General features: G+C 41.3%; 55 protein-coding genes (1 of these 55 cut by a window edge). 27 read left to right on the forward strand and 28 right to left on the reverse strand.

The window, feature by feature from the left end; translation table 11 throughout:
* Nucleotides 1-1,129 carry the 5' portion of a type II toxin-antitoxin system HipA family toxin gene (locus CHJ_RS23365; protein WP_317919292.1) on the reverse strand. It extends 122 nt beyond the left edge of the window, so the window shows 1,129 of its 1,251 coding nt (coding positions 1-1,129); its start codon is at nucleotides 1,127-1,129; the stop codon falls past the left edge of the window.
* Between the two features lie 12 nt (nucleotides 1,130-1,141).
* Nucleotides 1,142-1,405, reverse strand: a complete 264-nt coding sequence (locus CHJ_RS23370) for a helix-turn-helix domain-containing protein (protein ID WP_411861595.1) — start codon at nucleotides 1,403-1,405, stop codon at nucleotides 1,142-1,144.
* A gap of 444 nt (nucleotides 1,406-1,849) precedes the next feature.
* Between CHJ_RS23370 and CHJ_RS23375 the strand changes: the two genes are divergently transcribed.
* The 14 genes from CHJ_RS23375 to CHJ_RS23440 all read left to right on the forward strand — a co-directional run bounded on the left by CHJ_RS23375 (nucleotide 1,850) and on the right by CHJ_RS23440 (nucleotide 13,932).
* Nucleotides 1,850-2,155, forward strand: coding sequence for an RAQPRD family integrative conjugative element protein (locus tag CHJ_RS23375; RefSeq protein WP_317919294.1), 306 nt, complete (start codon nucleotides 1,850-1,852; stop codon nucleotides 2,153-2,155).
* Nucleotides 2,148-2,408 (forward strand): TIGR03758 family integrating conjugative element protein, encoded by a 261-nt coding sequence (locus tag CHJ_RS23380; RefSeq protein WP_317919295.1) that lies wholly within the window; start codon nucleotides 2,148-2,150, stop codon nucleotides 2,406-2,408. Before CHJ_RS23375 ends, CHJ_RS23380 begins: the two co-directional genes overlap by 8 nt.
* Entirely contained in the window at nucleotides 2,405-2,740 is a 336-nt protein-coding gene (locus tag CHJ_RS23385; RefSeq protein WP_317919296.1) for a TIGR03745 family integrating conjugative element membrane protein, read from the forward strand. Before CHJ_RS23380 ends, CHJ_RS23385 begins: the two co-directional genes overlap by 4 nt.
* Nucleotides 2,737-3,072: a DUF3487 family protein gene (locus CHJ_RS23390; RefSeq protein WP_317919297.1), complete on the forward strand. Its 336-nt coding sequence runs from the start codon at nucleotides 2,737-2,739 to the stop codon at nucleotides 3,070-3,072. The genes CHJ_RS23385 and CHJ_RS23390 overlap by 4 nt, the downstream gene beginning before the upstream one ends.
* A 12-nt stretch (nucleotides 3,073-3,084) precedes the next feature.
* Nucleotides 3,085-3,492 (forward strand): hypothetical protein, encoded by a 408-nt coding sequence (locus CHJ_RS23395; RefSeq protein WP_317919298.1) that lies wholly within the window; start codon nucleotides 3,085-3,087, stop codon nucleotides 3,490-3,492.
* A complete protein-coding gene (locus tag CHJ_RS23400) occupies nucleotides 3,485-3,844 on the forward strand; it encodes a hypothetical protein (RefSeq protein ID WP_317919299.1) in 360 nt (119 codons plus the stop codon). The genes CHJ_RS23395 and CHJ_RS23400 overlap by 8 nt, the downstream gene beginning before the upstream one ends.
* Nucleotides 3,841-4,497, forward strand: coding sequence for a PFL_4703 family integrating conjugative element protein (locus tag CHJ_RS23405; RefSeq protein ID WP_317919300.1), 657 nt, complete (start codon nucleotides 3,841-3,843; stop codon nucleotides 4,495-4,497). Before CHJ_RS23400 ends, CHJ_RS23405 begins: the two co-directional genes overlap by 4 nt.
* Nucleotides 4,497-5,348 (forward strand): TIGR03749 family integrating conjugative element protein, encoded by an 852-nt coding sequence (locus tag CHJ_RS23410; protein ID WP_317919301.1) that lies wholly within the window; start codon nucleotides 4,497-4,499, stop codon nucleotides 5,346-5,348. Before CHJ_RS23405 ends, CHJ_RS23410 begins: the two co-directional genes overlap by 1 nt.
* Nucleotides 5,349-6,764: a TIGR03752 family integrating conjugative element protein gene (locus CHJ_RS23415; RefSeq protein WP_317919302.1), complete on the forward strand. Its 1,416-nt coding sequence runs from the start codon at nucleotides 5,349-5,351 to the stop codon at nucleotides 6,762-6,764.
* A complete protein-coding gene (locus tag CHJ_RS23420; RefSeq protein ID WP_317919303.1) occupies nucleotides 6,751-7,158 on the forward strand; it encodes a TIGR03751 family conjugal transfer lipoprotein in 408 nt (135 codons plus the stop codon). Before CHJ_RS23415 ends, CHJ_RS23420 begins: the two co-directional genes overlap by 14 nt.
* Nucleotides 7,159-7,227: 69 nt before the next feature.
* Complete coding sequence (locus CHJ_RS23425) at nucleotides 7,228-9,870, forward strand: conjugative transfer ATPase (RefSeq protein ID WP_317919304.1); 2,643 nt, start codon at nucleotides 7,228-7,230, stop codon at nucleotides 9,868-9,870.
* A 44-nt stretch (nucleotides 9,871-9,914) separates the two neighbouring features.
* Nucleotides 9,915-10,808 carry a TIGR03756 family integrating conjugative element protein gene (locus tag CHJ_RS23430; RefSeq protein ID WP_317919305.1) on the forward strand — a complete coding sequence of 298 codons (894 nt, stop codon included), beginning with the start codon at nucleotides 9,915-9,917 and terminating at the stop codon, nucleotides 10,806-10,808.
* A 3-nt stretch (nucleotides 10,809-10,811) separates the two neighbouring features.
* Entirely contained in the window at nucleotides 10,812-12,065 is a 1,254-nt protein-coding gene (locus CHJ_RS23435) for an integrating conjugative element protein (protein ID WP_317919306.1), read from the forward strand.
* 286 nt (nucleotides 12,066-12,351) lie between these two features.
* Nucleotides 12,352-13,932 carry a conjugal transfer protein TraG N-terminal domain-containing protein gene (locus CHJ_RS23440; RefSeq protein WP_317919307.1) on the forward strand — a complete coding sequence of 527 codons (1,581 nt, stop codon included), beginning with the start codon at nucleotides 12,352-12,354 and terminating at the stop codon, nucleotides 13,930-13,932.
* A gap of 110 nt (nucleotides 13,933-14,042) precedes the next feature.
* On the opposite strand, the gene CHJ_RS23445 is transcribed toward CHJ_RS23440, so the two are convergent.
* The 4 genes from CHJ_RS23445 to CHJ_RS23460 all read right to left on the reverse strand — a co-directional run bounded on the left by CHJ_RS23445 (nucleotide 14,043) and on the right by CHJ_RS23460 (nucleotide 23,031).
* On the reverse strand, nucleotides 14,043-14,303 hold the full coding sequence (locus CHJ_RS23445; RefSeq protein WP_317919308.1) for a hypothetical protein: 261 nt from the start codon (nucleotides 14,301-14,303) through the stop codon (nucleotides 14,043-14,045).
* A 260-nt stretch (nucleotides 14,304-14,563) separates the two neighbouring features.
* Nucleotides 14,564-18,790: a hypothetical protein gene (locus CHJ_RS23450; protein ID WP_317919309.1), complete on the reverse strand. Its 4,227-nt coding sequence runs from the start codon at nucleotides 18,788-18,790 to the stop codon at nucleotides 14,564-14,566.
* A gap of 704 nt (nucleotides 18,791-19,494) precedes the next feature.
* Nucleotides 19,495-22,038 (reverse strand): S8 family peptidase, encoded by a 2,544-nt coding sequence (locus CHJ_RS23455; RefSeq protein WP_317919310.1) that lies wholly within the window; start codon nucleotides 22,036-22,038, stop codon nucleotides 19,495-19,497.
* 12 nt (nucleotides 22,039-22,050) lie between these two features.
* Nucleotides 22,051-23,031 carry an AAA family ATPase gene (locus CHJ_RS23460; RefSeq protein ID WP_317919311.1) on the reverse strand — a complete coding sequence of 327 codons (981 nt, stop codon included), beginning with the start codon at nucleotides 23,029-23,031 and terminating at the stop codon, nucleotides 22,051-22,053.
* Between the two features lie 203 nt (nucleotides 23,032-23,234).
* Between CHJ_RS23460 and CHJ_RS23465 the strand changes: the two genes are divergently transcribed.
* Nucleotides 23,235-23,672, forward strand: coding sequence for a conjugal transfer protein TraG N-terminal domain-containing protein (locus CHJ_RS23465; protein ID WP_411861596.1), 438 nt, complete (start codon nucleotides 23,235-23,237; stop codon nucleotides 23,670-23,672).
* A 37-nt stretch (nucleotides 23,673-23,709) separates the two neighbouring features.
* Here CHJ_RS23465 and CHJ_RS23470 read toward each other — a convergent pair whose 3' ends face one another.
* The 9 genes from CHJ_RS23470 to CHJ_RS23510 form a co-directional block, all read right to left on the reverse strand.
* Nucleotides 23,710-23,970, reverse strand: a complete 261-nt coding sequence (locus CHJ_RS23470; protein WP_317919312.1) for a hypothetical protein — start codon at nucleotides 23,968-23,970, stop codon at nucleotides 23,710-23,712.
* Between the two features lie 148 nt (nucleotides 23,971-24,118).
* Entirely contained in the window at nucleotides 24,119-25,201 is a 1,083-nt protein-coding gene (locus tag CHJ_RS23475; RefSeq protein ID WP_317919313.1) for a hypothetical protein, read from the reverse strand.
* Between the two features lie 60 nt (nucleotides 25,202-25,261).
* A complete protein-coding gene (gene tnpC / locus CHJ_RS23480; protein ID WP_317918908.1) occupies nucleotides 25,262-26,788 on the reverse strand; it encodes an IS66 family transposase in 1,527 nt (508 codons plus the stop codon).
* A gap of 59 nt (nucleotides 26,789-26,847) precedes the next feature.
* Nucleotides 26,848-27,201, reverse strand: coding sequence for an IS66 family insertion sequence element accessory protein TnpB (tnpB, locus tag CHJ_RS23485; protein ID WP_317918907.1), 354 nt, complete (start codon nucleotides 27,199-27,201; stop codon nucleotides 26,848-26,850).
* Nucleotides 27,198-27,509, reverse strand: coding sequence for an IS66 family insertion sequence element accessory protein TnpA (gene tnpA, locus CHJ_RS23490; protein WP_317918906.1), 312 nt, complete (start codon nucleotides 27,507-27,509; stop codon nucleotides 27,198-27,200). Before tnpA ends, tnpB begins: the two co-directional genes overlap by 4 nt.
* Nucleotides 27,510-28,011: 502 nt before the next feature.
* Nucleotides 28,012-28,848 (reverse strand): hypothetical protein, encoded by an 837-nt coding sequence (locus tag CHJ_RS23495; RefSeq protein ID WP_317919314.1) that lies wholly within the window; start codon nucleotides 28,846-28,848, stop codon nucleotides 28,012-28,014.
* Between the two features lie 9 nt (nucleotides 28,849-28,857).
* Nucleotides 28,858-29,451 (reverse strand): helix-turn-helix transcriptional regulator, encoded by a 594-nt coding sequence (locus CHJ_RS23500; RefSeq protein WP_317919315.1) that lies wholly within the window; start codon nucleotides 29,449-29,451, stop codon nucleotides 28,858-28,860.
* On the reverse strand, nucleotides 29,442-30,227 hold the full coding sequence (locus CHJ_RS23505; RefSeq protein ID WP_317919316.1) for a TIGR04255 family protein: 786 nt from the start codon (nucleotides 30,225-30,227) through the stop codon (nucleotides 29,442-29,444). Before CHJ_RS23505 ends, CHJ_RS23500 begins: the two co-directional genes overlap by 10 nt.
* Nucleotides 30,228-30,895: 668 nt before the next feature.
* Nucleotides 30,896-31,882, reverse strand: coding sequence for an MBL fold metallo-hydrolase (locus CHJ_RS23510; protein ID WP_317919317.1), 987 nt, complete (start codon nucleotides 31,880-31,882; stop codon nucleotides 30,896-30,898).
* 735 nt (nucleotides 31,883-32,617) lie between these two features.
* Here CHJ_RS23510 and CHJ_RS23515 point away from each other — a divergent pair.
* The 7 genes from CHJ_RS23515 (at nucleotide 32,618) to CHJ_RS23545 (ending at nucleotide 38,510) form a co-directional block, all read left to right on the forward strand.
* Nucleotides 32,618-33,016: a hypothetical protein gene (locus tag CHJ_RS23515; protein WP_317919318.1), complete on the forward strand. Its 399-nt coding sequence runs from the start codon at nucleotides 32,618-32,620 to the stop codon at nucleotides 33,014-33,016.
* Complete coding sequence (locus CHJ_RS23520; protein ID WP_411861594.1) at nucleotides 33,009-33,230, forward strand: hypothetical protein; 222 nt, start codon at nucleotides 33,009-33,011, stop codon at nucleotides 33,228-33,230. Before CHJ_RS23515 ends, CHJ_RS23520 begins: the two co-directional genes overlap by 8 nt.
* Nucleotides 33,231-33,289: 59 nt before the next feature.
* Nucleotides 33,290-33,808 (forward strand): JAB domain-containing protein, encoded by a 519-nt coding sequence (locus CHJ_RS23525; RefSeq protein WP_317919319.1) that lies wholly within the window; start codon nucleotides 33,290-33,292, stop codon nucleotides 33,806-33,808.
* 82 nt (nucleotides 33,809-33,890) lie between these two features.
* Nucleotides 33,891-34,478 carry a DUF3275 family protein gene (locus CHJ_RS23530; protein WP_317919320.1) on the forward strand — a complete coding sequence of 196 codons (588 nt, stop codon included), beginning with the start codon at nucleotides 33,891-33,893 and terminating at the stop codon, nucleotides 34,476-34,478.
* Nucleotides 34,479-34,480: 2 nt separating this feature from the next.
* Nucleotides 34,481-35,572 carry a DUF6094 domain-containing protein gene (locus CHJ_RS23535; protein WP_317919321.1) on the forward strand — a complete coding sequence of 364 codons (1,092 nt, stop codon included), beginning with the start codon at nucleotides 34,481-34,483 and terminating at the stop codon, nucleotides 35,570-35,572.
* 71 nt (nucleotides 35,573-35,643) lie between these two features.
* A complete protein-coding gene (locus CHJ_RS23540) occupies nucleotides 35,644-36,216 on the forward strand; it encodes a hypothetical protein (RefSeq protein ID WP_317919322.1) in 573 nt (190 codons plus the stop codon).
* Nucleotides 36,213-38,510 (forward strand): DEAD/DEAH box helicase family protein, encoded by a 2,298-nt coding sequence (locus CHJ_RS23545; RefSeq protein WP_317919323.1) that lies wholly within the window; start codon nucleotides 36,213-36,215, stop codon nucleotides 38,508-38,510. The genes CHJ_RS23540 and CHJ_RS23545 overlap by 4 nt, the downstream gene beginning before the upstream one ends.
* A 406-nt stretch (nucleotides 38,511-38,916) precedes the next feature.
* Here the strand turns inward: CHJ_RS23545 and CHJ_RS23550 are convergent, their stop codons facing one another.
* The 5 genes from CHJ_RS23550 to CHJ_RS23570 form a co-directional block, all read right to left on the reverse strand.
* Nucleotides 38,917-39,996: a ParB family protein gene (locus tag CHJ_RS23550; RefSeq protein ID WP_317919324.1), complete on the reverse strand. Its 1,080-nt coding sequence runs from the start codon at nucleotides 39,994-39,996 to the stop codon at nucleotides 38,917-38,919.
* Nucleotides 39,997-39,998: 2 nt separating this feature from the next.
* Complete coding sequence (locus CHJ_RS23555; protein ID WP_317919325.1) at nucleotides 39,999-41,198, reverse strand: ParA family protein; 1,200 nt, start codon at nucleotides 41,196-41,198, stop codon at nucleotides 39,999-40,001.
* Nucleotides 41,199-41,382: 184 nt separating this feature from the next.
* The gene (locus CHJ_RS23560; protein ID WP_317919326.1) at nucleotides 41,383-41,616 is read right to left on the reverse strand and encodes a hypothetical protein; all 234 of its coding nucleotides are present in this window, start codon (nucleotides 41,614-41,616) and stop codon (nucleotides 41,383-41,385) included.
* Nucleotides 41,617-41,729: 113 nt separating this feature from the next.
* Complete coding sequence (locus CHJ_RS23565; RefSeq protein ID WP_317919327.1) at nucleotides 41,730-43,337, reverse strand: hypothetical protein; 1,608 nt, start codon at nucleotides 43,335-43,337, stop codon at nucleotides 41,730-41,732.
* A 1,143-nt stretch (nucleotides 43,338-44,480) separates the two neighbouring features.
* On the reverse strand, nucleotides 44,481-44,816 hold the full coding sequence (locus tag CHJ_RS23570; RefSeq protein ID WP_317919328.1) for a helix-turn-helix domain-containing protein: 336 nt from the start codon (nucleotides 44,814-44,816) through the stop codon (nucleotides 44,481-44,483).
* Nucleotides 44,817-45,889: 1,073 nt separating this feature from the next.
* Between CHJ_RS23570 and CHJ_RS23575 the strand changes: the two genes are divergently transcribed.
* The 5 genes from CHJ_RS23575 to CHJ_RS23595 all read left to right on the forward strand — a co-directional run bounded on the left by CHJ_RS23575 (nucleotide 45,890) and on the right by CHJ_RS23595 (nucleotide 50,207).
* Complete coding sequence (locus tag CHJ_RS23575; protein ID WP_317919329.1) at nucleotides 45,890-46,105, forward strand: helix-turn-helix domain-containing protein; 216 nt, start codon at nucleotides 45,890-45,892, stop codon at nucleotides 46,103-46,105.
* A gap of 46 nt (nucleotides 46,106-46,151) precedes the next feature.
* On the forward strand, nucleotides 46,152-47,981 hold the full coding sequence (gene mobH / locus CHJ_RS23580) for a MobH family relaxase (RefSeq protein ID WP_317919330.1): 1,830 nt from the start codon (nucleotides 46,152-46,154) through the stop codon (nucleotides 47,979-47,981).
* Entirely contained in the window at nucleotides 47,978-48,505 is a 528-nt protein-coding gene (locus tag CHJ_RS23585; RefSeq protein ID WP_317919331.1) for an STY4526/YPO1902 family pathogenicity island replication protein, read from the forward strand. The genes mobH and CHJ_RS23585 overlap by 4 nt, the downstream gene beginning before the upstream one ends.
* Nucleotides 48,506-48,533: 28 nt before the next feature.
* Entirely contained in the window at nucleotides 48,534-49,205 is a 672-nt protein-coding gene (locus CHJ_RS23590) for a PFL_4669 family integrating conjugative element protein (RefSeq protein ID WP_317919332.1), read from the forward strand.
* A 108-nt stretch (nucleotides 49,206-49,313) separates the two neighbouring features.
* Nucleotides 49,314-50,207 (forward strand): helix-turn-helix domain-containing protein, encoded by an 894-nt coding sequence (locus CHJ_RS23595; RefSeq protein WP_317919333.1) that lies wholly within the window; start codon nucleotides 49,314-49,316, stop codon nucleotides 50,205-50,207.
* A 680-nt stretch (nucleotides 50,208-50,887) separates the two neighbouring features.
* Here CHJ_RS23595 and CHJ_RS23600 read toward each other — a convergent pair.
* The 8 genes from CHJ_RS23600 to CHJ_RS23635 all read right to left on the reverse strand — a co-directional run.
* Nucleotides 50,888-51,160, reverse strand: a complete 273-nt coding sequence (locus CHJ_RS23600; RefSeq protein ID WP_317919334.1) for a hypothetical protein — start codon at nucleotides 51,158-51,160, stop codon at nucleotides 50,888-50,890.
* 835 nt (nucleotides 51,161-51,995) lie between these two features.
* Nucleotides 51,996-52,682, reverse strand: a complete 687-nt coding sequence (locus CHJ_RS23605) for a hypothetical protein (RefSeq protein WP_317919335.1) — start codon at nucleotides 52,680-52,682, stop codon at nucleotides 51,996-51,998.
* Nucleotides 52,683-52,692: 10 nt separating this feature from the next.
* The gene (locus tag CHJ_RS23610) at nucleotides 52,693-52,989 is read right to left on the reverse strand and encodes a hypothetical protein (protein ID WP_317919336.1); all 297 of its coding nucleotides are present in this window, start codon (nucleotides 52,987-52,989) and stop codon (nucleotides 52,693-52,695) included.
* A gap of 270 nt (nucleotides 52,990-53,259) precedes the next feature.
* Nucleotides 53,260-53,538 (reverse strand): hypothetical protein, encoded by a 279-nt coding sequence (locus CHJ_RS23615; RefSeq protein ID WP_317919337.1) that lies wholly within the window; start codon nucleotides 53,536-53,538, stop codon nucleotides 53,260-53,262.
* 14 nt (nucleotides 53,539-53,552) lie between these two features.
* Nucleotides 53,553-53,918 carry a hypothetical protein gene (locus CHJ_RS23620; RefSeq protein ID WP_317919338.1) on the reverse strand — a complete coding sequence of 122 codons (366 nt, stop codon included), beginning with the start codon at nucleotides 53,916-53,918 and terminating at the stop codon, nucleotides 53,553-53,555.
* Nucleotides 53,919-54,201: 283 nt separating this feature from the next.
* Nucleotides 54,202-54,927 (reverse strand): hypothetical protein, encoded by a 726-nt coding sequence (locus tag CHJ_RS23625; RefSeq protein ID WP_317919339.1) that lies wholly within the window; start codon nucleotides 54,925-54,927, stop codon nucleotides 54,202-54,204.
* Nucleotides 54,928-54,941: 14 nt separating this feature from the next.
* On the reverse strand, nucleotides 54,942-55,505 hold the full coding sequence (locus tag CHJ_RS23630) for a hypothetical protein (RefSeq protein ID WP_317919340.1): 564 nt from the start codon (nucleotides 55,503-55,505) through the stop codon (nucleotides 54,942-54,944).
* Between the two features lie 326 nt (nucleotides 55,506-55,831).
* On the reverse strand, nucleotides 55,832-56,781 hold a 950-nt coding region (locus CHJ_RS23635), incomplete at its 5' end, for a DNA-binding protein (RefSeq protein WP_317919341.1).

Consider the following 56,781-nt stretch of genomic DNA (forward strand, 5'->3'; position numbering starts at 1 on the left):
GTTCAGCTTCCTGAGCACCTAGTTGAAAGTATTCAGCAACCTCAAAAGCTAATTCAACCTCAAGGGCATTACTCATATCATCAATGTTCAGATGTAAACCTGTCGCATGTGGTGTTGGGTTTATGTCATACGCTGGAGATAACCGCCATCCGGAGTTGTCAAAAATGAATCCATGATTTCGTAAGTGATCATCACTATTGGAAACCATAATATTGAATAGCATTCGCGTCCAAAGCTGCTTTAAATCTTCTTGTGTGTTTGAACCACTTCTAATTAAAAATTCCGCGAGTTCTAAATAGCTTGCCCCATCATCATTACCGTCAAAGTACTCCAATTGCGTCATAGCAGAAGTAAAATGAAGCCTCTTGCCATCATCTGTACGATCGAATCTCTTGGTAAGAAAGATATGATGATGCGCTCCAATGGCTTTCACCTTAGATTCAGCCATACTAATACCAACATCAACCGCTATTTGGTAAACAATATACTCCCATAGCCCTATGTCATAATCATCATAACGGCTTGGAAATTTGGCCAACCAGAGAGTGTTATCAACATCCCTAACGGAGGCTTTAGGACGTGCACCTCCTAGTGAGGAACCTGGAGATACAAGCATATTTAACCACTTAAGATAATCTGGATTATCAAAGTCTGGTTTATCTTCCACCCCATTAGCTGCTTGCTGTAACTCAGGCAACGATGTTATTGCAGGTGCGACCAAACTTTCATTATCATCAAGAAAAGGACCGTCATGCGAGGTACAAAAACGCAAAGCACCCATCCGAAACGAGTCATGTACTCCCAGTAAATAATTTGCCTCAAATAGTTTGTTTACTCTGCGTTTTTCGTGACGAGCTATCACCGCTTCTCGACGTTGCATTAACAATCGACCCCAGCGATCAGGACATGAGTCAAGAAAGACTTTAAAATTCCTGTCATCTTCTGCGTGCTGCTCTCCTAGATACAACTGAAGTGTTGAATCAATTTGAGTCACGAACTTGGAAACTAACCATCCCTTATCATAGTTGAAGCTAAAATGCTCCTTACCACGCATCACGGAAGAGCGTAAAGTACCTACGAAAAAAGGTTTTCCTATATCAGCCCAATCAGCATATACGTAGATTTCCATATACGGTTAGTCCTATCCTTTTCTTTTCAATAATTCTATGTCTTGAAGTTTCCTACCAAGCTCATCATCAAGTGCAACCTTACCTAAGTCCTCTAATAAGCCAAGAACAGCAAGCACATTAACATAGTGACCTATAGACACGGACGGATCTCCCTTAACTATCTTTCGCAATGTGGGCTTAGAGATACCGGTCCTCTTATGCATCATATCTTGACTTATTCTGCGACGTTTCATTGCCAATGCTATATTTTCACCTAAGTAGTGTAACGTTTCCATATTTTTAGGAAACACTACTGCCCCACGTCTCGCCTGAATGTTATCACTAGTCATAATGAAACTTTGCTATCATTTTTATACAATAAATGAAAGTATAGTTTCACTAATTATATCTTGTCAAAGTAATTCTTAACAAATTGAGAATAGGGGACACTCAATAGTAAAAGTGAAACTATACATTCACAACAACGATAAATAGTGAAAGCATAGTTTCATTTTTTCGTTAAATCATATAGCACTTGAACACTAGAGAAGAATAGAAAAGTTTGGAAGGAATTTAAGCCAACGGTAGAATTAGCGCAAAACAAAGTCCCCGTAAGGATATCATCATTTTCACCAAAAGTGTGAAACAGAAATATTTTATTTTGGGGTATCCTAAATAAGATTTTCTACCCCTCTTTTTGCTAGCGTATTTTCCTATGTTTAACGACTGGAAGATATTCAATGCGATACCTCATCTCAACTCTGTTGTCACTATTGATAACCGCACCGGCTTTCGCCAGCGTTGAAAGTGAACGTGACGAACTGATCCTCATTCAAGCCCATATCGACAAACTAAACTACCTAATTCGCCGTGCTGAGCGTGAAGCTGATTATCGTATTACCCGCCACTTTAATTATTCAGCCTTACGAGCCGATCTTCGTGATATTCAATCCGGCATTGATGTTTATTTAAATCCAGAGCGTTTAGAGCCACGTCCAATAACACCCATAGGTGGTGACTACATAACGGTACCAACTTATGAATGAAGATTTGCAAGCAGACAAAGCGATTGCCGCCTTTGGTCATGCCGCTGGTTTTTCGGTTAACAACCTTAGTCTCTCACTTGCCGGACTTTCTATCGCGAGCCTTCTAATGTGGGTCATTTGGGTATGGTGGAGTGGCTTTAAAGGTATGAAAAACAAAAAAGTCTCTAAAGAGGCCTTCCGTCGAATGGTATTCCGCTCTTTATTCATATTTGTCCTTTTCCAATTTTATCTGTTATTCGGGGTAACGTCATGAAAATCAATCCATGTTTCTGGACCTTAGCAATCCCTTATTCAGCCATTGCTAAAATCCCTACCAATCAAAACCCGACACAAGGAGACAGCAAAAATATTTTAGAAATGGTGTTTTATTACGCGTACGACATTTTGCTTTACGGGGGATCCATTTTTATCGCCTTTGCGGTGATCTACTATCTTGGGCACATGTGGGACTTGTACAGCAAAACCCGGGAAAAACAGGCCACAAAAAAAGATTTGTTAACAGATGGTGTAATTGGGGCAGTACTGATTTTACTCACTATCTGGGCTCTAAACTACGGCTTAGGCATCCTAGGAGGCATCAAATGAAAAATGCCGCCACCTTAAATGTCATGCCGCCGTTTTATAAAGGCTTATCCATGGGAGAGCTTGGCGTTCTAACCACCATTAATACGGTATTGATGAGTATCGTGGGCATTGGTTTATTCATGTTCACAGGCTATTGGCTCGCATTTGTATCTTCTCTCATGATAGGGCTAATCAGTGTTCTCCTGCTTCCTAAAGCCTTAATTAGAGTACTCACCCGCACAAAATCAGCCCATTGTCAGCACTACTTCCAAAAACATTTCGACCGTTGGTATCGAAATGCAAATTATCACATCTCTTCGCGTCGTTTCGCTACGCGAAGAAGTAACGTGTAGAGGGAAAATTCAATGCGTGATCCTGTATCGAACATAGCTGAAAACACACCACCACAAACGTTTGAAATAGTACCAAGTCATGGGAAGCCGGTGATCTTACTCAATGGTTGGTTGCGGGCGTGGGCTGAATTTGAAAATCATTGGCAAACAGAGAGTTTACCCTTTGTCGGTACCACAAAAACCACCAATGTACGGCAAGAAATATTTGAAGCCACCGATGGGAGTTGGCTCATCACCGAAACGATTGTTGATGCAAATACCGTTAACCGCTCTACCCCATCACACCGTACATGCAGAACTTGGCACTTCAAAACAAAAAAGGACATAAAGCCTGTCTTTGTTCATCGTCAGTATGTAGAGAAACTGCTCGCTTCGATCGACATACCTTATTCAATTGTCATTGGAGGAGCACATGAGTGATCTCTTTTTGCCCTTAAAAGAACAAACTTTTGAGCGGGTTTTATTACCTCAAGCAGATCACAACGGTCGAGATGTCGTTTTCAATGGTGTTTTGTTAGCCGAGTATGAAAACGACATCTGTCAGTACCAGCTATATCACACGGATAGCTCGAACCCAGCTGAACAGTTGGTCGGCACTAAGTCTCTGCGAGAAAGCCGTCGTGTTGAAGCGGTCATTATGAGTATCAATGAAACCGACACCATGATGGCGTTTTTCACGGCGACGGCACTGCATACGTTATTTCGTCAATGCCACTTCCCAGGGTTTCAATGTATCGGTGACGTGCTGGATGCTAAGGAACATTGCTCATGAAGAGACTAAACGTCAAAAAAAGCCCGTTTCGTAGTGCATTAGCAGGACGAGACGCGCACATTCGTTCACTTCGTATTGCTTTGGTTTGTGTAACCAGCATTGCCTTATATTCACTGTGGGGATGGAAACAAGCGGGGGCCGACTTCACTGTCCATAATCCTCCTGATATGAGCGCTGGAGTCACCCGTTCATGGTGGGAAATACCGAAACCAAATGTTTATGATTTTGCCATCAGCATCTTCACTCAAATCAATCGCTGGGTAGCCAACGGAAGTGAAGACTACAAGCAAAACCTGCATCTTTATAGTTATTACCTAACGCCTCAATGTCGTCAGATACTAGAGCAAGATTATCAGTTGAAAAGAAGCCGAGGGGAATTATCAGGACGTGAACGTAGTTTGTCTCAAATACCAGGTTACGGATATGACGATTGGCGCGTCAAAATTCATAACCGTGATAACTGGACTGTCTATGCAGATTTAGAGCTCAAAGAGTATGTAGGTAGTGTCCCCGTAAAAAATAACATCATTCGTTGGCCACTTAAAATTGTGCGCTATGACATTGATCGTAACAACAATCCATGGGGATTAGCGATCGACTGTTTTGATGGTCCAGCACGGGAAATTCAGTTTGAAAAACAGGAGCCGCAGTAATGAAGTCACAACCGTTCATCACGTTATTGTGTGTTATAGGTCTAACACTCATGAGTTTGCAAAGCAAAGCATCCGCAACACCAAGGGCCATGACTTGGGAAGGTATACCTCTTCAGATAACACTCACCCCAGGAAAAGAAACTGTCTTGTATTTTGATGATGATGTTCGTGTCGCCATGCCGGCTTATCTAACGTCGACACTCTCCGCCTCATCACTTTCAGGTCGTGTCTATCTAACCTCTAATGATCAGTTTGACACCACGCGACTTCATATTGAACGGCTAAGTGATGGCTTACGTTTATTGCTTGATGTTAACGCAACAAATAACCATCAAGCATCCTCAAAAATTGATATTCACATACCCTCTTTAAGAGATAACACTCCAAACCAGCCGACAGCAATAGAGCAGACTAAAGCGCATATCGAAAAACTAAAAATGCCTTCTCAAGCCCTGCTTATCCGTTATGCCATGCAAAACCTTTACAGCCCAAGTCATGCTATTGAACCATTACCGGGAGTTCATCGCTCTGCTATGGGACTGCCACAAGATATTCAAGAAAGTACTTTTTCATTCTGGCGAGTAACCGCTCGTCCGATAGCCTCTTGGCAACTAGGCGATCATGTGGTTACCGCGATACGGCTAAACAATTTGCGGTCACAACAACTACTACTCGATCCACGTCAGGTCACATTAGGAGGAAGCTGCCTGATTTCTTCTTGTCAGGTAAGTTTCTCCTATCCAGAACTCGGCTCTTTTGGGTCAAAAACCGAGAGTTCAACCGCTTTTATCGTCACTCCGGGACCACTCAAAAACCATTTACTTCCTGTGCCTTCAGTAAGGAGGTTTTAAATGAATAAGCGCAACCGTTTCTTAATTTTGCTTGGTGGTCTAGCACTCATATCATGTGTTGTGCTTATGGTGAATGTCGTGAAAGAAAATCGTATCGAAAATGCAGAAACAGGCGTTAATAATACCGATCCGATCATCATCAATACTGACGACCCCAACAATGCGCTAGGTCGTATAGGCGACACACCCGAAGATACGCTACGCACTCTAGCGGCCAATCTTAGTCAAAACGAGAAAGACAAAAATGAACTGGTCCAGGAATTAGAAAACACGAAACAAACACTTATTGTGCAAAAACACGAGAGTGAACGACAAATTGATGCGTTAACCCAAAGGTTGAATGAGGGCTTATCGGGATTGGAAGCCAAAATACAACGCGATTGGATTGAGTTACAGAACCGTCAGGCTCCCATAAAAAAACAAACACATTGGGAAGAACTTGGAATCGACAGTTCTATCGACGGTTATCCATCAAATGACAGCGAGTTAACCATTGGATCTGGGCTACAACAAAACCAACATGCTCTTATATGGATAGAGCCGTTCGATGCCACAAAAGACGAAAGTGGAAAGTGGATGACTCCCGCACTAGTGACTACAACCAATCAAACCCATCCCCCCATTTCTGACATCGATGATAAAGCATTCGATGCAACTCAAAGAGCAGGGAGCCCTGTCTACAGTCTACATCGTGGCAGTGTCCTTTCTAATGCGGTGTCATTAACCGCACTGATGGGACGAATACCAATCAACGGAATGGTCACCAGTCCTTATCCCTATTCGATGGTAGTAGGCGCAGATAATTTATTGGCCAACGGTTTTACATTACCAGATCTTCAAGGCGCCATTGTTACCGGCACGGTGACCGGAGATTGGAGTCTATCCTGTGTACGTGGCGTCGTAGAATCTATCGATTTCATCCGTACTGACGGGACGATTTTATCTTACCCTCAAGAGCAAACGTCTCTTTCGAGCAATTTTGATGGCGAGAATGTGAAAACAGATGATTTGGGGTTTCTTGCCGATCCTAATGGCAATCCTTGTCTTTCTGGCATTAAGATCTCTAATGCTCCTCAATACTTAACCACTCAAGGGTTGCTGGATGCAGCTCAGGCGGCAGCAAATGCCGTCGCCATCTCGCAAAAAACCATCAGTGTTGAAGGAAATACCACGACCTCTTCCATAACCAAAGATGCCACAACAAACGCCATTGCAGAGGCCGGTGCTGCGACCGCCTCTACCGTATCTGACTATATAAGACAACGTATGGGCTCTACGTTTGACATTGTGTATGTTCAACCTGGCATCAAAGCCGCCATTCACTTAAGAAAACCTGTCACGCTGTCCATCCCCGATTCCCCTACTCGGGTTCGTTATGTTCAATCGTCCCAAGGAGCAGCCTATGTTTTACCTTAAATTCATAATGATGATGAGCATCTTATTAACATTAACAGCATGCTCTACATCTCAAGACAACACCTTGCCAACCCCTAGCACGAATGTCGAACAGGTATGGCAACAGCAAATGAATGGCCCCAAGAGAATAGATACATTGTCTGGCGAACTGAAAAGACCGCTTAATGCCAAAACACTGGCAAAGCGACAAGGGGACTACACTCGTGATGCATGGCGGGAAACCATAAATCAATTTCCCCGTCTACCCAATCCTGACATCGTGATGTATGTCATGCCACATCGAGTTGGTAATCTTCCTGTTCCGGGTTACAGCACCGTATTTCCCTTATATGAACGGGTTCATTACGCCACTCCAGCCGATGCTCGTGCTAACTTACCAAGGGAGGCATGGTAAATGTTCTCTCATGCGACTCAGTCAATAAAAAGCTTCCTCAACTATGGAAAAGCGTTGGAAAGCCCGCCTATGGATTACAGTGTACCGCCTTCATTTGCCGCTCGTCTTCCCTGGATCGAAGTCGGTGAAAAAGGGCTGGTTCAATTAGAAGATGGGCTTTCATATGGCACCTTTTTTGAGATCACACCTGTTCCAACCGAAGATAAGACCAATGACCAGCTCTCCAATATCGTCCGCAATATCAGCCATACATTAACCTCGCTGTGTGACGAAGATAACCCTTGGGTCATACAGCTCTACGCTCGTGATATTGATAACTTCGGCAATATCACGGAAGCGCTCTGGGAAAAAGCACGAGTACAGGATGATTTCACTCGTGCTGTATTAGAAGAAGATCAGCGTCATTTTGAACTGATTGGAAGAGAGCAAGGTATTTTCGATGTAGACAGCCGAGCGTGGCGAGCAAGAGAAAGACAAGTAAGGCTCGCGATTTATCGCTGGTTACCGGAAAACAGCAGTGAAAAAGACATTAAAAAAAATTTCTCAACATTAAAAAGCCTTCGACGGCGTCTTCTCTCTCCAACCGCATTTATCGACCAAGGCATCGGTATAAAGCCTTGTAGCGCTGAAAAAGTGTTCAGCTGGTTAAGTCCGTTTTTTAACCCCTCCGGCTTGAAAGGGGAAACATTTCGATATCGGCGTCCCAGAACAGCTGTAGATCAAGATTTCTCAGAACGACTACTAAGAAGTGGGGTGCGCAGTGATGTAGAAAATGGTCTGTGGTGGTTTGAAGGAAGTCAGCCTATTGCCAATCGGGTGATGGAACTCGATACATGGGACAGCGAAGAGATCATAGCCGGTGCCGTCTTTGGCGAAGTGGCTCTTGAAGGAGATAAACGTCCACAAAGCGTGGTTTTCGATGACTTACCCCCTGGTACTATGATGGCGATGACTCTGGTGCCACAGAGTAAAACTCAAGCGCGGGAGCGTCTTAAACATATAAGCAAGTCCGCTGTCGGAGAAGAAACTGAGTTAGAGCTTATTCGTCAAAACTGCGAGGAATTTGATACACATCTTGAGAAATCGCCACTATGGCGAGGTCAACTTGCCTTTTATCTTCAAGCAGAAAGTATCGACGCAATAGAAGAGCAAACCGATAGCCTTCGCGCCACATTTAATGCCGCCAATTTATCGCTTCGCTTTATTAAAAACAACGATCAAGAATCCCCTCTCGACAGTTTTCTACGGTGGCTTCCAATGAATTACCACCCAGAGCACGATCCTAAATATTGGTATTGTGGCTGGGTATGGCTTCAGGACATGCTGGCGCTTTCTCCACTCTTTGGAAGAGGAACCGGCACAGACAATCACACCTTCAACTACTTCAATCGAGGAGGAGAATTATTTGGTTTCGATCCGCTCGATGATCATTTATCAAATGCTCACCTAAATCTATTTGGTCCTTCTGGTTCAGGAAAATCCGCAACACTGGTCGGTATGTGTTTGCGTCTACTGGCAATTCATCGCCCTCGCCTTTTTATCATTGAAGCAGGGAATAGTTTTGGCTTGCTCGGGGAGTATTGCGAACGTTTTGGACTCAGTGTGAATCACATCAGTGTCAATGGTCGTTCTAAAGGTGTGATGGCCCCCTTTGCTGATGCGAAATACTTAATTGGTCAGAACATTCCGCACATCACTTGTGATAAAGCATTAGATATAGAACACCTTAATGATAACGATAGCGAAGAGGATGAAGAGCGCGATATTCTAGGGGAGCTGGAAATTATGGCTCGCTTAATGATCACCGGTGGCGAGAAGCTAGAATTACAAGAATACCGCCGTGCTGATTCTGCCATGGTACGGGATGCCATAAAAGAAGCGGCTGAACGCTGTCATCGTTCCAAATGCCAAGTCCGCCCGACACATATCAAAGAAGTACTATTCGATTTCAGTCGTGATAACTCTCGCCCTGAAGCAAGAAAAGAAAGAGCACGTTTGATGGGAGAAGCCATGAGCTTTTTCTGTGACGGTTTGGAAGGGCAAATCTTTGATCAAGAAGCAGAGAACTGGCGTGAATCGGATGTCACTATTATTGACCTAGGGATCTATGCCAAAACCGGCTATGAAGCTCAAATGGCCGCGGCATATATTTCACTGATCAATCGCATCAATGGTATTGCAGAGCGCGATCAATACACTGGCCGCCCGATTGTCGCAATAACCGACGAGTCCCATCTTATTGTCACCAATGAACTGCTTGCTCCATATGCAGTAAAAATCGTCAAAATGTGGCGAAAACTTCTCGCCTGGTTTTGGTTGGCCACTCAAGACTTAGCCGATTTCCCCTCCATTGCCCGAAAAATGCTGAATAACGCTGAATGGTGGGTGATGCTCAATATGCCCGAAGATGAAATTACCAATTTAGAAGCATTTAAGAAACTCAAACCCGCAGAAAAAGAACTGATCCGCTCGATGGGTGCCGAGGATGGAAAATATAAAGAAGGGGTTGTTACCGGCCAAAATGAAACCCTATTACAACGATTTCGAGTGGTTCCTCCTGCCCTGTACCTTGCGTTAGGAGAAACTGACGGAAAGTCAAAGAAAAAACGCAAACAACTCATGGATCAGCACAATATTAGTGAACTTGATGCCGCCCTCTTAAAGGCTCGCCAAATTGAGCAAGCACGCCGAGATTATCAGGGGGAAACTTGAAAATATCATTTTTCATAACAGCGACTTTATTGCTCTGCAGCACGATGTCATCTGCGAAAATCTCAACAATGGATGTCATCGCCAGCAGCAATTGTCCACAATGTTTAGATTACATGATCATTGGCACATGTGTTTGGATGACCTGTACTCCTTTCGGTTGTAGTACATCGACATCCGTGAAAGTGAAGCATCGTTTACCCGATACTGTCGTTATGAGCTACCCCGAAACCGGAAATGCCCCTTGGCAGGATACCGCTTGGATGTCCCCTGAAAATAAATATTCCAAAGGTGGAGGGAAAAGCCATCGACGCAGTGTTCAAGGGTTAGATCGTACATCATTAACATTTCAAAATGTGGACGTCATTGGCCATCCAGGTGCAAGTAGTGTTTATGAGCTCCTCTCTGGCTTCGGATATTTTATAAAAAGTCCCGCAACCGCCTTTATGCCCTACTATCTTTCTAGCCTTGATCCGTTGGGATGGCGCTACAACATTCCTGATGCATTCACACTAAACAGCCTAAATCCATTTGGCCAAAAGCTGGGTAATTTCGGTTCAGTTTACCCGAGAGGAGGCTTTGCTTTGCAAAAACACCCTTTCAAATCAGCGGCTCTTGCTGCATTTAAAGCAGAGCACTTGATCACCAGACAAGGGGAAAGCCGCGTATACCAACCGTTAGCGGCAACCTATCGTCCCGGCTTTTGGCCGCCTAAACCTGTATCGGCCTCCGTTGATAACCATGAAACCAAATTTCAGCAACTGTATCCGAATATAGAGATGAACGCTTATATTTGGCCACAATTTAATGACAGACTGAGTATGTCAGATCCCTACGCAAAACAGATCTCAGACGATGGTCAATATGTCTGGGCAGTATGGCGCATGTACAAAGGATGCAAACGTCGTGGCAGTCAACTCATTGCTCACTTTGGAGACTAATTTATGCGCAGCCTATATCTGTTAAGTATCGCTTTACTCCTTGCACTCCCTCAAAATGCAGATGCAAAAAAGACCGATGTCCTTCATTACACGATTGGAGGGGGGCCTGTTATCTCACTACCTGCACGTAAGGATCATTTAAAGGAGGTCACACTTGGCGTTGGTTGGGATATGAACTTGCAATGCGGATTACTCGACCCCTCATTAACCGTACAAAATCAGCTTAATGGCGTGACCAAAGGATTTAAGAACATGATGGGCAACATACTCAATAACGCCACGGCGGCGGTGATGAGCTATCCCGGCTACCTCATCCAAAAAGAAGACCCAGGGCTTTATGACATGTTGACCAATGGCGTTTTGCAAGGAAAGTTCGATTTTGATGATGGCCTTACATCATGCGAAGGCATGGTCGAGGAAATGGGGGAGATGACCGCAGATAAAAGCTATAACGCCATCGCTCGAGCAAAAGCATGGACACAAGCGGTAAAAAGCGGAGATGCGGTACGCGCCAAAGACAAAGTCATGGATGATATGGGCGACAGCGGCATCACCTGGATTGCAGGAAAGTCTTATGGAGGACGTAATCAACCCCCGATTAACCCTAGCAAAGATGCCGCGGAAGTGGGTTTTGACATGCTCACCGAAGATCAAGAAAAAGAACAAAAACTGGGACTTTATCAGTATTGGGATTCATCTGAACAAATGTCTGAGTGGTTAACGAGCGTCATTGGTACCCGCGCGATTCAAACAGGAATGGATAAAAGCAAAACAACCAGCACTGCAGGGGTGGGGTTATCCCGTCATGTAACCCAGGGAAGCCTTCAACTTGAAAAAGAGTTAACTGAGGCCATCAAAACCAATACTGAAACCAAGCACTATCCACAAAAACTGCTTGAAGCACTTTCAGAAGGCAAAGTGGACAACAACGTCATCGCTCGTATTGCTTCTGAGCTTTCTCTATCACACAACATTGAAAAGGCGCTCTATGCACGACGAGCACTATTAACGGGAAAGTACGAGGTTAATTTAGCCCAGCACAATCTAGCTCAAAAAGACATCGACAATGCGGTTACCTTGCTGGAGAAAGAAATCAATTTATTACGCTTTGAAGCGGAAGTTCGACAAACCATTGGCAGTCGAACCGCCCTTTCGGTGGTTGAAAACTACCAATATCAACGCTCTCAAACCGTTCCACAAACAACACAAGCCGAATCCGTTTTTCTAAATGAAACGACACCGGAACCAGTAGAATAAGGAGAACCATTTTGACTAAAACCCTTCCTTTCTTCACACATCAAAGCTGGTTAAAACGATCGTCAATCGTTCTACTGTTGACAACATTAGCGTGCGCTCTGGCATTGATATTAACTGAAGATCAGCTTACACATTTTTCGTATTCTCCTGCCGCGATCATATGGCGAGGAGGCATTTATGCGTTAATCATCTATAAAACAAAACGTGTTCATTACAGAGCCGTCCTATTTTGCGCGACGCTCAATGAACTCATGGTATTTCTCACTTGGTATGGAGTCATTACATTATGATAGTCAATGATCCCTTGTCACTTATGCTGACATTAGAAGGTTGGTACATCGCCAATAAAATCATGATCGTGTTGAATCAAACCAACATAATGATGTTCATGCTGACCGTAGTGGTGTTCCAGGTATGGGTAGACGTTGCTCAAGAAGGTGAAGATGAGGGAAATAAAGGTGCCCTTGCCCTTAATCGTACAGAAGTCAAAATAGCCATCGCGTTTCTAGTGTGTTTTCTGGCCGTATTGCCCCTATTTCCTGCAAACGTTAATCAACTGACATTAGATCAAAGTGCCAGTAAAGAATGCGGTGTTGGAATAAGCTCTGGCTCAACAAACAGCAGTCAAAGCTCCTTTAATGGAGAGAAGGTTTTTGTTCCCATATGGTGGGCATTTTGGCACTCAATCTCACAAGGGGTAACTAATGCCGCGGTCTCAAGTATTCCCTGCAGTTACGATGTCGATCGGGGCTTATTGCAGCTCAAGTCCGTTGGGATTGTCAGTGAGCCACTGAAACAAGAGGTTCAGGATTTTTATGAACAATGTTTTACTCGTGCCCGAATCGCCATGAAAGCCGGTGGGCGTGAAGGCACGGTGATAGCCAGCGATTACAATACTGCTAACTGGTTAGGCGGCCGTTATTTTCTAAAAGAAAATCGATTCTCTCCCAAAACCAGCTACCAGAACATACAAGCAGAGAAAGCGGTGTTTACCTTCCCGTACAAATCCGAGCGAGATGATCCTGTTCAAACGAAATACAGTAACGTCGCCATAAACCCTAGCGCCGCCTACCCTTACTGTCACGAATGGTGGGAAAGTGAAGAGCCTCGCTTAGACGGACAATGGGCTGGATTAAAATGGCGAATTTATAACAACGTCAATGATCACAATCCAAAACTTGTAAAAGAGATCATCGATGATAGGGGGTTCTTTGCCTCTCTGCTGGGGAATAAAACAACACAACGAGAACGAGCAGATATGCTTATCCAACGCGTATTAAGTGTTGAGAATCAGCAAACCAGTGGACGGATCGTTAGAGGATATGGCAACGTTCTTGATAAAAGCTGGGATCATGAAATTAGAGAGATTTGGAATGCCAGTGCCGGACTGGTCGGGCTCGAAGCCGGGCACTTTCTAACAGGTCCTACTTTTTTCATCATCCGGGAAGCAATGCCGATATTTCAGGCTGCACTCATGACTTTTGTTATCATTGCGAGCCCGATTGTTCTGACCATCGGTAGTTTCAATGTGATGACCTTGATGTCGTTATCACTCACCTATGCTGGACTCGCCATGCTGACATTTTGGTGGGAACTATGTCGGAGTATTGATAGTAAACTACTAGAGGGGCTTTACTCCATGCACGACAACCTCAACCCTATTACCGGCACGTTAAACATTATTGATGATGCAGTGTTAAAGTTTGTCATCATAATACTCTACGTCATGATGCCACTTATCTGGTTTGGGTTACTCGGATTTGCTGGATATAAAGTGAATGCTTTGGGGATTGATAGTGCGTTAGACAAATTGCAGCAACCCACTAAAGAAGGTACTAGTCTTATAACTCAGAACATAAAAAAATAAATACTGGTCGTCATTTGATAGTCAGGTTTCAACTGCCTAGATATGAGGCTGATACCTGATTATCACTTGTCAAACGTCTTCATACAAATGGCCGCCAATCGACTACCACATCAATAATACATGTCACGTTCTTCTTTATTAGTAGGGAACGTCCGAACAGCATCTCTATGAGCCTTCTGAAGGTCACGAGTAGCAATCCAATTTTTTACTTTATCCAATCTTTCTATGTCTTCAAAAACGTACCCGACTTCCTCTAGGGTTATATCATCGTTATGACACAATGCATTATTTACTTTTTCTTGCTCTGCGTGTAAACGTTGGGCTCGTTCAGATTGAAAGGCCTGACGCCATTTTTTTAAGAACTGTAACATCACACCCTCCTTTATATTGGTTATTTTTACAACAGTCCCTGTAATTTTATGCCTCTAAATATTGAAACTCAATGAATATGGGTAGTGAGAAGTGTTACGAAATGATGCTAACAAGGAGTGAATCAACTCTAGATTAGAATGGAACAACTTGTTCCCGTCAGCAAGCTTTTGGACAAAAGTAAGTTGGAGTTTTAGCTCCAAGCTCATCGAGTCGCATAAAGAAAAGTAATTTTAATTTGCTTGAGCAAAAGTGATTTCGTCTATTTATCAGAGAACAGCGCCCTCTTGGCCAAATCGATTACTATCACTTCTATAGCATCTATGCCTGAATATTCATGTGAAATCTCTAACCAGTAACATTTAAGTGCAGCAGCGAGTTCATCCAACCCGACTAGACTCCCATTGAACAGCCATTTTTTGGTCACGTTTTGTGAGACCAGTAGAAACACGCCACATCCGGCACTTTCTTCTCGAAGATAATCTCCTGCCAACTGATTGCGTAGTCGCTCACAAAGGTCCGGTCCGCTCCACTCTTTATCTAGTAGTTTCAATTCGATAGGTACAGGTGAAAGGACATTGGTATTGTGCAGCCAGATATCCATACGTTGGCCATTTGCAAGTTCAGGCTCTTCTGCGATCGTATACTTGTTGTCACAACGCTGTCTTAACCAACCTGCGATTAACGTTCGCATCTCTGTTTCCCCCTCTGCACGCTGCCAAGTAAGCCAAGGACTATCATTACCTCGCTCTAACCAGTTCTTCAACTCATGCAGCCGATGGACAGCCAAATCAAAAAGCTGACGATGCGTTGTCGGCTCAATACATTGCGACTTGGCGAACTCTCTTACTTGCTGCTCAGACCAAGGTTCGAGATCACCGTCTTTTTCAGCATGCTTATACGCTTGCTTTGCCATCCAAGGGCGATAATCTGGATTAGGGTGATCATGGATTAGCTGCTTGATTGCTGTATAGCTTTCTTTACCTGGTATTTCTGATAGAAGGTTAAACAGTCTATCACGTGCATCTTGTGCGTCATCCCGTAGCTCTGGAGAGAACACTTTCCCACTAGTTCGGTCGATGTCATCTTCTACTTTAACGTAGCTATGCATCAGGGAATAAAGTGATTTCAAATGTTCTGCTGTACGGAAACAACCAATATTGGGGTTTGTATAACGCGAACTTCGCCCCCCCATCAATGCTGTTATAAAAATCTGCGCTGCACGCTTTGCTGTATCGTCATCTAGTTCTGATAACCATTGTTCAACTTCTAAGATGCCTTTCTCTGGGTAACAATCTACACGGAGTGCATACCACCAAGATATGTCATCTGGATTGCTCGTATTAGAAAGTTGCTTGATAGCCAGAGCTGATAGTTTCTCAGGTTCTATCTCTCCATTGACTAAAATTTTCAGACAGTACTCTCTGATAGATCTGCGGTGACCAGGGTTAATGTCAATCCAGTTGAGAATAACAGAAGCTATATAAGGGTGTAGCCAAGGTGCATGATATGTTAAATCATGTAATACCCTAGTCGACTCTGTCTTTTCGAGTTCCCAAACCAATTCTTTAATGACCACTTTTTCGACCAATTGTGGAAAGGCTTTGTGCATCCGTTCCAACCATGTGGGGTAACCGTTTAATTCCCAAAAAATATAGCGTAATGAATGCCGAACGTTTTCTTCGCTTAGATTCAGGGGGAAATCAAAAGATTCAGCGGCATCAATTTCCAATCCAGCCATCGCAAAAATAAGAGAGTATGGCGTATTGTTTTCCTCCCACCCCTCTGAACGCAGGGGTGGTTTGTATTGCGACCAATGTTTGATCGCAGCTTTACGATACCCCTGAGCGACAGCCTCCCCAAATTCAGGTATCAATGCCTGCCAATCAGTGTAACCCCAGCGACTAGTTCCCTGGTTAAGTTCTTGTAGCTCCACCATCAGCCAGTATTGATCCCAGGAATATTCACCTGGCTCAAGGTTCGGAGAATTATGAATTCTTTCTGGGTTTGCTCGTAAGTCTGCTATCCATCTTTCTCTGTCTAGCTTTTTTCGCTCTTTTTTTTCAGTAAGTTTACGCTGGCGCTCGGCTGCGTTTTTTTCGTATCTTTGCATCTCTTTTGATACAGGCGGTTCGAGCAATGTGTTCAACCGCTCTCGTAGAACAGGTTCATCAGCCACGGCATCTCTTAATAAAGCGAAAATGTTCTCTGATCTGTCAGTTTGCAAGTAGACTCGAAAGGCGGTACTAAGCGCAACCAGACTATCATCTTCCAAAGAGCGGATGTGCATGTAATTGAGAAGTCTCGGGAGACTAGTCGTATCAAAATGCCAAAAATGACCAAGCCATGAAACAGCCCAATCGTCCGTTACCTTTTTGTCTGAATTTGAAATCTCAATATTTCGAGCATGTTGGATACTGTTCCAATAAAGCGAATCATTAAGCTCGGGCCAACTAGGTACAAGCGTCTTCAATTCGTCCTTATGTTCAGTGCAATCATCTCCACGCCAAAAACGTAGAGCTGGAACTTTCAACAAAATAGATTGCGATTTATTACTGAGAGCTGCATCGTGGCGTGCTTTAATCAATCTTTCTATCGCATGCATAGCGATATCTAGCAACCATGCATACTCTTCTGAAACGTGGCATTCCTTACGTTCAACAAATGGCTGTCTTTCTAGATAAGAGTCCAAGCCCTCAACTAGTTTAGGGAGCGACTCTAGGCACATTTTCTCTACATATGAATGAAGCGCACCACGCAGAGCACTATTTTCAAACCGTTCATAAGCCGGTAATTTACCCAGCGATATCAACAACTGCTCAATACTATGACTGTTGGTGCCAGCTTCCTCTACCAACTCTAAAAGCAATTCTCTTGGAATCTGAGCATCATTTTCATTTAGTTTTAGCCATAGATTTTGTTTTTGCTCGAATGAACCACAAGTCATCACAGCACGTGTTGAAGCTATTCTTGCGTAGATATCTCGCGAACTATTTTCTGCAATGTGAACCAAAGAGAAAACACAGGAAGACATTTCACCTTGCCATACCAACCTGCCAAGGAAGAAGATTACATCGTCGTTATCGCTGTATCTTTCAATAAGCCGTAGTGTATTTTCCGAAAGGTCAGTGTTAGCAATCCTAGCAATAGCACTATTATCTCGAGCTGAGTGGTCATCTTTATTCGAAGAAATCCGCTGGACAATGTCTGCTAGAATATTCGCTCTTTCCTGAAGTGGTAATCTTGATGGGTCGCCACCCTCAACGGCAATATCGGGGTTAATATTTAGCGCTTTGAATCTAATTTCTGAATCAAACAAAATAAGCCATGGCAAAATTGGACGTAGCAGCGGAGTAATAATTTTCTCACCGTATTGCTCGCGGAAAAACAAAGTTTCGATTAAATAACGACTATTACCGAGCTTCAACAGTCTATCAAACCACTCAGCCGCAAGTAGTTCACGCACATCTCTGTGTCTAAAACGTACAGCTCCGTATATAACGTCATTAAAGATCCCACGTTCCAGTAACGCACTGACTTCACTTGGATCCCAATCGAAAAGCACGGTTTCTGCATTGATACCTGGTTTGACAGGTGCTGAATCGGGAACATTAATGCCAGCTTGGCCAGTAAGTACAACAGCGGCAGCCAATCGTTGTGCACCTTCTCTTAACTTCTCTCCATTGACAGGCTGAAGCTGGGCACGATCAACGTTATGCTCATCACGAAGCCGTTTAATAATGTTATGGCGAAGAAGATCTAGGCGACCACCTAATTCACTTCCCTCAGCCCACTTTGCTAGAATACCGTCAAGATCAAATGGCCGTTCTGCTAGACTCCAAAGGTTGGTTCGCGCAATTTCATTGATTAAACGGTCAATATCCTTTACTGAACGAGTCATACAAAAGCGGCGAACTCTCTCTTCATCCAAGTGACGCAGAGTATAAACTTTTAGTGAACTCTGTGCTTTGACTGCCTCATTTTCTTTGACTTTATCTACTTCCGATGAAGATGGAAGAAAGAGCCACTCATCCATTAACCTTCGATCTTCTTTAGGTCGCCAGCTATAAGGGCGACTGGAAACATATATATGCGCTCTGTGCGCGCATTTCTTTATACCTTTCGCAAATTGTCGAATAGCTTTTTCGAAGGCTCTCGGGCTTGCGAGCCTTGCTTCATCGACAGAGTCTAAGAAGAACCATGCCTCGCTGGTCGAATTCAGCCATAACTGAAATTGGCTTTCTTCACCAACATCGAAGGCCTCATAAAAATCTCTATCGATATCTTCGATACGAATGAAGAAAGCTGCTTTCCCTTGGGCCTGGAGTATTCTTGCACGTTGTCGAAACTCCTCAGTCTTTCCTGCACCTGCCTCAGCTAAAATGACACAACGAAACTCACAGTCTAAATCATCCCATGAATTAGGTTTACCATACCCCCAACTAAAAGAAATTTCGTCTTTTTCTGCATCTTCATGACTTTTGGGCACAGGTGAAAACTGCCTGTTTAATGGGATGTGCTTTTCCATATGTGTTCCTATCAAAGAGACTATTTACAGAGGGGGATGGATATTTTCGTATGAGCTTAACCCGCAAACAGCCATTCCAAGCTAAAAAATGATTAATAATCAATTATATAATAACAGAAGACCTAATCATTCAGCATAATTGAATATAAACTGAATTCACATTTTAAGATTAGAATTACTCATGTGGGAAAACAGACACCGTAACTCACAATGGGGCAAAAGTAAGCTTGTTCCATTAGGTTCATGGTTGTACACTAACACTGAGTGCCTCGGGTATCTCTGCTTTTTCATTGAGCTGCTATTTGCTGTCTGGCCAGAAGTAATAGCATCAATCTGAACTCGGCGTAATTGCAAAGCAGCCCACCGAGGACATACGATAAGTCCAGGGTGATAAAACACCCGGCACTGCACACGGAATGCGTTCCCTCTTCAATTTGAATGACAAACATTCTGTAGCTGTTTTACAAAGCCATAGGCAATGCCTATGGCTTTGTCCTCTCTGAGACTAAAAACAATTATTCGACTTGCCAGCCTACCAAGCGTCACTGGGTTAATGTGCCTCCTTAATTTAAGGACTGTTATTGACTTCATTTGAAAGTCAGTATCCCAGCTGTTGAACTTAGTAAACTCACGCTCAGTGAAATGTCACGCTTGGTTTAATACGCTTAATTCGAGATCTCCACCACAGCAGGTGTGGCAACTTCAGCTTTAACGATGCTTTGTACTTCTGAATACAAATCCACATCAACCTCGGGTACAGATAATGACACAACTAGCGCATACCGAGCTTTGGAATCATATCGTTCATGAGCTTTACGAGTTTTCCACCAACCCTTAGCTGGGTATATTGCAACCTTACCTCTAGAAGCTAAATCAGCAGCACTGCCTCTCCAAACATCTTTATGGATAGAGCCTTTATGTCGTTGCTGTTTACCTATAAGCCAATTACTATCCTCAATTGCATCTGGCCTTTCTCCCTCAGCTTGTGCGTTAATTCTTCGCATAAATTGGGCATCAGATTCACCATGGTGTTTTACATCAAACCTTAACTGATGACTTGCGTAGTTATACTTATCTAGAACATTGCGGCTTGAAGGGTTAGGCTCTACAAAATAGGAGAGTGTAACCGTCAATTCAACATCAGCTTCACCAATTTTTAAGAGCTCCTCTTGCGGCCATGGCAGATCATGTAAGTGCATATCCTTCGTTTTTGTATCTTTAGAACGAGGCTTAATAAAAGGTTGCAACTCATCTTGAATCACCATCGACAGCGAGTTATCTGCACTGCTTAACGCCTTTTCAAGATTAGGGACACCATACCCCACCTTCCTAACCAACTTCACCATATCTGATTTTCTAATGGTACCGCCTCGTCGTGCAGAAATTAATGCATACATTGCATCAGTCCAATCCGCGGAATGCACAGTTAAAGCCCTAACCGTTTCTGGCCAAATATCATTATATTGAGCCTTTATCTGCACAGAGAATCTAGCAGCCAAAGCTGTAGCTGCGCTAGTTGCGTGAGTGGTTGCAAACTGCTTCTGAGAGAAGTCATTATTCGCCGTTAAAAGATGAAGATCAGGTTCATGACCACAAAAGCCATCTTCAGCTTTCGCCAAGTTTCCACCCTCAAATACAACGTCTGGCTTGAATGGAGCGTTATTGTTATCCCACCCCAGAGATGTTGTCGAGTATGGTGACAATCCCCCTTTGGGAGCCAGCGGCACTAAATCGGCAGAGGAAGACAATTGGTCTTTTTCTGTGAAAGCGCCGACAGTAAGCACATTCCAAGCTTGAGCAGGGTCATGCACATTGTTTAGGTAATTAGCATTTGGATAATCTACATTGGCATCTAACAGGGCATTTCCAGCACACACTGTAAACAAACGCGGTGTTAAGCCCTCTCCAGAAAAATCTACCGCCAACATATCCATTGCACTAGACCATGATGACGGCCGACCTCTATCGGTACCTATACCTGACGAAAGCGACATAGAGAAAACTCTCGAGCGTTCTGGTTTGTATATCTCAATTTCAGATACCGCATTAGTGGTTACTATGCCCAAAGGTTTATCATCATTATCACCGTTAAACCTCATGGTTTTAACCGACTCTAATCGATGTTCAACCACTTCAACATTTGATGAGCTTAACCTTTCAATCATATCTCCCCAAATAGCCAACCCAGCCATTCCTGTTCCATGGCCTAAAGTATCAGTGGGGTCATTGTCCTCTGTTATGGTTCTCTGGTCAGATAGCGTTGAAAAAGGAGCAAGCAATGGGTGCTCAACATTTACACCTGAATCTATAATACATACATAGGGCGATTCATCTGAAGCGCTAGAACTAAGACGCAGCAATAACTCTTTTGTCCACCCTTCCTGCTCTTCATTTGGCATTGCAGCAAAGAATTCAGCGGTAACTTTAGGGAATCGAATCTCAGCAACCCGAAACAATAAAGCTGCATTTTCTTCCAGCTTTCTTTGACTCGTTTGTAGCTGAACAACCGTATGCTCGGGGAATCGTAACTTATGATCCGAGACTCTCATTTCAGCCATATTTGCCAAATGTGTAAAGTCAGCCAAGATCTCTTGGTAGTGATTATGTGTTTGACGAGCCTTTCTAGGCGTAGCCAACCACACCTCCCACCAGACACTTTCGTTTTTATCCTCAGGTAACAGTGATTCATCGTCCGCCCAAATAGCGGAGAAAGTAGCACGCTTAATATTCTTTATTGAGTCAATCAGTTTCTGGTGATCACCAGCGTTTCCATTCGCAAGAGTCCTACGAGCTTCATATTCATTGAGCTTCTTTTGATAAAAGCTTAGCTTTCCTTCTGGAACAAATGCGGTGGCTATTGTGGTTTTATGACCCTCTTCCAACTCCACTGTCTTGACGTTATGTAACACAATACCTTGAGGGTCATTAGCCAAACTTTCTACAGCCATCTCTACGTCAGGGTAGCTTTCAAATTCAACTTGTATACCCACCCCCATACTCAGCTCATCAGACACTACAGATTGTTTTAGCTCGGAAAATTCGTTTGCAACAGATTGGATGTTTTGACGTAGATGAGCACTATGAGTAGCTCGGTTCTTAGCGGGTATGGTTACTGGTCCACTACCACCTCGACTCGGTGAGGTAAACTCGTGAGAACTAGCTGAAGAATTAAAAAAGAAGTGGGGTTTATCAAATTCGTTTCGAGCCATTCAGATTCCTTCTTACTCCATAAAGTGCTGGCTAATACTCTTTCTGTCTTCAATTGCCTGCTGAAGCATAGTGATGGTAATTGAGTTATGGTCATGGATAAGCATTTCTTTAATTGCATCATTTGCAGCTAATGTAATTTCAGCATTACTTAACCCTTCTGCAATTGCAGGAAGCTTCTTCCAAGAGAAGTTCTTCGCAACGTAAGAATGCAAACGTGTTCTGAAAAGCTTAACAATCTCTTCTTCCGACGGAAGTTGATATCTAATGACATCATCAAAGCGGCGAAAAAGCGCGTGATCTAGCGCTTCAATGTGGTTTGTAGCACAAACGATAACGCTATTAGAGTCATCCTGCTCAATCATCTGCAAAAAACTATTGAGTATGCGCCTGGCTTCGCCTACATCATTACTTGAGCCGCGATGAGAGCCCAACGCATCAAACTCATCAAAAAAGTAAACGCCTCTTACTTCTCTAATAGTATCGAAAATCTGACGTAACTTAGCTGAAGATTCTCCAAGGTACTTTGTAATAACCGCATCAAGACGAACCTCAAATAGAGGAAAGTTTAGCTCACCCGCCAGAACGGACGCGGTAAAGGTTTTCCCCGTGCCAGGCTTTCCTGCCAATAACAACTTTCTTCGGGGAGAAAGACCATGGTTCTTTAGAGTGATAAGGTGTTTTTGCTCTTTAACCAGTCTATCAAGCCTATCTTTAACAGAACTTGAGACAATAAGGTCAGAAAAGCGCAACTGTGGGTGGGTTGTTGTTAATAGACCTGAAGTATCCTTAACGCTGCTAGCAATTGAAACTGGTAGGTTTTTAGCGCTGTTCTTTTTTGCCTTATCAACTAAGCCTTTAAGCTCTTGCGCAAGTTTTCCATGACCATTTCTTGCTTCATGAGCGGCAACCTGAAGCGCGACAGATAAAAATCTGTCGTCATCTTTATCGATGTGCGATTGCATTAAAGCTTTAATTTGAGTCGAGCTAGCCATGAGTACTTTCTTAAGTTAGGAATAAGTGTTTACACGGTAATCATACATTGAAACGGAAATTTCTGCTATCTTCAGAAATGCTATAGCTCACGTCAAACGTTCTTGATAAAAGCTGGGATCATGAAATTAGAGAGATTTGGAATGCCAGTGCCGGACTGGTCGGACTCGAAGCCGGACACTTTCTAACAGGTCCCACTTTTTTCATCATCCGGGAAGCAATGCCGATATTTCAGGCTGCACTCATGACTTTTGTTATCATTGCGAGCCCGATTGTTCTGACCATAGGTAGTTTCAATGTGATGACCTTGATGTCGTTATCACTCACCTATGCTGGACTCGCCATGCTGACATTTTGGTGGGAACTATGTCGGAGTATTGATAGTAAACTACTAGAGGGGCTTTACTCCATGCACGACAACCTCAACCCTATTACCGGCACGTTAAACATTATTGATGATGCGGTGTTAAAGTTTGTCATCATAATACTCTACGTCATGATGCCACTTATTTGGTTTGGGTTACTCGGGTTTGCTGGATATAAAGTGAATGCCTTGGGGATTGATAGTGCGCTGGATAAGATACAGTCTGCTTCTCAAAAAGGAGTTGGCAATATACAAAGTACTTTGACTAAAAAACTATAAATGTAACTGAAGTAGGCATATTGCATGTCTACTTCTCTCAGCGATATTCTCTTCCTTCATAATATGCTTGGTTTTCTTCATATTGCATATACTCCACACTAGCTTGATGAAAAGCTTGTCCCCAAGATATTGATTCTTTATCTTGAGCAACTATTGAATTAAATGCATCCCCTACTTCATCCACGGAAATAGCACTGTTATGGCATAGCACATTACGCTCTGCTTCTTGCTCTTCGTGTAAACGTTGGGCTCGTTCAGATTGAAAGGCCTGACGCCATTTTTTTAAGAACTGTAACATCACACCCTCCTTTTATATTGGTTATTTTTACAACAGTCCCTGCAATTTTATGCCTCTAAATATTGAAACTCAATGAATATGGGTAGTGAGAAGTGTTACGAAATGATGCTGTAATCCTCCCCAAAAAGAATGTTAAATTCCATATCGATTATTTTTTAAACATCATTCTGAGTTCTTCAATCCTATCATCAGGTTCATCGCAAAGAAGTTGTAACTCTAGATTTCTGTGCAACTCTTCCCACTCAGAATTATTCAAAGATCTACTAATAGCATCAATATCATCCTTTTCACTGAATAGAACAAAATCAACAGTATAGAAATCACTGCCCTCTTCTCCCCATACGCTTTCAACGTATATTTTTTCTCCTTCATTAGTAACATAAATATCCCCATCAAAAGGCATTTCAAGGCAACCTCTTAGTTTGGGAGCCTCATACATACACTCTATCCTAGATATATTCTCTTCAAACTCTAGCGCGACATCAATAGCCAGCTTATATCCGTGTAACCCATGCATTTCGATAAAGTCATACGCCTTCTCTAATAATGAACGCTCAAAAAAATCAATATGTATCACATCCGGAGCGTTATAGATGAAGACAATATGTTCCAATAAAGCAGATACAAAATCTAAAGGATCAAATTGAAAACCATGTTTATTTTCCTGATCTAGGAAGTAAGAAACCCAGAACTCTTTATCTACGTTGTGATGATCTGGTATATCTTTGAAATCGGGTCTTCCTGCTAGCAAACCAAGAGATTCGCTACGAATTGTTTTAACTTGAGTAAATTCAGAGAAAACATACTCTTTAGCTTCAGATAACTCTGAAAAGGAAGCTAACGGCAACATATCTCTTATTGTTACTACCATCCAATGTTTTCCAGAGAAATCCATTTCGTCTTGTTCAGCAAAATTTAACCTATTATTCATAGCCTTACATATCTCATCATATATTGGAAAGATATATGCAGGTATTTCAGTATCTGAATGCCTTTCATTTAAAAACTTGACTTCTTCACAACCAATTCGTTCATTAGGACAGGCAATCCAGTAATTCACGGGCAGACAAAATGCTGTAGGGTCATTTCTACCGACAGGCCCCCACAATCTATGAAAAAGGTTACCAGCCCTTTTAGCTTGATAATTCTGTTGATGTTGTTTCGTCGCTTTTGCCTTTTTGGCCTTTTTTATCTTTTGCTGACGCTTTTGTTTCTTATTTTGTTTAGCCATTATTCTCTCACTTATGAACAATATAAAGTAAACGCCCCATGAACCCACGGGGCGATATTGTTAGTGTTTGAAGTTCCAAGGCAGGAGCGCATCGATATCTGGCTCTGCTTTCGCCAGCTCTTTCATGCACTTGACCATGTAGTCATAGAGGATAAGTCCATTCGCTTTCGCTGTCTCGACGATACTGTAAAGCATCGCGCTCGCGTTAGCACCATTTGGTGTGTTCGAGAACAACCAGTTCTTCCTGCCAATGACCAACGGTTTTATTGCGCGTTCAGCACGGTTATTGTCTATCGATAAGTGACCGTCATCGATATAGCGGATGAGCTTCGGCCATTGGCCGAGCGTGTATTTTATCGCTTTACCCAGTGGGCTAGACTCTATGACTTGTTGGTGAGTCATCCATTCGTAAAGCTCATCCAGTATCGGCTTGGCATACGTTTGACGCTCTGCTTTTCGTTTCTCGGCCGAGGCTCCTTTTAAACGTGATTCTATTCCGTAGAGTTTTTGGATTTTAGCCAGTGCCTTGTCAGCTTTACCTGATTTCCCTTTACCTTGCAGCTTTTTAGCGTCCATGAACTTGCGCCGGGCATGAGCGAGACAGCCTACATTCGTCACTTGATGAAGACCATCATAAGCCGCATAACCATCCGTTTGCAGATAACCATTATAGTCATCTAAGAAGGTCAGCGGGCACGCCCTCGCGCGGCTGTTTTGGTAGTCGTACAAGGCGATGTTTTTCACATTCGGCAACGCCGCTTCTGGCGAGTCAGCACCCGAGCAGTAGAGCCACATGTAACACTGCTTATCTTCTTTGAGGACATTGAGCGGCGTTTCATCCGCCTGAACCACCACTTGTTGAAGTAAGTGCTCTTTTAGGGCGGCATAGAGTGGTTTGAACTTCTCACTCACTTGGATAACCCACCTTGCCATAGTGGTGCGTGACAGTTCGATACCCGACTGGGTAAACAGCGACTCTTGGCGATACAGTGGCATCGCGTATTGGTATTTGCCAAGGATGATATTGGCCAGCAAGCTTTCTGTCGCGAAGCTTTTAGGGATAATGCTTTGCGGCGCTGGCTTTTGAACGATGCGGCTGTTGTCTTCAGTTTGCTCGCACTGACGACAAGCATACTTAGGACGAACATATTCCAGCACTTTGAGTACGGCGGGTGTGAACTCTAGCTTTTCACTGCGGTCTTCACCGATTTTATGCAGACTATGCTTGCAGCAAGCGCACTGTTTTTCATGGTCGTCTAAATCGAGTTCGATAACCTCACAAGGCAAGGTCTTTGGAAGAGGCTTACGCTTACCGCGTTTCTTCGTTGTGGTGGTCGTCACCTCAACCTCTTCTTCCTTAGCGGCTTCACATTCCACTTCGTTGAAGAAGTCACCTTGAGATTCATCGTAAGGTTTTAACGCCTCCGAGCGTTTGGCGAACTGGCGGTCGAAGGCAAGCTTGAGCTGTTCAAGTAGCGATTGTCGCTCTTGTTTCAATCGGCTTTCTGACGCCATCAGCGCTTTCACCATCGCTTGTAGCTCGGCAACATCTTGACTTTCTGGGTTGATATTTGGCGTCTTTTTCATGGCATTTATTATACTAAAATCATGCCGTTAACGCTTGGTGGATAAGGCTTTATTATCGTTTAAGTCATTGTAAAATCGTTTATTCGAACGGGTTTGTGGCCGATAATCGTGAAGCCAGAAAGCAGTCTATCAAGCTCAAATTGACTCAGGATAAACACCTCATTTTTCTCTTTTGTAGGCCACTTATACTTGGCTTTTTCGAGGCGCTTGTACCAAAGCGCAAAGCCTGTTTTATCCCAGTACAACACTTTGATTTTATCGCGCTGTTTATTGGTGAACAGGAACAGTGCGCCGCTTCCCAAGGGCAAGTCGGTGTTACTTTCGATAATTGCCGCAAGGCCATTGATGGACTTTCTAAAATCGACACTTTCACGATAGAGATAAATCTCTGGGGCGCTGAGCATGCGTTTCATGATAGCGCCCCGATGAGCTCTGCGAGATAGGCCGCTGGCGTACCTTGTGGAATACGCAGCTCAACATCATTGACGAGCAGTGTCATATTAGCCGTTGCTATTTGAGATTGATACTTGGTTGTCTTCTCGATGATTTCAGCTTTAACGAAGTGTTGAGAAACCTCAATTTTGTTGAGTTGCTGTCGCTTGGCATAAAACGTCGAAGGGTTGATCTCCTTGAGCTTGCAAAAGGCTAGTATTGACAACGAACTTGATTCAGATTGCTCGATAAGCGTTTGCCATTCTTGGTTAGTGCGTCGCTTTCCCATTTCAAATCTCCTCATAGTTGGAGGCTTGATCTTATTATTCGTGATGAGCGATTAGAATGCGGGGTTTATGACGCGCTTACAATATAAACGAAGAACCACTATTTAATAAGTTAGGTAAGATGGGTGAACCAAAACAAAAAATAATTGACAAGGCTGGTCATAAAATAAACTAATGTTTCCTGTAAGGGATCACCCAAATCCTTAGTTATTAGCCGAATTAATTAACCTTTTAACCTAGCTTTTATACTGGTCAATTTTAAAGCAGTGTGTTTGATGTTAGGTACTTAGATATTGAAACTCAATGAGTATGAATAGAGAGAAATGTTACAAAATGATACTGACTAGAATCGTTTATATTAATACAATGGAGAGTTGATACCAAATAAATCGGAACGGTTATTTTAGCAAGACTCTGAAACCGTGGCCAATTTTTCTAGACCACTACAATGCCAATGTATGAGCCGCAACCTGTGTGAGAAATGATTACATGTGGTACTTTTACTTAGATTCCAGGATTTACTTCGGCAGGAAACTCCTCTGTATCGATACGATAAGACAAATAGTCCAAATGAAATCTAGTCATACCCTCCAATGTCGCCATGCTAATCTGTTTTTTTTCTTTAACGATAGCATGGGTGACATTAATACCTGCCTCTTTAAGGATATCCTTATAACGGTCTACCCTATCCTGAGCAATTTTAGCATCACCATCATTAGTCAGCGCACCTAATAATTGCACATCATAACGCTCATCTTCAACAAGCTCACGATTTGGGTTGAGGCGAATGTAAATCCCATATAGATGATCATTAGACTGTTTCGCTGCTTTCTTTAGCTTGCTCTCAGAACGTTTTAAAAGGTCATTAAACGACGTTGGCAACGCGGGTCTATCATAATGTTCTCCCAGCCAATTCCTATAACTTCTTTCTTCTTGAATACCCCAAAAGATACCATCAAGATAGTCAATATCAACCAGATTTTCTTTCGGAGTAAATACTTTCTCCAATATGTTAATTCTGATTGAAAGCTCTTGCAGTTCATCTTCCCGAACTTGGGTTACGTGAGTATCAAGGACTCTAGGATGGGCGTTGTAACTCTTTTGAGGATCTCTAACTTCGATGACTCTCGCAATAAGCAACTGTACCGATGGAACCTCATCTCTCGCTATATCACAGGACTGAGAGGCAACGACAAGCACAAAGTTATCATCTACTAGCCCAGCCTTATTGACATCAATGCACGTGGTATTTCCATGATCCAATAAAACAACCGCTTGCTCCTTTGGAATAATGCAGCCTTGCAACCAGCCTTTAGCTTCTAAAGTACTTCCAAAGTTCATATCACCTACCTACGCAAAGGGGTCGTCGATCACATCAATATCATTAGTCAACATTAAACCAGAACCGAAGTACAAGACGTCATCAGTATCAACATACTCTTGTTGCAACTTATTCAAGATTTGATTCTTTTCTTCAATATCCAATGTGGCGATATCTGGGTAACCGTTACTTAACCACTCTCTCAAAAGATTATGCTGTTCCACCAAACGTAACAATTTTGTTTTGTTTGGTTTTGTATTGCCCTGTTGCCAATTATGAAGTGTTTTACGAGTTGTTTTTAAAATACTCGCTAATTCTTCATCTGCTAATCCAAGGCTGCTTTTTAACTCGCTCAACCGTTTGACTAATAGATTCTGTTGAGGCGACTCTGTCAAAGCGTCTGCCGTACTAACTTCAACAAGAACATCGTGGAAATCTGTCTGAGCATAGGTCCAATACTGATGCTGTCCTGAACGATAATTGATAAGATCAAAAATCTCCATAGCGTTAGGACGCTGGTACGTACTATGCGCTGCTGATTGAACAGCGTGCTGACCCGAAACTGCTAAGCTTTGGATTTTACTTACGTCATAATCAGCGTATGCGTGATCTGCTACAACCATATTTCATTCCTTGCGTACGGAGTTGTTGCATTCCAAAATGCTTCTCTCGAAGCCTCATGTAAACCAGACAACGTTTCTAGAATATTATCAACTTCAAAGTCTATCGGGTTATTTGAATCTTGCCAGAAGTGATCAAAGTCTAAAATAAGCCTCAATTTAGCGGTTTCATCTGTTTTGCCTTTCAAGCCGATTGAAACGAGATCTTCAGGCAGAACATTTGGTGTAACTGTCTGAACAGTTCTTATCACTAGGTGTGTTGTTCCTGTTGCAATTAAGTATTCTTGACGCTTAAAGCCTTTTTGACCGATATTGTTAAATGTGTCATCAAACAACAATTGAGGAACGACTAGCCCTGATAATCCAGCATCTCCCCCATCTAACGATGTAATGTTATCGCAATAACGCAGACCTACCCTAGTGTAAATCGATGGATTAACAATATTTTTCAAGACCTCTACTACTTGCTGAACATCTGCCTGAAACCCATCAAACCGATCGTACTTAGTCGTTGCATAAACGACTCTATTCTGATCAATGTCAACAACTCGTTGACCATCTTTGGACGTAAATAGCCATCTTTCTATGTTTGAAAAGTCTACTTGGTCATTATTAACGTTCACCGCTTTATCAACTACAGTGTTGAAGTTCGGAAAATCTCCACGAAGTTGATCGTGTAGTTCAGGGATGTATTTCTTTACATTTAGAATTGGTGAGTATCTCACCTCTACGAGAACAAGTTCTAACGGGTGATTGTTCAACTTTTTATAATCTGACATGTTGATACGCCTTTCTGGACTCTTTAAATCAATTATTACACAGTAAATTACACATTACTCGTATTTTTATCCGACATTAGATTTTGATCATAGTTCCACAAAACCACCAACCTTATGGAAGCACCCATTGGGAATAAAAGGCGGGAAGTAGGACTATTTATTCTGGAGCAATGGTATGGTTAAACTCGGATTTTAAGAGAAATCGTTTCAAATATGTCTAGTGCGGTTAATCTCTAATGAAGCTCAGAAACGAGAAAACCCACACATAAATGCATGGGTTCTCGTACTTCGTGTGTCTACAAGTGGGGGCAGATGCCCACGAATCTCGTAACTAACGATATAAGGGTAGGAAAAAATGACGTATTCGTCAATTGATTGAACTTACGTTACCTGCTAATGGAGGATATAGCCCGCGTAAAGAGCTAATTAGCGTAAGACAACGTCAAACAACAACAGGCAAAGTGATTCCAGAGCTAAAATTTGTGTTTTGGCAGAAGATGGTGTCAAAAGGTCGTTAAATTAACAAGTTATAGAACTTCGTAATTCACCTTTGTTTAGGATTATTAATATCAGAGCTTTATCTAAAAAAGCCAATGCTTGGGGGTCAGTTCAAACTCTGGCTTTTTTTAGTTATAGATTTCCGGCTTTAACTGTGAACATCAGCTTAATTAAAAGCTCATTTTTTCACCCTGTGTAGGGAAGATAAAATTAATACCTAGATTGTTAGCCCCATCCAACTGAGCTTTGATGATCTCTTTTGGATTCTCACCTTTCTTCAAGCTGTATTTTATGTGGCTTACGACTATATCAAGGTCTTGAAGGCTGCCTTTGCCACTGAGTTCTTCGAGCTTGCTAAGTTCTTTCATTAACCAGCTAGGAGTTAAGTGGCCAAATAAGAATTTATCTGGAGTGCTGTTAGTAAACGACACTTCAATCACCATTCCTTTCAGCTTATCTTCTTTGACATATGGCGCTAAAGTCTGCCAAACCTTATGCAGTGCTGAACCTTTCTCAATCAAATCAGGTCCCGTATCACCAAAATAGATAAACACTTCATCTTCTTTATTTCTCAACAAAAAAGCCGTTGAACGACCACCTGAATGTTTCAGTGGTAATGCTTTAACTTGTAGTGATGTGTTGTCAACAGAAACCCATTGATCTTCAGGTAGGTTTACATAGTTGTATTTATTCAACTTATAACCAGTGCCATCGTTACCAAAGTTTGGCCATGCTGACCAGTTAAAGTAATTATCCATCAACGCTTTATTGGTCGCTTCAAGCCCGTAAATCGGCTTGTTTGAGTCATCCGGTGACGAAATTATTAAGCCTGAAACATGATCTAGGTGGGCGTGACTGATGAAGTAGCCTTTTATTTTTTCTCGCAGTAGGTAACCTACCTTGGTGTAAGGTGACTCTCCTGGCACGGTTACATTGTCGAAAGTTCCTTTGGTATTGGCGACGATAAGACCGTTGATAACCGATCCTGCATCTAACAGCACATAATTACTGTCTTGTTCACCTTTAAGCATGAAAGAGGTGAGGTTACCATCTTGGATACCTCCTTTACTTCCTAAAGTAACTACTTCGAAGCTTTGTGCAAATACACTGCTACAGAGCATTGATGAAATGACTAAGGTTAAACTTTTTTTCCACATGATGATTCTAACTCCCGAGAAAGTGAATACTCAATTTAATGTAAACATTAACTAATTTACCCTATTACCATGATCATGAGGCAACGTTCTAGGTGATATAGAAGATTACAACAAGAAAAAACCGACATAATATTGTTCAATATCTATTCAAGTAGATGTAAAAAACCTAACTTCGATTAGGATGTTAACCGTTACGATGCTCAGCAATTTACGCTGCTCAACATTCATCGATTCAGATATGGCTAAAAAAAAGAGTGCCGTGAAGGAACAGCACTCGGGATAACAATTAAAAGCAATGTAAACTTTTAAGTTTCAACACGTTAATGTTATTACACTCTGTTTTGCTAATAAATCATATTTCCGATGTGGAACAGTCTTGTTCGATGCACTTCAACATTATTTTAATATTTTGCAGAGTAGAAACAGAAAAAGTAATTATCGATCGCAATATACAAGAATCCCGATTTCGCCATTGACACTTATCCCCTGCCCCATATATCCTAAAACTGTTCAATCGTTGTACACTCACGTAAAACAGTGTAAAGCACACGAGGCTTCTCTTAAATGGCTTTCTGAAACGTGTCGCGACTTATCAAAGATAAGTAGAAAGCGCTCTTAACATCTCTCACCTACGGTGTGAATCAACTGGCTCAACAGCTTTGCTGTGGACCACCTACCCTATAGGGAATAATTTCCTATGGGGAGATTGTTCCCTTTTTTATTTGGAACAGTCTTATGGATAATTTCCCTACTCCCATTTTAGGCCAATTTGTCGCATCCAGTCCGATCGATGAAGATATGTTCATGGATGTTACTAATGCAGCCAAAAATGCAGGTTTTAACTTTTCTTACACAGGGCTAACGCAAAACGTCTGGTTCGCTGTCATTGATGTCGCAGACACTGCCATTACGCTTTCTCAAGAAGCTCAAACTCATCAGCTTCTTAAACTCGCTTGGCGCGCCGCTCGCAAAGTTCCAACCCAATCACAGGTTAGTTTTACTGTGACAAAACCTCCGGTGCATAGCTGTATCTATGTCAACCAACCACTCAGCTTATTAGCCAGTATCGAAATAAATACCAAAGGGCATCCCATACTGATCATTTCAACAGAAAAGGAGAGGTATTGTGATTAATATGACATTTACTCCATTTTCTCGAACAGAAAAATATCAGTATGCAACTGACTGGCGATCAGTCACCCTTGATAACACATTAGAAACACGTGTGGTTATCTATTCTAGTACTCCATTAAGTGAAATAGTTACAACCATTCACTCTAGTGACCTTAATCAGCTTCGTAAAAAAGGAGTCGTTCTTAGTAACGAGTTTCGGACTAAAGAGCGTTGACCATTATTTACCCATGAGGGCATCCTTCATGGGTGCCCTTTTCTACAGAGGCATTACCTATGCAGTATAAATCTACTTATGGCCAAGGTACCTTTAAAAAACTTAAAGACACCTCAGGTCAGTACTACCAATTAACAAAACCCATTACACCAGACGAGCTTTTAGATGTTGCGAGAGAAATTGCCAATGACAGTCTAAACTGTGGCATAGCACTTACTTCATCAACGAAAACAAAGCTCACTTTAGCCACCTTAATACGTGATATTGAGCGAGAGGTATTTGGAGTACTTTTTCTAAATAACCAAAACCAATTGATCAAATTTGAGGTGTTATTCTATGGCACGGTTAATTCCGCAAGCGTTTATCCAAGAGAAGTGATCAAGCGAGCTTTAATTTGGAATGCCTCTGCCGTGATGTTTTGTCATAACCACCCAAGTGGAAGCTCTGTACCAAGTGAAGCGGATAAACGCATCACTAGACACTTATCCGAGGCACTTGCCTTAATTGACATACAAGTACTGGATCATTTCGTGATCGGCAATGACACATATTCATTCGCTGAACACGGTTTAATCTAACACACAAGATTCAATTTACTTATCTACCGGAAGGTATTCCGGTAGGGATGCCTTCTATTTAATTTTTGACTAGGAGGCCAATATGGTCCAGATACCCGGAACCTTATCCATAAAAAAAATCACCGGTCGGTATGGTGATTTTAATGTTGCCACACTTGATTGTACGTTAGGCAAATTTTCTATACGCGATGCCATGCTTGATGAATACAACGAAGGTACTTATCAGGGAACTTTTGGCGTAAATCGCATATTTTCTGGCAGCTACCAAGCCAGTAACCGCTTTGTCATTGAAACTCGCGCGGAGCTAGGTGCAATTTGGCTCGATGATTATCAGGAAGGTGAAATACCACCCTCTGAACCATTGGAAGCCGATCCACTGGCAGAAGAGCGAAAAGCTCAAGAAGCTTTAAAAGCAAAACACTTAGAATCAAATATAGACCGACAACCTATGGTGTCAAATGATGACCAACAGCTATCAGAGCTATTTGGTGAACTCTGGCCGTTAGGTTCAAAAGTAGGTGACATTGTTAAACTTAACCCTGAAGTTGGACGCGAGAAAATGGGGCATCAATTAACGTATCTTAAACGTCGGATTGGTGACAAGCGAGTCTGGAAGTTTGAGCCTATCGCTCAACATTGGATACGTCTTCGCGCAGATAAGGAGGTTTGAGTATGGCAGTCATGCACCCTCGCGTCGCTCATAATTACCTCAAAAATGGTTACTACCCAACCGACGAAGAAACATTAAGACGTCTCGCCCATATTTTAGAATTTAAGTCAGGCGAACACTGTCTACTTGATCCTTGTTGTGGCGAAGGCTCTGCCCTCAATCAATTGGTAAATGAGAGTAATATCGAACCTGACGCCATTTTAGACACTTATGGTATAGAGCTTGATGCCGAACGAGCAAAAAAAGCTTCCGGAGTATTAAATCATGTACTTAAAAGCAACACGTTTGATACGGTTGTTGGTGCGAGAAGTCAAAGTTTATTATTTCTCAACCCCCCTTACGGTGACATTGTTACCGACCAAATAGAGAAGCAGGACAAAGGTCTCTCTCGATTAGAAATACAATTTCTACGTCGAGTTTTTCCAACATTAAAGCGAAAAGGTGTGTTGGTACTGGTCGTTCCCTACCCTTCTCTTACAAAACCTTTTACTCATTACCTAAGTACTCATCTAGAAGGAGTATCGGTTTATCAAGCAGAAACCAACCGTTTTAAGCAGGTGGTCATTATTGGCTACAAAACTAATATGACAGGCGAGGTACATCGCATAGAGCGCGAAAAAACCGCTAACCTCTTATATAACACTGGAAAGGGAGAACATATTCCGAGCCGCATCATGATGCAGACTTTGTATCAGGTAACGCCTATATCCCCTACTCCATTTCGTTTTGAAACGGTCACTCCAGACAAAGCCCTTCTGGAAGCAACTTTTCAGTTGCATTCTGGTCTATGGCCATCGTTTTCCATGAGCTTTGAACAGGACAAACGACAGTGGGTTCCTCAGCCGCTTCGACGATTATCTTCATGGCATTTATCGTTATCATTGGCGGCTGGCCAAATCTCTGGATTGGTGATCAGTAATGATGGAAAACAAAAACTACTCGTTAAAGGCGGAACCCAAAAGATACAACGAACTCAAGTCAATGTGGATGAGCATCAAGTCGTAACAACCAAAATTGACCAGTTCGTTCCACTAATAAGAGCCATTAACGTCACCTCTGGTGAGCAGTATGGCAGCATCGTCATCATAAAATAGTGATTGACACTCCCTGATGGGCACACGACCCATCAGGGCCGGTGTGCCCTTTTTTATATAAGGAACCACCAATGAACTTAATCCAACTTGAAACCGGCTTATACCTAGACGCATTTGCCATAGATCCCAATAACCACGTTCAGTTCTTATCGTTATGGGGACGTGATGGCGTGATGCAGCATTTCTTTGCCACCCTCACTCTTCCTATTGCGGAAGGGGGACGTAAAGTGATGACCGTCAAAACTCCAGATGGTGATGTTGTTTTTGATTTTAGTCGAATAAAAACGCTAACTAAGCGTACAACTCGATTACCTAAGTTCACCCCTGTCGGCGAATGGGTACATACCTGGTTATACGATGACCGTTTACTAAAGTGTGAAGCCCAACAAACGACATTATTAAGTCGCACTCCATTAGATTGGGATGCGTTATGGCCAACAATAAAACAATTGTGCCATTTACCCCTCCTTGAAGACTGGAAAGAGGCATTACATGCCATGTTAATGCCTTACATTCATGCTTTACCTTCTTGGGGTATATACGCCTACCATATTCATCTTCCAATAGAAGAAATTGAATCCATAATTTCTAACGCATTATCTTGCCAGATACTGACACTCAAAAACGTAGGAGGTGACATATGAGTGTAGTACAACAAGATATGACTTCTTTATCAGAAGAAGAGAAAAAGTCCGTAGAGTCCAATGTACTGTCACTCAATGATTTTATCGATCGTTTTGGGGAAGGCCTTTTGGACAATATAGAGGCGGCATATCCTCCTCGTTACCAAAAGCCGGCTCAGTCTCGTATCAATGTGATGCAGTCACTTAAGCGAGTTCCCTTTGAAGCTCAGGCTAACGCGGTACAAGCTATCTCTTCTTTACTGATTGATGAACAGGCACCTGCAGGTATTATCAATGGAGAAATGGGGACAGGTAAAACCATCATGGGTATAGCGGCAACAGCCATTGCGTATACCGAGGGAAAAGCAAAACGTTTTTTAGTGCTGTCACCTCCGCATTTGGTTTATAAATGGCGACGTGAAATTCTTGATACTGTCGATAATGCGCAAGTTTGGGTACTTAATGGCCCAGATACGTTGTTGTCTCTCATTCAATTAAGAGAGCAAACAAAGCCTCATCATGGTCCAGAGTATTTCATACTAGGTCGAGTTCGGATGCGAATGGGCTATCACTGGAAACCCGCATTCAAAACCAAGCGAATAAAAATAGAGGTTGGGCATGATGGACTCAAAGCACAAACGGCAACGGTAGAATACGCAACCTGCCCAGATTGCTTCAAGTTAATCACAGATGAAAATGGAGAAGGGTACTCGCCTTCACATTTTCCAACCGAGCGGCAGCTCAAGTGTGAACATTGTCAATCGTCTCTATGGACATTGAGACGTCAACGTCAAGAGAGCAAACTAAGCGATACGATAAAGCGCGCTCTAAAAACGTTACCGACCATTGGGGAAGTAACCGCAAATAAATTGGTGACCAATTTTGGACAAAGTTACTTAGCTAAGTCATTAACAGACAACATTTATGAATTAGTTAATCTACTCAATAGCGACGGAGAGTTTTTCTTCAACGACAGACAGGCTGAGCGTATCGAAAGAAAGTTGGCCAAAACTCAATTTGCCTTTGGGCAAGGAGACTACCAAGCAAGTGAGTTTATCAAACAATACTTCCCTAAAGGCTTTTTTGATTGGTTACTCATTGATGAAGCACACGAATATAAAAACGCGGGGGCGGCTCAAGGGCAAGCGATGCAGGTTCTTGCGGGGTGTGTCAAACAATGCTTATTGCTCACCGGCACATTGATGGGCGGTTATGCCGAAGATTTGTTTTATCTCTTATGGAGAACCATGCCCTCAATTATGATGGCTGACGGATATCGCTACCACAGAGGTAAACTTGGCAGTGCCGCACTGGCCTTTTCACAAGAGCACGGCATCATTAAAGAAGTGATGAAAGTGACCGATGAGGCTAACCACCGCACCGCCAAAGGCAAAAACTTGCGAGTCAGTCAAACTCGCGCTCCAGGTTTTGGTCCACTCGGTGTGGCAAAGTACGTTTTACCTTATACGGTGTTCGTTAAACTGCAAGATATGGGCGAGGGGATATTACCCGATTATCAGGAGCATTTTATCGATGTTCACATGAGTGAAGAAATGCAAACGCATTACGACGCTATGGAACAAGACTTAATGGAAAGATTGCGAAAAGCGTTGATTATTGGTGACCAAACCCTACTGGGTGTTGTCATGAACGCCCTTTTAGCTTGGCCTGATTGTGCGTTTCGAAAAGAGGTGGTCACACACCCTCGCACTCACGAAACGCTGGCTTATATTCCTCCATTGTTTGATGAACAAACACCCACACCTAAAGAGCAACAGCTTATTGATAAGGTGAAGAGCAACAAGCAGTGTAACAGACGTACGCTTGTTTATACGGTGTACACCGGCAAACGAGATACGACATCGAGACTGAAAGCCTTATTGGCAGCTGAAGGTCTAAAATGTGCCGTACTGCGAGCCCGTGTAAAAACCGAGGACAGGGAAGATTGGATTTTGGAGCAAGTCGATAGAGGCATTGATGTTCTTATCACCAACCCTGAACTGGTTAAAACTGGATTGGATCTCTTAGAGTTCCCGTCCATAGTGTTCACCAACACGGGCTACAATGTCTATACGCTGATGCAAGCGGCAAGACGTAGCTGGCGAATAGGGCAACGCGACGATGTAGACGTGACATTTTTGGGCTATCAAGGTAGCGCGCAAATGACGTGCTTGGAATTGATGGCGAAGAAAATAGCCGTCACCCAATCGACCTCTGGCGATATGCCAGAAAATGGACTCGACGTCTTAAACAGTGATGGTGACAGTGTAGAAGTAGCATTAGCTAAGTCTTTGCTACAACAAACTCAACGCTAAACTCATCGCGACTCACTCAACCAGACATCTGCTACCTAGTTGAACTCAGATGTGGTCCACCTATTAATGATTAAGATATTTATATGGAGCAATAGTTAATAATTACTAACGGAGGTATAGAAGACAAATTACACAGACAATGTAACGAATGACAGGGGAGGGCAGTGATGCTCTCCTTTTCATTATCCAGAGATCATGACACTGACATCCCTATAATAAACCAGATGACTGTTTGTTAAATAAAAAGGGAAGGCTGCGCCAAAAGGGAAAGGGTTCAAGGGAACGGTTTTTCCCAAGGGAAAAGCCCTATCCACAAAAAGGGAAAGGGAAAAGTTGTCAATATTCAGCCTGAATAATGACAACTTTCACACAAAAACTAAAACAACAAACCTTTAAATATCAAACACTAAACCTTACCATGCTTACTTAAAACGTTGACAATCACTTTGTCTAATTCAGCCTGAATATCTTTAGAAAGTCGACCAAATTCATACGAAAAATTTCGGTCCTTAACTTTCTTACGAGCATACATCCCCTTACTGTCAAACTCAGCAAGAGCGGTCACCACTGGTTTATCTTTTTCTTGCTTATCTTCGACAACTTTCAATTGATTTTTTATGGCAGCAATAATGGCATCTTTCTGCTCTTGAGTGGAATATTCAGCCTGAATATTGACAACTTTTTTGTCAATATTCTTAATAAAATCCGCTAAATTTTCCTCACCATCACATACCTTCAAAACCTTATCCAGCAAGGCATAGTCTGTATGAGAGAGGGCATTTACCACAGGGAAAAGTTTCACCAATTTGTCGTCAACTTTCGCCGCCTTCATTGCCTTACTAACACCCGCCTGACTCAGACCCACTTGCTTCGCAATTTCATCTTGTGTAATGCCTTCATTGGCCAATTGAATAGTGAGACATTGTTTACCAATTTCACGCAAATTGTGTTCTTTTGCTGTCTGCAATTGCTTAGCAAGTGCTTTCGCATCTGCAATTGAAACATCATCTTGAGTAACCAAAATACGAAACTCGGTAACACGACCTTTTTGGAGAAGAAACCATGCTCGACGACGAGAGCCATCCAGTACATCAATCTTTCCATCGATCTCTCGTCCAACCGCAGGATAAAACTGTTGAAACTCTAAAGACTTTAAATCTTCCAATGATTCAGCAGTAAGCAAAGACTGATCGCGGCCATTAATATCAAACGTCACAAGCGTCTCTTGTTGTACTTGTTCGTATGACAACGTCACTTCATTAAACTTAGCTGAAGCCCCTGAGTCCAATTGCCAAACAACACCTTTGCCAACAGCATTGATCCCAAATTTTTGTTGCAGATACTCATTCACATTTTCACCCGCTTTTTCAATTTCTGTCGAAAGCTGTTGAGTCAATGTATCTAAATTCATTTTAGCCGCATCTCTTTGAGCTTCTACTGAGCCAGGAGTATTCCCTAGAGGGCTTGCGCCGCGTTTCTTTGCCATTATTATGCTTGCTCCAATTCACGCCAGACATTAGTGATATCACGTTGTATTTGGCTTGTGACTTCGTAACTATTCTGCTGTGCCGTTTGAAATGTTGACTTACTTTTCGGATATTCACTTTTCGACATATCAAAAACCGTAGACAGTAATGACGAAGCCTGACGAACGGCTTCACTGTGTTTGAATTCTTTAGAGTACAGATAGTTAGAAAAGTGGTTATATAAACTATTCATCAATTCAGTCGTTGTTGAACTGTCACGATGATTCGTTAGCAATATTTTCATAAAGTCATAACCGCGGTGATTTGCATTAGCAAGTAATGCCCATACCTGAGGGATATAACTAAAATAAGAGCACGTTGCATCAATATCATTTTCAGTAATTGATAAAGGGAAGACAACACTCGTAGCAGCAAAATAGGCGTTATAGGTGGCATACCCTAAAGAAGGAGGCGTATCTATAATGATGACATCAAACTCATCTCTTACACTGTTTATAATATCAACCAAAAGAGAGTATGGAGAAGCTAACTGCTGATTGAAGACCTGTTCGTGGAACCACCCTTCTATAGCTCTGTCACTCTGTGCTGCCGGAAGAATGCGTAAATTTGGAATTGTGGTCTCAAGAAATGCATCAGACACCGCCTGTTCAAACGTTTCTCCTTCATCTAAATCAAAATTACGCATCATCAAATCACCGACAGACAGATTACCTTCCAATTCGGCTTCTGGTGCGTAATACATTGATAGAGTGGCTTGACCATCCATATCAATTAAACCAACACGGTATTCTTGGTGAAATTCGGTTGCCAACCCTGATGCGATTGTCGCAGCAGAAACTGTTTTGCCAACACCACCTTTTTGGTTTTGGATCACAATTACCTGAGCGTCTTGCTTTTCGCTACGTTTAAATTTGGGTTCTTTACGTAAGTTTTCAGGAAGTAAATCTCGGATGCCATACATTTCTGCAATATCAATCGACCATTGAGAATCTTCATGACGGCGCGGATCAATGTTCGCAGCGACCACGTACTTATCCAACGTTTTAGCATCAATACCTAAATACGTAGAGGCCTCTGCTCGAGTAAAATTACGTAACTCTTTGCGATGATTGGCGAGCAAACGAAGATTACGACGCTTAATATAATCATCTGCTCCCGTTTTAAGGTTTTGAAAAGTCTGGGTTGTATGCTGAGTATCCATTTCTACCTCCAACAAGGAATGATAAGGAGTATATCCCTTAATTTTTCATACTGGTAGTAAAAAATGATGTACGAATGTAAATTTAATCTTTTTTATAAAATCCAACATTGATAATGGAGGCCATTATCGTTGTTGTTGTCTTTCTTAAGGGTAGAATTTGATACCAACTGTTTTTTGTTTATCTTTATTTCATTGTTTTAGTATACGTTTCTAAGAGTTGTTCACTCGTTTGCTCGAGTAGTTTTTGCATAAAGCTTACCCGTGGGATAAAGAACATCAGAAGTTGGTTTTTGCTCAGTTCTAACTCTGAAGTTAACGTCATTAACTTTTCATACGGTAAATGAGGTATGAAGCTAATATTTCTCATCGCGGTATCAAAAAAGATATCAACGGCTTCAATTTGAATTTTAGTCTTCATTGATACATCACTAATAATGGAGTCTATCTCTCTCTGATCATGATACTGACTGATAACATAATCAACTCCAGCCAAGGTAAATGAAATTGTATATTTACCTGCTTTATAATGGTTCAGCTGTTTTTGGAGTGTTTTTGCTGCTGCAGGTAACACCCGACGTGTTTTTTCAGTCTGATGATTATCGGCCTCCAATAAAGCATAAATAGGGGAGGGAGGGTGGGTGTATTATTCGCCTTAACAGGATTATAAACAGCGCCAGCCTGTGTAACCAGTTGCTGCTCATTAATAGTAATATCGATTTTAGTATAACGATTTGCCGCTAACTGGTGTTTTTTGAGGTTAGGTATCGCAAAACACAGTCGGATACCAAAAAGTTCAACGATTGCCGTTGAACTCCCATCATCGTTGTCAGATATATTAATGAGATCAAACGAACGAGCACATTTTTTGATATCGATAAGTACCTTTTCAACCAGTTTGTTTGGTTCGTTTTCGGTTGGCCATGTGAACTGAACTAAATCTATCAAGGTGAGATCAGATACCGAATTTAGGTGATTAAAGAAAACAGGTGACTTGCGATAATAATCCACTCTCAGATCTTTATAGATTCGATACAATGTAGACGGAACTTGTTGTGCAAGAATGTTTTGACCAAAGAAAATTTTTCTGGAAAAGTTTTTCTTGTAAAAATCTGTCGCCCATTGAACAAAAACACAAGTAAACGGTAATTCATCTCCCCAATCCCGATGAATAGTCGCTTCTACAGACATATCTTGATTCTGATTAAACATATCGTCTGAAAAACGTCCTTCGTATTTTTTAGACATAACCTTCATATTCTGTAAGAACTGGAAGGTATCTGTCATTTCTCCGAGCTGATCAGCAATTTCCTTTTGCATTTGTTTTGAATTTACATGGTACTTATATAACGTTTTTTGAATTCTTAGCAAAGACAGACTAATTTTAAGTCTGTTTTGGGCGGTGTCATCTAAGTTTTTAGCGGCCAGTAAATCATCCATCCAGAGAGGAATTCGTTTGCTATCGTTAAGTTCTGTTTGTCTATGAGGAGGTAAATTAATTAGGTATTGAATCGTTGCATTCATCAAGATTTCAATGAGTTGAGAGTCTTCATCATTTACAATGCCATATATTGATTCAGCAAAGTTTTTATGTGTTCTACCGTCATGTCCTCGAACAATGACTTCTTTTCTAGAAATCACCTCATTACCAGGTGCAAACATGTTTCTTACTTCATTGTTTACTGCTAACTGATAGCCTTGATCGGAGTTCCTAAACTTTTCTCTGTATGAAGCCGGAGTGTATACCTCATTTTTTTGTAAGTTTTCTTGAGCAATAAGAGCGGATTTTCTGCCATTTACCAGTTTTTTACGAGAGTGATCTAAATTGGGAAGATCTCCTAAAGACTTAAATGTATAAATTTCTAATCTAGGTGGGGCATCGGGAAAGACATCTTTTGCACTTTTGATGGTTACCAAATCGTTTTCTTTTAGTTCTATAAATCTTTTTCTTACCGCTGTTTTGTTTATTTCTACGTGTTCCATTACATCATACAGAGTGACATAATCAGACATAGCTCCTAGTCGCTTGATTACAGAATAGATCTTTTTTGTATTCTCATTCGTAGCAAACACTGAGATCAAATAATCTAGTGTCGTTGCAGTTGATTCGGTTACTTCAATAAGCGTAGAGTTTCTTTTCATTGTTAGGTATCAAAACAAAACAGTCATTCCAATATAACATTAAATAATTTTATTTCTAGGTGATTTTTAATATTGATCAAATAGTTAATTATTCTAATAAACTTAAAATGATCCTGTTTAAATTGTTTATAATTGATCATAGTGATCATGGTTTAGACAAAAGACATCTATCAATTTTAACTTGTTGAAACAATTGAATTCAGTATCGATATGTTGATTAAATCACTTGGTAAACTCTCGAAACGATGATCATGTATGCATAGGAACGATGATCAAGATGCTTGCTTAAATCACTCGGTAAACTATTAATAATCACTTGGTAAAGGTTACAGGTTATACACATACATAAAGATCCAAATTTGTGAGGTTGATCTTTAAGTATGTGTCCTATCGGATCGTCAATATACGTCATAAGTAGTTGGATGCGTTATTGGTAGTCATGGGAGCTTGCATCAATCTCATGACTATGTATTGCTGTTTAGAAATAACGCCCTGAAAAAGATGATGCGACTCTTCTGTCACTTGGTCATTTAGATATAGCGATATAAATATGTTGTTATCGTGATTTTTATGTTTGTCGTGCAGTTATAGCAATAATAATTCGTTTTTGATGCGACTTTTAGGTTTAGTCTTTGTGTTATAGCGATAATTTCTGCTGCTAACAGTGATTTTAAACTTTGGTCTTATTCTTATAGCAATAAGAGTGAGGGAAGAAGGTGATTTTAGTCGAGCGTCATTGTTTTATAGCATTCAAACTGGGCGAAATTGGTGACTTTACTCGGGGGTCTGAAAGCTTTGACGATAAGATTACTCGATTTATGTGATTTTGAGTGAATTTTATACGATGTGAGAGCAATAAAGAGTACTAAGCGAGTACAAGCCTTGAAATGGTTACTTGGTAAACCATCAGTGATTACCCATAAATCACTTGGTAAACCATCAGTGATTACCCATAAATCACTTGGTAAACCATCAGTGGTTACCCATAATCACTTGGTAAACCATCAGTGGTTACCCATAAATCACTTGGTAAACCATTAGTGATTATCCATAAATCACTTGGTAAACCATCAGTGGTTACCCATAAATCACTTGGTAAACTTAAAAATTATGTTTTTGAATGGTTGTATTGTGAACAATGAACTATTCGCTGTCATCTTCTAGGATGCGGACAATGTCTTCTAGCTTGTAGTAGTGCTCTTTTGGGAGTTCTTTGGTTAGTTGGATCACTTTTAATTGAAGGGGCGCTAAATCTAAAACACTGTCATCAGTGGACAGCATTTCACTAATATTTAGATGTAACAACTGACAAACAGCGATGAGATTGTCTTTGGATATATCACCTGTTCTTATCCAAAACTGCACACTTGCTCGTGTAACGCCGACTCTTCTTGCTATTTCTGACTTACTTAGTTTGCTGTTTTCTACGGCTAGTTTTAGTTTGTTCCGGATAAGATCTTTAGACTGCTGATTGGCCAAAATATTAAACCTGCTTGTTTTTCTAAATTTTAACGAAGCATTTAGCTTTATGTAATTGACAGTATTGCTTTACAGGTGATAGTTATACTATCATGTGGTGGCTCTTTAATAACTCCTGATCTTTAATATGACACTGAAGCTGGCAGATTATGTTGAGTTTCAGATCAAAAATTTAGTGTGTTGGCCCCACTTCACACTAATAAAGCCACTTCCGTATGACTAAATACGTGAAGTGGCTTCCTTTTTATCAAAGTATATTTCTAGTCATTATGAAGAGACATATGTAAATCAAATGTAAGTATTTTTTAAAATTACTCATCATATTATAAAGGCATAAACAAGGTTAAGTTAATGAATAGATGAAGGTATAGCAAAGACTTGCTATCGAATTCTCTGCATCAAACAGTAAGTCATCCCTTTTAGCTGATTGATAATAAATACTACTTGAATATTTTGGTATGATATTTTCTGTGAATTAATGTATTTTAGCTAAATTATTATCAATGACTTGATCTTTAAATTAACCAACGGTAGGGTATTTGTGTTTATACGAAAAAAATATTAAGCACACGAGTTCTCTCTTAAATGGCTTTCTGAAACGTGTCGCGGTTTACTTTAGGTAAATTGGAAAGCACTATTCACTCCCCAGCTACTATACAGCTGATTTAACTATAGTTACAGACTCCAATGTTGGATTCAGTAGCGAAGTTTATACTGAAAAAGTTTTGATTAGATTGTGTTGATCTTGTCAAATCTGACCTCTTACGTTTCATTGATCATTTCTTACTTAGCTTTGATGTCAACGCTATACCCTCACTCAACTCCGATTCTTTTGAATCTTGTTCGTCTGAATTACTTGTGCTTCTGCTTTTAAAGTGAATCATTTATGTATCATCAGGGAAATATATTTTAAGCGTTATGCATTTTTAATATTTTCTGTTGGTAGCTTACAGAATGGTGCTTTATTAATAATTATTTAGTTTAGATGATTAGTAATAACTTAATTATTAAGGGTGATGAGTGACTATATATATTATTTAAAATGATAACTATGCAAATTATAGGAGGTAACAATGAAATTACAATGCTTAATAGATTATCGCTGGGAACATGGATTAACACAGAGTGAAATGGCGAAGTTATTGAATGTGTCGCAACCTCATATCAGCTTTCTTGAGAGAGGACTTAAGCCTATCAATCCCATAAAAGTAAAGTTTTATTCGTTAAAGACTGGGATCCCTAAGAGCCAGCTACGGCCAGATCTTTTTGATGTAGAGACCGATGACTGATTAGTCACTTTATTTTCACCATTTTTTATCAGGGAAATGTTTGGGAATGATTCAACAAATAACGAAGTTTATAAACTGGCTTAATGAAGATGTCTCTTCAAATGATGAGAGTGAGCAAATGACCTCTTGTTCGATTGAAGGATATATCGACCCTTGGACAGAGGTTGATATACGTCATGACAGCATTATCTTGAACAAGCTTCAAGTACTTAAGCGCAGTGGATTGGCATTACCTCATGAAGTATGGGATGAGTTTGTATTGGATACCGTTGTGCGTTTTGCACAATGGTGTCAAGACTTACCGGCTTCTGAATCTTACCATCACTCAGGAAAGCGGGGACTGTTCCTACATAGCTTAGATGTGGCCATTTATGCGATGCGTTTGAGGCGAAATTACATTCTGCCACCAAATACACCTCCAGAAGAGGTGATACATCGAGAAATTGTTTGGGTGTATGGCGTATTTTTATGCGCATTGTTACATGATTGTGGAAAGTTGATGGATTTCGAGATAGAGCTTTATTGCAAGGAAAAACCAATTCGATGGACGCCGGTTCTGGGCTTTGTGAAAGCACCATATCGATTTCGCTACTACAAAGATCGTCACTATGCATCACACAAGTACAGTGGCCTGTCGTTATTAAATCAATTGCTGTCTGAAAATCCAATGGAAGCTATCTCAGAAGATCGACAACTCTATTATGAGATCACGGCATATCTGTCGGGTAATAGCGATTCAGACAGTGTTATTGGGCAAATTATTAAACAAGCGGACGCTGCGAGTGTAGCTCAAGATTTGGGAGCAGATAGTGCAGGCATTAATACTGCTGCGGAAAAAGCGAAAGGCTCTTCGTTGTCATTAGCTAGCCAGTTGCGCTTGACGCTGTGTCAGTTAATTCAATCTGGAGAGATCCCACTAAACAAAAAAGGAGCAGAAGGATTTGTTGATGGCGATTCGTTGTTTTTAGTGAGTAAAACAATCGGAGATAAAATTCGTAATACCTTGATGGAGCGAGGTATTACGAATGTTCCCTCTGATAATAGTCGTTTATTTAATGTGCTTCAGCAGCATCACCTTATTCGCCCGAACGATGATGATATGGCCATTTGGAAATGTGAGGTTTATTTAACATCATTTGAATGGAGACAAACTTTTACGTTTGTTTGTGTGCATTGGCCTTCACTACTACCAGATGAAACTTTGGAAAGCATGGAAGGAAAAATGACGCTAGTTGCTTCTGACTCAACTCAGAATGAAGAAAGAGAATCGGCTACAAATAAATCTGATGAAGCTTTGAATGAAGTAACGGTTGAACCTTTATCACCAATGACATCGTCACAGGATTTAATGGGGTTCTTACCGGGATTGCCTGACGATATTGACGCTGACTCTTCTGCCGATGAACCAGAGCCTGAATGTGACAACATCACTGCAGAATCATCGGTCAACGATGATGACCAACGACCTGAATATGCATTGATGGAGAAGCTGGATCTAAGAGATATATCGACAAATGAATTGGGTGAAGCATTCTATCAATGGGTTGATAGGGTGTTGTGCGGTGGTGTACATCAAGTGAATAAAAAAGGAGCCATGTTTCATCGATTGGAAGAGGGGATGCTTGTTGTTTCCCCTGGTGCTTTTCGAACGTTTATTGAAGAGCGTTGCCGGTACGGGAAAAACAATGCTTACAGTTTGGTTCAGCAAGGCCTACAACCATTAGAGTTACATATTAAACGGGAAAATGGCCAAAGTGTTCATCAAGCAATGATCAAGGATTCTGAGAAAACCCTCAATGGTTTTCTATTTCCTACCAAGCCTGAGTGGGAAAATATCTATTCGATCAACCCGTATGTTTATTTGGAGGATAAATGAATCGCTCTGATGATACATTAAACAATGAAATGCATTGGGTCGTATTAAGTTATATTGCCCAGCTCGCATGCTCGGATAAAGATGAGTTGCTTCTTGAGGCTGGATTTGAGCCTAAGCTGATCCGAATATTGAAAAAGAAGTCACTTGCCGATATACGAATACTATCCACCAATCTTTGTGATACCCCTGTCATCGATGTAGCCAAACTGCAGCAGGCTATTGAGTTGGCACAAATACCAAAAGAGATACAAAGCTTCTTAGTATATGGAGCAAGCAATAAAGCGTTAGAACATTTTCTAGGCATAAAAGGAGCAGTCAATGCGGATTGGCGACGAGTCGTGTGTGCTGATCCTGATTTTAGAAATCGAAGTGTACCTGACAATAAATATTCGGAGTTGTGGGACACACTATTGGCATTGCCGCTCAATGACGTAAAAGACATTAGTTCTGAGCAAATAGTGGAGGTTGCGAAGTGTCTAAGGTTAAGTATTGGCTCGATATGGTCAGAAATAAGTAATCAATGATGGTAACTTCATAAAGTGGGGCTAGAAAATGAGTAAAAATAATAATTTATTGGGTGGATTAGGTAGCGTTGGTCAAATAGAACTTCATAGCATAGAGAGTGTTCGCTTATGGACGCCTTCTATCAGGCGAAAAACACCAACAGTAGGACGTTTTTTTTCAGTAACATCCGTTTTAGAACAGGCAGCAAGACAAGATGATCCTTATGCCGATTTTGCGCTGTTGGAGCTTGAAAACGTGATGAACAAGGCATTTTCTCTCTACACAAATATGATGGAACAGCTGCCTTCTTTGGTTTCTTCTCGAATAAGGTTTACAGAGTGCAAAAGTAATAAACCAATGATCAAAGATTTGAATGTGAATACTCGTTTTGGTTGGAGGATGGTTTCTTTATTAGAAATGTATGATGTTTTAATGGTGCGCTTATTTGATGCAAAGTATAAAGCGCAAATTTCTCGTACTGTATTTGAAAAACGTAAAAATGAAGCGATAAGTATGATCCATGCCGTATTAAACCAATCTCTTGTCATCAAGCATTCAGGTATTACTCGCCAGGATGTAGTGGCAAACAATGCTAAAGCGATAGAAGCAAAAGAAAAGTATGGGCATATTCTTATCCCCCTTGAGGTCATGGAAGGTGTAGAGCGCGCTGAGTTTGCACCGGAAATAAAAAGGAATCGTAGTGAGCTCAACCATAGATAGGCATGAGTGTAAAGTTGATATCTTAACAGGCTCTAAAGTTAATCGAGAACTTGAGAGCCTTCCTGTAAGTGATCTCAAAGAAGAGAGTTCAGACAGCTTAAGAAAAAATTGTATATCGCACAGCGTAAATCGTTGGGTGTTGCTCATAAGCCATTGACGGCTTATGAAGCGGCGTTAATAAAGTACGACTGTTGTCCTATGGAACGCTTAGATAGGTGGGAAACGAAGGGGGTGAAACCTAGGTTGACCGGTGGATTCTCTGACGCTTTTAGAGTTGTACTTAAACATGGTGCGCGTGCCAGTGGTTGTTTGCGCCACCGTGCCATTGTTCTTGGTATGCATACGTTTATTCGCGATATCTTTAATCAAAATTTTGATAACCTTATTTTGTTTATTTTGAAAAACACCAATACCAGTACGCGAACATTTTCATTACGCGCAACCCAACAGCAAATTGGCAACGTAATAAACGTCAGTCAGCCAACAGTATCGCGTATGCTTGGTTTGTGTGTTCAGTTAGGTCTTCTTGAGCATGCCTTTTCTGGAGAGAATGATTCGCGTGATCCTAGGGGTGGGTTAGTTCATGATAAGACGGATGCACAAAAACGAAACCTCAATAATATTTATACTGTGACGGATGAATTTGGTCCTTTGGTTGCCGGGGATGTTGCTGGGGCCAAATTGAATAAAACATTACAGGATACTGATAAAAAAGCCGTAGATGCTGGAGCTGGTGAATTGAAGGTTCGTTTGGGCATTGTCCGAAATATTGCTTGGGAAGCAACTATTGCCCGTCGGGCTCTTAGTATTTCGAACGGCACACTGAAGAAGAAAGTGAAAAAAGAGACCGATCGATCTCGTGCCGTAAATATTATTGTCAAAAGGTTACAAAAACGTGGTCAACATATTGGTATGTCAGAAAAAGAATTTTCATTTCTCGTCAATACAATGGTGAGCCACTGTGGTTTTAGTCCTCATGTAAATTCTGAGGAGGTATTATAATTCGATTTTTTCAATTCACTCTTTCTAGAGTGATTCATGCTGCCTTATGTTTTTTTATCCTCATTTTCGTCATATTATTAATCGATTATCTCTTTGTTTCTCTGCTTTTTAATCGCTTTTTTCGAAATAAATTAAGATTCCAACTCTAATCTTCAGTGATCAACGTTGATTATAAATTAAGTTATCCACTGCTACTGAATACTAACTAATGGCTTTTGATAAATAGTACGGGGGATTGAGTGAATACCCCATTTATCTACATATATAAAAATAAAACATTTATTATTAAGGTCTAAATTCTGTGGATAACGGGAACAAAAATAGTAAGGACTCACTACTTATCGCTTCGACGTTTTACAAACGTGCGCGATAACTAACGTGTAGAAAATTCCCCCATCAATTTCAAACAACTAATACACACCGCAATCACTTAAACTATTACACATTCTTTTGTCTGGCAGGGAGGGGAATTGCAATACTCGTGCCTATAGAGGTTTGACCAACTCTGGTGCGAGAATACTGTTAGTCACTTCAGTCATTCATGTCGTCGCACAGCTCCTCCATACTTGTTAGAGTTCTCTGCTACACGTAGCTAGCGCTAGCTCAGATATGAAAAGTAGATGGTACCAAGTGGATCAGTTTTGCGTTGATGGTGACAAATGCTCTGGCTAGGGACGACATCAAAGGCTCAGCTTTTTTGTAAGTTGTACTTCTAGATCACTAAAGCCCATTTCTCGGATTTGATTGACTAAGTTATCTAGCCGCCATATTCTCAGCTCTGATGCTCGAGCGTGACGTATCGCATAGGCAATCCCTTTTGTTTGGTCTATTCCTACAAGATGAAACTTATTTGGCATATTTTGTGATTCTTGAGCAAGTATCTTAGTCATTGTTCCTGTTTCAGCTAACCGTCGAAACTCGCCTTCTTTAACCTGATGAAATTTTACTGGCATACATAACGTCATTATGTTGATTACATTTTGTCATTATGTTCGAATTGGATGGGAAAAGACATTAATAAAATGTTGAAAGGTCTCCAAGCGAAGACCTCACTGTAATTTCTTAAGTTTGCGCCCTTCGGCGACGTGAATTGAATCACGAATTAATCATTCAAGCATGATTTAGGCTTGCCCTTTGCGGACAATAGTTAAGTAAAGTTCTCCTTTAGATCAAAATAGTATACACATATCGTCCACCTCAGGACTTTTCTATGTATACGGTTAATTGCGCGTACTATTGAGTACGTAGTGAAGTGTTCTGGTAGGATAGTTGGTGTGATAACCAAATAGTCGATATTGCACCTACATCATGTGTTGGTAGTTAATAGCGCTTTCCAATTTACCTAGAGGTAAACCGCGACACGTTTCAGAAAGCCATTTAAGAGGAGCCTCGTGTGCTTGGTCTGTAAATTAGGACTACAGTAAAGTGAGTATAGCAAAATGTGATTCGATTTTCTGTAAGCTAATCAAGTACCCTCCTACTTAAGCGGACACTTGTTCTTGAGTCGTTTCAGTTATTGTATTTTCATTTCTTGTCCACTCTACTTCACCCATAGTTTGGTCAGTATCATTATAAAACCTACCGGCCATTTTCCGTATTGGTTTGTTTATATCGTCTCTTACCCAGTCCAAGACAACGTACCCACGCTTAAGTTCATTCGCGTACTTAGGCGAACTATAGTGATAGATCAGCTTGCCTTTTAACTTTCCAAACCCTGTATGAATGACTTCATCAACTTCGAAATAAGTTTTATCCCCTTCTCCTTCAAGGCATCCGATAATTACAAAATTACCATCTTCGAAATTGATTGTTGAAAATCTTTAATTCCCCAGAAAATTTAGATAATTCATGTGTGCACATAACAGTAGTGATATCTCTTATATCTCCTATTTCTAAAGTGGTATGTTTATCATCATGCGGTTGATCAGGATTGTACAGAACCACTCTGAATTCATTTTGATAGCTTTGGTGGTCAAACTTTCTGAAAATCCCCATTCTTCCATCATAAGTACTTTTATCGACGTAACTTACTGGCGAATGACTCAAGCGCATACCTTTCAGTATTGCTGCCGCTTTCATCCTCCGAAGAAGTTCTTTTGGATTTCTAATAAGTACCGCTTTATCGCCAAAAGATAGATTTCTCTCGTCAAAATGGAAGTCACTATGTTTAACCAACATATACATACAAAGTAGATTTCTTTTAGCTACGTTTTTATGGTATTCCCGAAAAATAAGAGGGCTTTTTACACCTTCAATTGGTACGTAAGCACCTAACTTATGCCTGATTGAGACCTGTTTGATTTGCCGCGATTGCACTATGCCTTCATGGATATCCTTTCTTACAGGGTCATTGTCCATCGCCGAAAAATAAATATCTGAGTTCATGTAAATATCGCCATTCAAAAAATCATCTAAATAAGCAAACGGTAAGATTCTAGCCAACATTATTTGAGTGCTTTTGGATATTTCCAACAAACTTTACCCCTTAGTACCCATGATTCATTAAGTTGGGGCGTGACTCCCATACTGTCCAAAATTGAACCTTTCCATCGACCAAACCATCACTAACGAACCAAAGCTCGGAGTTATTACCGTTCAGTCTCCACTCTGGTTCCGACCACCTGACAAGTAAATGAGTCAAAGGACGTTTATACCATTCAGGCGCAACATAGCCACAGCAAGAAGTGGAATCAATATTCGACATATAGCGTCGATAATCATTCGCTAAAAAAACCACGGTTGATGCAATGGCGGCCACTGTCAAAATGATTTTAATTTTCATCAATTTCCTCCTTGTTACTCGTCTCCACAAACGCAGTCAGGCATTTTTTCATCACAACTTTCACAACTACCGCATTCGCAATTGCTCATCATGTGTCGCACTCATCGCATATTTTATCCATTGGATCCATTTCAATTGTCCTCTTTGTAATGATTGATTCTTAGGTGGTAAACCTATTCATAATTTCAGTCTAAAGTTTACCAGTGGGTTTGAATAGTTAACCACGTCAGTGAGTTAGAGTGGTAAAATCGCTACAGGCAAAATTCCCCCCTAGCGTCTAAAACGAACGTTTTTAGTAAAATAGTCGGAACAAGCACCACGAGGAGCAGTATCGTTCTTGCCTAACTTTTTTAGCCATTCGCCAAAAGGTAGCTGCCCCGTGGAGCGAAAAACAACACCTTCCATTAGCTCGAAATCACCTTTGGGATCAAAAATAGTAGGTGCATTCAAATTAACTCGGCTGACCTTTACGCAATCCTCATTAATGCGGGTTCGTGTCTCTTCCCACTTAGGTTCTTTTTCCTGAATTGGCGGTATAGTTCCAAACATTACAATTTTTCCCGTTACAGCTTCACACATGTAAATCTACAAGATGTAGAACCCTGATCATCAAACTCAAATATGTAGCCTTTCACACCGTCATCATTTGTGTTCTCGCCAAACCTACAACTGCCTATTGCTTTGACTCTTACACCTGTTAGATAGCAAATAGAGAAATCCTTATCGAAGTCTTTCTTTGGAATAAAAGCATTGCATCCCCCGCCAAATTTTCCGCCCCAATGTTCGCCAGAAAATACAACTGGATTATCTTTTAGCGCATAACCTACTTGTTTAACTGAACAGTCAGATTCATCAGTAAACACCTCTGTCAATTGAGATGCGAACGAAGGGGTTGCCAATAAAGCTAATAGTAAAAGTGTTTTTTTCATATGGTCCTCTTGTTTGTTTTATGACAGCTATATAGGGCACAAATTTCCCCGTTATTGAATAATTGGTAAATTGTTTGCTTTAAACATACGATTTACAGCGTTCAGATTTCGTATCCATTTCTGATCTGCATCATAATCACCGCCGCCTATCATAGAATCGCAGTCTGTGAATTGGTCGTAAATCGCCTTAATTTGAACATCAGTGACGACTAGTTTCTTCGAACGCTTGTATGATTTAACTTTCTTTAGAAGCTCTGATTTCACATGCTGATATGTCCACGAGTTACCCCTGATCTTCTTGCAACTTCCAATATTCATCAGGCCATTCAATTTGGCGGTCGACCTTGGCTTTAGGATTAGCTTGATATAGATCCAGATTTTTTACTATTTCACCAGAGACAAATACTGTTCTTTGGAAACGCTCCAAAAGCTCATTTAAGCGTTTTAGTTTTAGCTCGTTATTGCCATTGCCTTCTAGTGTTTCTATTGAATCCACGATCTCAATTTCATTATTTCTACAGAAAAGAGAAAACCTTAACAGGTCTTGCGTGAGTCCATTTGGTAACTCATTTAACCTATGTAGTTCTAACGCAACTAACCCTCGGTCACTGAGCTTCATCTTTTCATAATGAGTGCCGATATCAAATGATTGTGCCTTGATAAGGCTTTCCAACTTCAGAATGTTAGCTTCGTGGTGCCTTGAAATATTTATCAGCTCTGATTTGGCAAAAGACGCCACATTTAACTTCTCTTTACGATCTTCGACTGATTTTCTATGGCGTATAAATAGATCATTAAGTATTTGAGCAATGATAAATGCAACAACACCGATCAGTGCAGGTGTTGTGTCGCCATCTATAACAATATATGGCGAAGAATTTTCGGAAATTTTTGATTCCACTTCTATTATAGGGCTGTCCTTGCTTTCATTACTTGATGATGGTTGCGTAGACGCAAAAACACTTAATGACGTAATTAACAAAGCCACCAATACTGCAAACTTTCTCACGAATTCCCCCCGCTTTAAGCTTGTGTCTGATAATTGTTACTGAACTGATTTAAATCGATACCAGATTCTTGTGCTCTGGTTAAAATTTTCATCATCCAAGTTAACTCGCTCTGATACGTTTTTTCTCTCCTGCTGAAATGAAAAAGTTCATCCGTATCAATATTGTGATCGATTATTTCTGTACGCGAGAACGAACCTACTTTTACTCTCTTTTTCTCACGGCCTTTGACTATTCGTAATCGAGGTTGATTCTTTCCGTACACTTCCCATAACTGCCAACCATAAGGAATTTCAGAAGCTTTCAATAAACCTTCAGGAGCAAGGTAAACTCTTTCATCACCCATACCCATACTAGGGTTCATTCGCCATATTTTTTTCTGATCGGCTTTAAAATCAGAGCGTGATATTTTTACTTCAACAACAATTGAATAACCATCACACATAATACCTAGCACGTCTGGCTGCTCTCCGTGAGTGTTGCTAGTCAAATTAGAGAACGCGAAACGATATCCCATTCTGGTTAGCCTAGAGATGCACCAATCAGCTATTTCATCATGAGTCATATCTGATACGGACATAGTTCTATTTCCCCTTAGTCTGAAAAACTGTAAGCAGGGTTAGCAAACTTGTGCTCAGGAAACAACTTTTCTAACTTAGCCCCGAAAGTTTCCTCAATAGCTATATACATCATAATTGTCAAAGGTAAGTCCGATTTTGTTGAATCTGCTTTTTCTGTAATTAAACTTTTTTCAATTTGATAGTCGTATAAAGGTAGCTCTCACCAATGACAGAGGCACGCTATGAATGAATTTTTCATAGATTTCATTGTCGCTCTTGATACTCTGTTGTAGGTGATCAGAGATACTTTCTAATAAAGTGCATACTGTCATTTTAATAATTTCCCTTAAGACTCGTTTGATCTACTTCTAAGAGCGACAGACAATGATTCACGCTCTCGCTCGGAAAGCGATAAGTCGTTTTGCAGTTGAGATATTTGTCGTTGTAGCTCAACTAGCTGACCTTGTGCGGCAGCTAATTGCTTACTGTCAGATTTAGCCTCTACCAACTCACCTGTTAAACGCTCTACTTCTGATTTTCGGCTTTCTTCCTGAGTTTGTAACTGAACGACTGTAGTTCGCTCATTAGCAAGTTGGTTGAGCGTTTCAGAATGCTGCTCTTGTGTTTTTTGATGTTGAGCTTGCTCGATTTCTCTTTTAGCCTGATCGACAGTGAGTAACTTAACCTGTTCTCGCAACCCTGCGCATTCTTGCTCTGCTTTATCTGCTCGACGGTTAGCGGCTTCAACAAGGCTTTCAGCTTCACTTTTTGCGTTAGTCACTAAAAGATCGCATTTCTTTTCATTGTCAGAAATTGACTTGTCAGCCTCTTTCTTCGCTTCTTCACTCAACGCTGTAGCTTCACTCGCTTTCTGCTCAGCACTTTCTACACGTTCTAGCGCTTTAGCTGCTTTTTCATTGGCTTCATTGATGAGTTGAGTCGCTTTAGCTTCTGCCATTTCAATACGGTGCTGACAGTCTTTTTCTTTTTCTTCCAGAAGTTCTATAACCTCATCTAACTGAGCTTTCTGATCGGAAAGCATTTGCTGAAGACTTGCGGTTTTACGCTCGACAACGCTCTGCATTTCATCCGCTAACAACTGAGCAATTTTACTGCTGCCTAGCTCATCAGCCATTTTCAAAACTTCTGCATTACGCTTGTCGTTAAAATCGCGCAAAAGCTTGGAGACGGTTTCTGTTTTTCCACCTGTCACCTGCATAACATTGCGAACCGATGGTTTAGTCCCTTGAGTTAGCATAGCTGTAGCTGCTTTTGATACCTGCTCAAAGGTCACGC

This window comes from Vibrio sp. MACH09 (genome assembly GCF_033238805.1).
Classification (GTDB): domain Bacteria; phylum Pseudomonadota; class Gammaproteobacteria; order Enterobacterales; family Vibrionaceae; genus Vibrio.

What these genes read in the sequence shown, in the direction of transcription:
- CHJ_RS23470 (WP_317919312.1), bottom strand. Translation starts at nt 23,970, where the DNA reads ATGTTACAGTTCTTAAAAAAATGGCGTCAGGCCTTTCAATCTGAACGA.
- CHJ_RS23590 (WP_317919332.1), top strand. Translation starts at nt 48,534, where the DNA reads ATGAGTAAAAATAATAATTTATTGGGTGGATTAGGTAGCGTTGGTCAA.
- CHJ_RS23445 (WP_317919308.1), bottom strand. Translation starts at nt 14,303, where the DNA reads ATGTTACAGTTCTTAAAAAAATGGCGTCAGGCCTTTCAATCTGAACGA.
- CHJ_RS23620 (WP_317919338.1), bottom strand. Translation starts at nt 53,918, where the DNA reads ATGAAAAAAACACTTTTACTATTAGCTTTATTGGCAACCCCTTCGTTC.
- CHJ_RS23585 (WP_317919331.1), top strand. Translation starts at nt 47,978, where the DNA reads ATGAATCGCTCTGATGATACATTAAACAATGAAATGCATTGGGTCGTA.
- CHJ_RS23410 (WP_317919301.1), top strand. Translation starts at nt 4,497, where the DNA reads ATGAAGTCACAACCGTTCATCACGTTATTGTGTGTTATAGGTCTAACA.
- CHJ_RS23575 (WP_317919329.1), top strand. Translation starts at nt 45,890, where the DNA reads ATGAAATTACAATGCTTAATAGATTATCGCTGGGAACATGGATTAACA.
- CHJ_RS23415 (WP_317919302.1), top strand. Translation starts at nt 5,349, where the DNA reads ATGAATAAGCGCAACCGTTTCTTAATTTTGCTTGGTGGTCTAGCACTC.
- CHJ_RS23525 (WP_317919319.1), top strand. Translation starts at nt 33,290, where the DNA reads ATGCAGTATAAATCTACTTATGGCCAAGGTACCTTTAAAAAACTTAAA.
- CHJ_RS23420 (WP_317919303.1), top strand. Translation starts at nt 6,751, where the DNA reads ATGTTTTACCTTAAATTCATAATGATGATGAGCATCTTATTAACATTA.
- CHJ_RS23610 (WP_317919336.1), bottom strand. Translation starts at nt 52,989, where the DNA reads ATGAAAATTAAAATCATTTTGACAGTGGCCGCCATTGCATCAACCGTG.
- CHJ_RS23400 (WP_317919299.1), top strand. Translation starts at nt 3,485, where the DNA reads ATGAGTGATCTCTTTTTGCCCTTAAAAGAACAAACTTTTGAGCGGGTT.
- CHJ_RS23380 (WP_317919295.1), top strand. Translation starts at nt 2,148, where the DNA reads ATGAATGAAGATTTGCAAGCAGACAAAGCGATTGCCGCCTTTGGTCAT.
- CHJ_RS23495 (WP_317919314.1), bottom strand. Translation starts at nt 28,848, where the DNA reads ATGAACTTTGGAAGTACTTTAGAAGCTAAAGGCTGGTTGCAAGGCTGC.
- tnpC (WP_317918908.1), bottom strand. Translation starts at nt 26,788, where the DNA reads ATGAAAAAGACGCCAAATATCAACCCAGAAAGTCAAGATGTTGCCGAG.
- CHJ_RS23435 (WP_317919306.1), top strand. Translation starts at nt 10,812, where the DNA reads ATGCGCAGCCTATATCTGTTAAGTATCGCTTTACTCCTTGCACTCCCT.
- CHJ_RS23535 (WP_317919321.1), top strand. Translation starts at nt 34,481, where the DNA reads ATGGCAGTCATGCACCCTCGCGTCGCTCATAATTACCTCAAAAATGGT.
- CHJ_RS23510 (WP_317919317.1), bottom strand. Translation starts at nt 31,882, where the DNA reads ATGTGGAAAAAAAGTTTAACCTTAGTCATTTCATCAATGCTCTGTAGC.
- tnpB (WP_317918907.1), bottom strand. Translation starts at nt 27,201, where the DNA reads ATGAAACGCATGCTCAGCGCCCCAGAGATTTATCTCTATCGTGAAAGT.
- CHJ_RS23405 (WP_317919300.1), top strand. Translation starts at nt 3,841, where the DNA reads ATGAAGAGACTAAACGTCAAAAAAAGCCCGTTTCGTAGTGCATTAGCA.
- CHJ_RS23550 (WP_317919324.1), bottom strand. Translation starts at nt 39,996, where the DNA reads ATGGCAAAGAAACGCGGCGCAAGCCCTCTAGGGAATACTCCTGGCTCA.
- CHJ_RS23615 (WP_317919337.1), bottom strand. Translation starts at nt 53,538, where the DNA reads ATGTTTGGAACTATACCGCCAATTCAGGAAAAAGAACCTAAGTGGGAA.
- CHJ_RS23600 (WP_317919334.1), bottom strand. Translation starts at nt 51,160, where the DNA reads ATGCCAGTAAAATTTCATCAGGTTAAAGAAGGCGAGTTTCGACGGTTA.
- CHJ_RS23530 (WP_317919320.1), top strand. Translation starts at nt 33,891, where the DNA reads ATGGTCCAGATACCCGGAACCTTATCCATAAAAAAAATCACCGGTCGG.
- CHJ_RS23565 (WP_317919327.1), bottom strand. Translation starts at nt 43,337, where the DNA reads ATGAAAAGAAACTCTACGCTTATTGAAGTAACCGAATCAACTGCAACG.
- CHJ_RS23540 (WP_317919322.1), top strand. Translation starts at nt 35,644, where the DNA reads ATGAACTTAATCCAACTTGAAACCGGCTTATACCTAGACGCATTTGCC.
- CHJ_RS23370 (WP_411861595.1), bottom strand. Translation starts at nt 1,405, where the DNA reads ATGGAAACGTTACACTACTTAGGTGAAAATATAGCATTGGCAATGAAA.
- CHJ_RS23555 (WP_317919325.1), bottom strand. Translation starts at nt 41,198, where the DNA reads ATGGATACTCAGCATACAACCCAGACTTTTCAAAACCTTAAAACGGGA.
- CHJ_RS23545 (WP_317919323.1), top strand. Translation starts at nt 36,213, where the DNA reads ATGAGTGTAGTACAACAAGATATGACTTCTTTATCAGAAGAAGAGAAA.
- CHJ_RS23430 (WP_317919305.1), top strand. Translation starts at nt 9,915, where the DNA reads ATGTCATCTGCGAAAATCTCAACAATGGATGTCATCGCCAGCAGCAAT.
- CHJ_RS23425 (WP_317919304.1), top strand. Translation starts at nt 7,228, where the DNA reads ATGGATTACAGTGTACCGCCTTCATTTGCCGCTCGTCTTCCCTGGATC.
- CHJ_RS23475 (WP_317919313.1), bottom strand. Translation starts at nt 25,201, where the DNA reads ATGGCTAAACAAAATAAGAAACAAAAGCGTCAGCAAAAGATAAAAAAG.
- mobH (WP_317919330.1), top strand. Translation starts at nt 46,152, where the DNA reads ATGATTCAACAAATAACGAAGTTTATAAACTGGCTTAATGAAGATGTC.
- CHJ_RS23560 (WP_317919326.1), bottom strand. Translation starts at nt 41,616, where the DNA reads ATGAAGACTAAAATTCAAATTGAAGCCGTTGATATCTTTTTTGATACC.
- tnpA (WP_317918906.1), bottom strand. Translation starts at nt 27,509, where the DNA reads ATGGGAAAGCGACGCACTAACCAAGAATGGCAAACGCTTATCGAGCAA.
- CHJ_RS23375 (WP_317919294.1), top strand. Translation starts at nt 1,850, where the DNA reads ATGCGATACCTCATCTCAACTCTGTTGTCACTATTGATAACCGCACCG.
- CHJ_RS23460 (WP_317919311.1), bottom strand. Translation starts at nt 23,031, where the DNA reads ATGGCTAGCTCGACTCAAATTAAAGCTTTAATGCAATCGCACATCGAT.
- CHJ_RS23385 (WP_317919296.1), top strand. Translation starts at nt 2,405, where the DNA reads ATGAAAATCAATCCATGTTTCTGGACCTTAGCAATCCCTTATTCAGCC.
- CHJ_RS23515 (WP_317919318.1), top strand. Translation starts at nt 32,618, where the DNA reads ATGGATAATTTCCCTACTCCCATTTTAGGCCAATTTGTCGCATCCAGT.
- CHJ_RS23390 (WP_317919297.1), top strand. Translation starts at nt 2,737, where the DNA reads ATGAAAAATGCCGCCACCTTAAATGTCATGCCGCCGTTTTATAAAGGC.
- CHJ_RS23630 (WP_317919340.1), bottom strand. Translation starts at nt 55,505, where the DNA reads ATGTCCGTATCAGATATGACTCATGATGAAATAGCTGATTGGTGCATC.
- CHJ_RS23440 (WP_317919307.1), top strand. Translation starts at nt 12,352, where the DNA reads ATGATAGTCAATGATCCCTTGTCACTTATGCTGACATTAGAAGGTTGG.
- CHJ_RS23395 (WP_317919298.1), top strand. Translation starts at nt 3,085, where the DNA reads ATGCGTGATCCTGTATCGAACATAGCTGAAAACACACCACCACAAACG.
- CHJ_RS23500 (WP_317919315.1), bottom strand. Translation starts at nt 29,451, where the DNA reads ATGGTTGTAGCAGATCACGCATACGCTGATTATGACGTAAGTAAAATC.
- CHJ_RS23505 (WP_317919316.1), bottom strand. Translation starts at nt 30,227, where the DNA reads ATGTCAGATTATAAAAAGTTGAACAATCACCCGTTAGAACTTGTTCTC.
- CHJ_RS23455 (WP_317919310.1), bottom strand. Translation starts at nt 22,038, where the DNA reads ATGGCTCGAAACGAATTTGATAAACCCCACTTCTTTTTTAATTCTTCA.